The organism is Streptomyces sp. NPDC045026, from assembly GCF_056432625.1.
Genome location: NZ_JBWKIS010000025.1, coordinates 16,889 through 74,559, shown reverse-complemented (window position 1 = coordinate 74,559; position 57,671 = coordinate 16,889). Strand labels below are relative to the sequence as shown.

Genomic DNA, 57,671 nt, shown 5'->3' with positions numbered 1-57,671 from the left:
AAGTCCGAGGCCTACCAGTCGCAGCAGATACTCGACGCCGAACGCATGATCACCAAGGCCTCCGGGGGCGTACGGCCGATGTACTACCGGGCACCCGGTGGAGCCTTCACGCCCTACAGTCGCAAGCTCGCCGCTTCCCGGGGCATGCGCCCGCTGGGCTGGAACGTGGACAGCAAGGACTTCGAGCGTCCGGGTACGGACACCATCGTCGCCACCGTCGAGCGGGAGCTGCCCAACGGAACGACGCTCCTCTTCCACGACGCGGGCGGCGACCGCGCCCAGACCGTCGAAGCCCTGCGCCGTATCCTCCCCCGGCTCAAGGAACAGGGCTACTCCTTCGGCTTCCCGGTGCGCTGAGCCTCCGCCGGCTCGGTGCTTCGGGGCCGATGCCCGCTCCCTGACGTGGCTCCGGCAGCTGGAGCTGTGCTCGTGGGAGGCCGGATCGCCGGCCTCCCACGGCGGCGGCAGCGCGTCAGTCGCGGTCGACCTCCTCGCGGATGATGGTGCCCTTCACCGCGTCGATCTCGAAGTCGGTCTTGTTCCAGTCCGGGGTGACGACGCCGACGGACCAGATGAGGGTCTTGTCGTCGTTGTCATCCAGGTTGACGGAGGTGACCGTGCCCTTCTTCTTGTCCGTGGCGACCTTGGCCGCCTGCTGCGGCGTCTGGGTGGCACGGGCGATCCGGTCGGCCATCTCGCGCTTGTCGCCGGAGTCCTGGCCGCTCTCGACGACGGACTGGATCACCTTGCCCGAGACGGCGTCGATGCGGACGGTGTGCGTGGTCCCGTCCTTCCCTACGACCTCAGCGACCCATTCGGGGGAGGTGGAGCTGCCGCTCGGGCTGGAGCCGGCGGTCCCGCTCGGGCTGGGACTACCGCTGGGACTGGGGCTTCCGCTGTCGTCGGCGTTGTTGTCGTTGTGGTTCTCGTTGTCGCCCGGGCCCTTCAGGGCCAGTTCGGCCAGCTTGCTGCCCGAGACCTCCCCCTCCGCCGTGGCGGCGGCCTTGTCGAAGGTGACCTTGGTGGCACCGAGCAGCTTCATGCGCGCTGCCTGGTCCTCCGTGAGCTTCGCGCTGGAGGACGGGCTGTCCGATGGGGTGGCCGCCGGGCTCGGAATGGCCTTCGCCGCTTCCTCGGTCGCTGCGGCTGTCGTCTTGCCATTGCCCCCGCCGCAGCCTGTCATCAGTGCCGCTGAGGCTACGACGGCGCACACGGCGCCGACGACACGGAGGTGGCGGGCGCGCGGAATGCCGGTCTTCTTGCGTCGGGACTCAAATCTCATAACCCCATGCCTAGCCCTCACACCGATCGGCCATGTTGCCCGACGGCCGGAGTCACCCGATCGACCATGCCCGACGGAGGTGATTCGCGTCCGTGGCCGAGCCCGGCGGGGCGTCAGCCGCCGCCTCCCGCCGACAGCGGATCGAGCTCCCGGCGCCGTCGACTGATGGAGTCGGGGTCCCAGTCCGGCCGGGGGACGGACGCCAGCAGCAGCTGCGTGTACGGGTGTCCTGGGTCGGCGAGCAACTCCGCGACGGGGCGGTGTTCCATGGTGCGGCCCCGGTACAGGACGAGCGCCTCGTCGCACACGTACCGCACGACAGCCAGGTCGTGGCTGACGAAGACCAGGCCGATGCCGGTGTCGCGGCGGATGTCCGACAGCAGGTTGAGCACCTGCGCCTGAACGGACACGTCGAGCGCCGACACCGCCTCGTCGAGTACGAGTACGGCGGGTTCTACCGCCAACGCCCGTGCGATGGCGGCTCGTTGACGCTGCCCGCCGGAGAGTCTGCGTGGCAGCGCCGCCGCCTCGCGATCGCCGAGGCCGACCTGGGCGAGGAGTTCCCGCACCCGGGCGCTGCGGGCCGCGGGCTCGGCGAGACCGTGCAGGCGCAGCACTCCGTCGAGGGTCGCGCCGATACTGATCCGCCCGTCCAGCGAGAGGTACGGGTCCTGGAAGACGATCTGTACCGCCTTGGCGCGGGCGAGGCGGGCCGCCCGGCCGCGTACGGCGGCGGCCAGGGGTTCGCCCTGGACGAGGATCTGTCCGGCGTCGGGCCGTTCGAGGCCGATCAGCATCCGGGCCGTGGTCGTCTTGCCGGAGCCCGACTCCCCCACGATGCCGAGAGCGCCGCCGGCCCGCAGCGAGAACGACAGGTCGTCGACGGCGACGACCTCCGTCCTACCCGTTCGATAGGTCTTGCGCAGACCGCTGACCTGGAGCAGCGTGCGAGCATCGGTTTCGGTGGTCAACTTTCCTCCGTCGCACGGGGGTTGGTCGCGGAAGTGGCCGACTCGTCCGCGAGGTGGCACGCGACCAGGGCCTCGCCGCTGCGCTCCAGCGGCGGCGGTGACTGGTCACAGACACCGGGCCGGGCGAAGCGACAGCGGGCCGCGAACGAGCAGCCGGGCGCCGAGTCGAGCAGCCCCATCGGTGAGCCGGGAATCGGAGTGAGCCGCGCGGGCGGCCCCTCCGGCGCCTGAAGCGGTGGCGACGAGCCGAGCAGGCCCGCGGTGTACGGGTGTCGGGGCGTCGCGAAGAGCGCGGCGGTGGGCGCCGTCTCCACGATCCGGCCCGCGTACATCACATAGATCCGGTCGCAGGCGGCGGCCGCGAGCTCGATGTCATGCGTGATGAGGAGCATGCCCAGACCGCGTTCGCGCTGCAGCCGCCCGAGGACGGCCATGATCTCGGCCTGGGTCGAGACGTCGAGCGCGGTGGTGGGTTCGTCGCACAGCAGCAGCCGGGGTTCGGCGGTGAGGGCCGAGGCGATCATGACGCGTTGCAGCATGCCGCCGGAGAGTTCGTGCGGGTACTGCCGCAGGTGCCTGGCGGGGTCGGGGAGGCCGACCGCGCCGAGCAGTTCGGCGGCGCGGGCGCGCGCGCGATCCTTGGCCCAGCCGTGACTGACCCGCAGCGACTCGGTGAGGAAGTCGCCGATGCGGCGCACCGGGTTGATGCCCGCCCGAGGGTCCTGGAAGATCATCGCGGCTGTGCCGGTGCGGACAGCCCGCAGGTCCGCGGCGTCAGCACCTACCAACTCCCTCCCATCAACCCGGACTTGGCCCTCCACGCTCGACCCCGCCGGGAACAGGCCGAGCGCGGAGCGGGCCGTGACCGACTTCCCGGAGCCTGACTCGCCGACCAGCGCGACGACTTCACCGGCGGACACCGTCAGGTCGATGCCGTCGAGGACAGGGCGGGCCATGCCGGGCAGGGTGATGCTCAGCTTCTCGTATTCAAGGAGTGCCATCAGGACTCCCTCCCCGCGAGCCGGTCGCCGAAGTTCTCCCCGACGACGTTGAAGGCGACGACCACGACCACCACGGCGACCGCGGGCACGACCGCGGACAGCGGCCGGCCTTGCAGCACGGCGGCCTGCGACTGGTTGATCATGGCTCCCCAGTCGGGGGTCGGCGGCTGGACGCCGAGGCCGAGGAAGGACAGCGCGGCGAGGTCGAGCAGCGCGTAGCCGAAGTTGACGGTGGACTGGGCGAGCACGGTCGGGCCGATGTTGGGCAGCAGCCTGCGGACCGCGACGTACAGCGGGGAGTGCCCTTGTACGCGGTAGGCCGCGATGTACGGTCTGGCCTGTTCCTGGAGCGCGAGGCCGCGTACCAGTCGTGCGGTGTACGGCATGTAGGCCACGGACATGGCGATCACCGGGGCAGTCATGCCTTTGCCGAAGACCGCCACCGCGAGGATCGCGACGAGAAGGGCCGGGAAGGCGAAGACGACGTCGAGCAGGCGTCCGACGGCCGTGTCGATCCAGCCACCGCGCCACGCCGAGAACAGTCCTAGCGCAATCCCGGTCACCGTCGAGAACAGGACCACCAGCATCGGTCCGACCAGGCTCGTCCGGCTGCCTTCGATCAGGGCGGAGAACGTGTCGTGGCCACCCTGGTCGGTGCCCAGCCAGTGGTCGGGACTCGGGCCGACGAGGCCCGCGCCCAGTTCTCCGTACGTCGGGTCCTGCGGCGCGAGCCACGGCGCGAACACCGAGACGAGGACGAAGAGGACGAGGAGTCCCAGGCACAGGTTCTGAAGCCAACCACCGCCCAGGGCACGCAACTTGGCGGCCGGGCCGCGCAGCACTCCTGCCACCGGGGCGCTCATCGTGCGCTCCCGGCTGCCGCCACCCGCGGATCGATCAGCGGATGCACCAGGTCGACCAGGAAGTTGACCACGACGAACGCGGCCACCACGAGCAGCACGATCGCCTGCACCACCTGGAAGTCCATCTGGTTGACCGACGTCACCAGCAGCGACCCCACGCCCGACATGCCGAACGCGGTCTCCACGATGGAGGTGCTCACCAGCATGCCGGAGATGAGGAGTGCGGAGACGGTGACGATCGGGCCGAGGGCGTTGCGCAGCACATGGCGGCGGATCACCGTCCACCGCGGGGTGCCGCGGCTCACCGCGACCTCGACGTGCTCACGGCCCATCTCCTCCAGCATCGACGAGCGGGTCACCCGCGTGACCATCGCCATGAAGGTGACCGACAGGGCGATTGCCGGGAGCACGACGTGGTGCAGCCGGTCGAGGACGCCCGTGCCGTTGCCGATGGTCGGGAACCAGCCCAGCTTCACGCCGAACAGCGAGCGCAGCAGCAGCGCGGCGACGAACGCCGGGGCGGCGGCCCCGACCGTCACCAGGAGCATCAGCACGGAGTCGGTGCGCGAGCCGCGGCGCAGCGCGCCGACCATGCCCGCCGCGACGCCGACCACCGCGATCAGCAGGGCGGAGGCCGCGATCAGCAGCATCGTGGCCGGCAGCCGCGACCAGATGACCGAGCTGACGTCCTGGTGGAAGACGTAGGAGCGGCCGAAGTCGCCGTGCAGCACGCCGCTCAGCCAGTCCCCGTACCGGACGAGGAACGGCTCGTCGAAGCCGTACCGGTGGCGGATCTGGGCGAGTTCCCCGGGGCCGGCGCTGCGGCCGCGCACCAGGAAGCTCGCCGGGTCGCCGGGCGCCAGGTACAGCGAGGAGAACACCAGGAACGAGGTGACCAGCAAGGTCGCCGCCATCCCGGCCAGTCGGCGCGCGACCCCGAGCGCCCGTGTGGTCGTACGGCTCACTTCTTGGCCCCGATCTCGGCCGCCCACGGGTAGTAGAGGTAGGCGACGGACGGCTGCACGCCGGTGATGCGGTTGCCGAGGAAGACGCTCGTGGGCTGCGTGTACAGGGGCAGCCAGGGGAGCTCGCGCAGGGCGATCTTCTGCGCCTTCGCACTGGCCCGGGCCCGCGCAGCCGGGTCATAGGTGCCGGCGGCGTCCTCGACCGCCTTGTCGAACTGCCTGTCCGACCAGCCGCCGTAGTTGGTGAACATGCCGGTCTCCAGGGAGCCGTACACATCCAGCGGATCGGTGATCGAGGTGTACCAGAACGTCAGGAAGAGGTCGATGCCCTTGCGGGCGGCGGCGTCGGTGAAGAGCGTCGAGTACTTCTCCGGGGAGAGCGTCTCGATTCTGGGGTCGAGGCCGATGGCCTTGGCGGCCTGCTCGACGGCCTGCGCGACGATCGTCGTCTGCGAGTCGAGCGGGCTGGTCGCGATGACGATCCGCTGCCCCTTCACGCCGGCCTTCTGCGCGATGTCCTTGGCCTTGGCCGGGTCGTACGGGTGGTGCGGTGCGTCCTTGATGATGGCCTTGCGGCTCGCGGCGGGAGCCTGGTTCCACATGTTGTCGGTGACGAGGGAGTCGGTGACCTCGCCGACCCCGCCCGCGCCGGCCTTGACGATGCCCTTGCGGTCGATGGCCATGAGCAGGGCCTTGCGCACCTCGGTGTCGCCGAGGGGGCCTTTGAGGTTGCTGACGATCTCTTCCGCGACGGTGCTGTTGACGCCGTAGTAGAGCTGGCCCGCGGTGGACTTGCCGAGCTGGTCGTAGGCGTCGGCGGGGACCATCCAGCCGCCGTCCACCTCACCGCTCTGGAAGGCGTTGACGCGGGTCGTCGGGTCGCCCAGGAACACGAACTTGACCTGGCCCGCCTTGGCCTTCAGTTTGGTGTTCCAGTACCCGTCGAACTTCTTCAGGGTCAGCGACTGCCCCGACGCCCAGGTCCCGAACGAGAACGGGCCCGTGCAGTTCACGCCGCCCTTGGGGCTGCCGTAGTCCTTGCCCGCCTCGGCGAGGGTCTTCGCCGCCTCGACGGTTCCGGAACTGGTGGCCATCTCCTGGTTGAAGACCGCGTCCGGCTTCGTCAGCTTGACGGTGACTTCCAGCGGCCCGGTCTCGTCGATCGACTTCACGTTGCGGAACGTGTTCTCCCAGGCACTGCCCACGGCCGGGTCCATGTGGCGGCGCAGCGAGGCGACGACATCGTGCGCGGTGAGCACCGTCCCGTCGTGGAAGTGCACGTCGGGGCGGATCTTGTAGACCCAGGTGGTGGGCGTCGGATTGCTGTACGAGGACGCCAGGTTCGGCGACGTCGTCAGGTCCGGGTTCCAGCGCAGCAGACTCTCGCAGACGTTGGCGAGGATCTGGTTCGGCGGGTAGTCGTACGCGTAGGCGTAGTCGAGCGAGGACGGTTCGGCGTAGATCGACCAGGTGAAGGAGCCGATGTCACCCGCGGCGGCGGGCGTCCGCTTCGTGAGCTTGTACGCGGTGCCGCCGCCGACGCCCTTGTCCGGGTGCGCCGTGCCACTGCACGCGCTGGTGACGAGCAGGGCGCTCGCCGCGAGAAGAGCCCCCGCGGTGCGCCGCACCCCCCGTGTCCGTATCGGTCGTCTCCGTGTCAGCTGTCTCGGTCCTGCGCTGGCTGAGGGCACCGTCTGTCTCCGTCCGGGTGGGCTCGATGAAGTGCCTGAGGGGTTACGTGCGTCAGTCGTGCGCGGTGAAGACGGGTTGGCCCTCGACATAGGTCCGGCGCACCCGGACGTCGGCGATCTCCTCGGCGGGCCGCGTGAACGGGTCGCGGTCCAGGACGACGAGATCCGCGTACTTGCCCTCCTCGACCGTGCCGGTCACGTCGTCGAGGTGGTTCACCCAGGCGGTGCCCGCGGTGTACGCGGCGAGGGCCTCGGCCAGGCTCAGCGCCTGCTCGGGATGGAACGGCGGATACGTCGCGCCCTCGGGAAGCTCCTGGGCGGGGGCGGCACGGTTGACCGCGACGTGGATGCCCCACATCGGGTCGGGGCTGCTCACCGACCAGTCGCTGCCCGCGACGAGGCGGGCCCCGGCACGGCTCAGATCCCCGAACGGGTACTGCTGCGCGGCCCGTTCGGCCCCCAGGAACGGGATCGTCAGCTCGTCCATCTGCGGTTCGTGCGCGGCCCACAGCGCCTGGATGTTCGCGGCGACACCCAGCTCCGCGAAGCGCGCGATGTCGTCGGGGTGGACGACCTGGAGGTGCGCCATGTGGTGGCGGTGGTCGTTGGCACCGTTGGCTGCGCGGGCCGCACCGAGCGCGTCGAGGGCCTCGCGTACGGCCCGGTCGCCGAGCGCGTGGAAGTGGACCTGGAAGCCGGAGCGGTCGAGCGCGCACACCGCCTCGCGCAGCAGGCCGGGCTCGACAAAACTCAGGCCGGAGTTGCCCGTCGGGCAGCCGCACCCGTCGAGATACGGCTCCAGCATCCCGGCGGTGAAGTTCTCCGCGACGCCGTCCTGCATGATCTTGACGCTGGTGGCACGGAACCGGCCGGCCTGCCCGATCCGGCGGCGCTCCACCAGCTCGGGAATCTGCTCCAGCCCACGCTCGCGGTCCCACCACAGGGCTCCGACGACCCGGGCGAGCAGGGTGCCCTCACGGGCCGCGCGCAGATACACGGGCAGGTTGTCCGGGTGGCCGTGGAAGGAGCCGATCATGGCGTCCTGCCACCCGGTCACCCCGAGGGAGAACAGGTAGTCCTGCGCGGCGAGCAGCCCGGCGTACGTCTCTTCCTCGGTCGCGACCGGAACATGACGGGCCACCAGCTCCACTGCCCCCTCGTGCAGGGTGCCGGCCGGGGTGCCGTCCGCCTCCCGCTCGATCCGGCCGTCCGCCGGGTCGGGGGTGGCGCCGTCGACCCCGGCGAGCTCCAGCGCGCGGGAGTTGACCCAGGCGCCGTGGCCGTCGCGGTTGGTCAGCAGCACGGGCCGGTCCGGTACCACCGCGTCGAGCATGCCGCGCGTCGGCGTCCCACCGGGGAAGCTGTCCATCGACCAGCCGCCACCACGGATCCAGGCCGCGTCCGGGTGTTCCTTGGCGTACCGGGCGACGACCGCGAGGCAGCCCTGCGCGGTGAACTCCTCGCTCTGGTCGCAGCCGAGCATCTGGGTCCCGCCCATCACCGGGTGGACGTGCGAGTCCTGGAAACCGGGGACGAGCAGCCCGCCCTCCAGGTCGACGACCTCCGTACCGGCCCCGGCCAGCGCTCGCACCGTACCCGCGTCGGCGACGGCGACGATCCGGCCGCCCGCGACGGCAACGGCGGCGTCCACCGGGAGGAGGCCCGTGCCGGTGAAGACCCGGCCCCCTACGAAGACGGTGTCGGCCCGTCGGGTGCTGTGCGCCATCAACTCAACCTCCAGCTCGGCGGATTGACCCGCCCGGCGTGTGTGTTGAGGAGGAGTGAACGGCAGCGCAACAACGCTGTCAACACTGTTGCGCCCATTGGGCGACGGATCGCTACACTGGCCGCACCATGCCGAAGTCACCCGCCAACACGGCGAAGTCACCCGCCAGCACGGCCCGGAGCAGCAAACGCGCAGGCAGTCAGCTCACGCCCGACGCGATCATCGACGCGAGCCTGCGCATCGCCGCCCGCGGAAGCAAGGACGCCTTCACCGTCCGGCGTCTGGGCGAAGAGCTCGGCGCGGACCCGACCGCGATCTACCGGCACTTCCGCGACAAGGACGAGCTGCTGCTGTCGGTTGCCGACCGCACGCTCGGCGAGGCGCTCGACGCCATCCCCGAGGGGCTCGACTGGAAGGGCCGCATCCGGGCACTCGCCGGCGCCTCCCTCGCCGTCGCCCTCAAGTACCCGGTGGTGGGCTCGGCCATGGCGAGCCGGACCACGCGCCGGTCCAACGAGTTCCGGGTCGTCGAACTCATCCTCGGCGCCGTCCGGGAGGCCGGCCTGGAGGGCTCCGAGGCGGCCGTCCACTACCGAATGGTCGGCGACACACTCCTCGCGTACGTGGGGCAGCAGGCCGCGTTCCTGCTGTTCGACGCGGACGCCCGCGCGGCCGACGACTCCGCGTGGAGCCGCGAGTACCGGCTGGTCGACCCGAAGCACTTCCCCAACATCACCCGTCTCAGCGGCGAACTCGCCGAGGTGGCGGACGACCAGATCTTCGACGCCACGGTCGACGCCCTGATCTCGGCCATCGAACTGCGCGCCATGGCCCCGCGGGGGTCATAGGGTCTTTCGTTTGGATCATCAGGCGTTGCCACCGGATGCCACACCGGCATCGGCCGCGAGGTGCGGGTGGCGGCGGCAGCACGACGAACGACCTCACCGCCACGTTCGCCGAGCGGGTCTCCGCCTTCTCGCCCAGCGTCGTCTCCGTCATGCTGGGCACGAACGATGTCGCCGCCTCAGGCATCGGCGTGGCGGTGTACCGGCACCGAATCTCCTGAGGCTGATCAGGTCGATCCGCGCTCTGCCGGGATCCGGCATCCCACTGCTCCAGACCCCCAGCCCGCTCAACACCGGCACGTGGCCCGGGTGCGCGGCTCTCGTCGACTTCCCTGGTTCGCGTGGAGTCGGGAACGGCTCGGGCGGCTCCCGCGCCGGACCGCCCGACGGGGCAGGAAGCCAGGGTCACTGGCTTCCTGCCCCGCAAAGCGCGGCGGCGGTACGGACCCACCGACCCCGCTCTCAGTTGTTCACTGGTGTGCCGTAGATCCCCATCTCGTAGATGGAGTAGCCCCAGTCGGTGCGGCGCTTGACGCCCTGCATGCGCACATAGGTCGCCGTCCGGTCGCCGGTGAAGCGGATGACGTCGGTGGCGCAGGCGGTCGGGGTCCTGGTGGCGGCGGTGGTCCAGTGCACGCCGTCGTCGGAGGTCTGGATACGGTACTCGGCCGCGCACGCGGCCTCCCACGCGACGCTCACCGCGGCGACCTTCGCGGGCGCGGCCAGCTTGACCTGCACCCACTCGCCGTCCCCGTACCCCGATGCCCAACGGGACGTGGTGGAGCCGTCGTTGACGTAGCGGGCAGCCAGATTGTCGAGGTCGCCCTCCACACTGGAGGCGCTCGCGGTGCCCTTCAGGGCGAGGTTCTCGCCACCGCCCGCCGAGTCCCACAGCTCGAGCATCGTGTCGGCCTGCACGAGGAAGGCGTCGAGTACGCCGTCACCGACCTTCACCGGGGCGGCACCCCAGGAGTTGCGCGGCGGATCGACGCGCGCGGCCACGGCCTGCTCCTGCAGCTTGCGTGACTCGGCGAGGAGCTTCTGCGACCGGTCCGCGTCCCCGTCGACCCGAGCGGCGAGAGCGTCCACCATGGACACCGTCGCCCTGCCCCACAGCTCGGTGGCTCCCAGCCACGGCTCGGCGTCGGTCACGAAGCCGGCCTGTACGGATCCGTCGCGAATCCGCTCAGGTGCCCGGGCGATGGCGGTGGCGTAGGAGCGCAGGGCCGCGAGGGCCGTGGCCCGGTCGCCGGCCTTCCACTGTGCCCAGAACCGGGTGAGGCGGGCGGTCAGTTCCGGAGCCTGGTCCTGCCACGGCGTCTCCCCGAACGTGGGAGCAAGGTGCTCCAGATCGGCGAAGACGCCAAGGGCTCGCGTCGCCTCGTCGTCGCCGCCCGCGAGGTAGGCCAGGGCCTGCGTCCAGGTGGCGCCGGCGTCGTAGGCGCGGTCGTTCCACGCGAAGGACGCCGCGCCGAAGACGGCGACCTTGCTGGCGTAGGGCTGGTTCATGGGGTTCGCGACGATCCCGCTGAGGTGCTCGGACAGCCCGGCCTCGCGCTTGTCGTACGGGGCGAGCAGAAGCCGGCCGCTCGTGCGGCCGTAGTCGTTGACGGGGTAGTTGTCCCAGACGAACACCTTGCGGCCGAACAGCTTGGAGGCGGCGTCCGCCTGCTGGTTGGTGATGGCCGGCGGAACGACGTCGGTGCCCGTCCACATGACGACGACCGCGGGGTCGAGCGTGGCCCGCATCGTCTGCTTGTACGCGGTATCGGTGAGGTCTCCGTACTCGGTGGGGACCATCTGCAACGGCTGGGTGCCGGAGTGGGTCGAGACGAAGTTGCGCTGGATGTCGTTGAGGAGGTCGACCTGCGCCTTCGCGGCGGCTTCCCGGCCGGGCGCTCCGTAGGCCGCCTCATCGCCGGCACAGTTCCACTTGGTGTAGCTGATGTCGTCCAGAGGGATGGAGAACGCGCGGACGCCCAGGTCGTAGACCGCCTGCAACTTCTTCTTCAGCGCCGCCCGGTCGGCGGCGTCGGAGTAGCAGATGGAACCGCCGGGCGAGACGGCGAAGGTGAACCGGACGTGGTTGACGTCGGCTCGCTCGACCAGCCGGCCGAGTTCGGCGACCTTGTCTGCCGGGTACGCCTCCCGCCACTTGTCGCGGTGGTACGGGTCGTCCTTGGGCGCGTACACATAGGTATTGGCCTTGACGTCGCCGTAGAAGTCCATCTGGTCGAGGCGCTCGGCCGGTGACCAGGGCTGTCCGTAGAAGCCCTCGATGGTTCCACGCAGCGGCATGGCCGGCCGGTCGCTGACGCGGGCTCCCGCGATGTGCCAGCCATGGTCGGTCCGGACGAACAGCTGCCGCAGCGTCTGCACGGCGTAGAACTGCCCTGAGGCGTCGGTGCCCCCCAGAGCGACCTGCCGGTGCGCACCGTGCGAGGTCACGCGCAGCGCATAGCCCTCAGCCTGGTCCGGCGTCTTCGTGCTGCCGAGGTTCGTGGCGATGTCGGGTCGGGAAGCGGGGCCCAGACGCAGGGTCAGCAGGCCGGGCGGGGTCCGGGTGCCAGGGGCGACCACGTCGACGCGATCGGCACCATGGGCGCGCAGTTCACGCTTGAGGCGGTCCCGGGCAGCGGCGTCTGTGCGGTCGTCCGCAACCACCACCACGCGCCCCGTCACTTCGGCATCCGCCCCCGCACGGGCGATCGACTGCGGTGTGGGCGAGACCACGGGAAGGGAAGGCCGGGCTGCGGAGTCGGCCGGGGACTCGGCATGTGCCGACGGACCGAGACCGAGCTGGCCGGCGGCGAGGCCGACGACCAGGGCGGAAAAGCCGACAAGGGAGCTGGGTCTCTTCATGGGTCTCCGATCCGTTGGAGGTATGCGCGGCTCTCAGGGCGCGTTCGGGGTTCGTCCGCCACCATCCGAACGGCCGACACGCGCATGACGGTGCATCAGTCATGGCTGTGCTGCACATAGTTGCGGGGATTCCAGGACGAGGAATGCCCGCTCGTCACCGTCGCACAGCACTCAACATGTTGTCTAGACCTATTGGTCTGGACCTCTTGAGTCCAGACCGGTGAGGCGGGAGCACGCCCTGCCCTGGCTGCGGAGTCCGGGAGTGCTCGCCGGGACGGTGGCGCAGCTCGACCCGTCACGCATCGTCGTCGGTGGGGAGTTGACGCAGCTCGGGTCGCTGGTGCTCGATCCCGTCCGCCAGCCCCTGGCCCGCCTGAAACACCCCCCTCGCGATGCGTCGCGTCGAGGTGGTCCAGGCGGATCTCGGCGTGAACGCGGGCGCGTTGGGGGCGGTGGCGCTCCTGCTGCGGCAGGAGACGGCTGCGGGCCGAGCGCGCCGACACCGTTGGCACGAGATCCAACAACCCTCTGGATCCCGCCAGTTCAGGCCATTGACGCACGGCTCGACCACCCTTACGGTTCCAGGACATCAGACATCTTACCTCTGATGTCTAGTCCAATGTGGACCCAGAATCCGTGCATGCCCTCCGAGGAAAGGCATCTCCACTGTGAAGAGATCCGCTCCGGTCACCGTGGTGGCAGCCGCCGCCTTGGCACTGACGACGGGTGCCGCAGTCGCCGCACCCGCGCCGTCCGGTGCCCTCTCCCAGCAGGACCTGGCGACCGCCGGCACCGGCTCCCCCTACTACCGCATCCCCGCGCTGACCACGACGAAGGCCGGCACCGTTCTGGCGGCCTACGACGCCCGTCCGACCCTGGGCGACCTGCCCAGCAACATCGGCATCGTGCTGCGGCGCAGCACCGACGACGGCCGGACCTGGCAGCCGCAGAGCTTCGTCCGCAAGGATCCGGCCCCGCACGGCTACGGCGACCCGAGCCTGCTCGTCGACCGCCGGACCGGCCGGATATTCCTCTTCTACGCGGCCGGACAGAACCAGGGCTACTTCGGCAGCACCACCGGCACGGACGAGAGCGACCCGAACGTCCTCCAGGCCGATTACAGCTACTCCGACGACGACGGCCTCACCTGGAAGCACCGCCGCATCACCCACGAGATCAAGGACCCCGCCTGGGGTGGGCTGTTCGCCGCGAGCGGCCAAGGCATCCAGATCCGGCGAGGCCCGTACCCCGGGCGGCTGATCCAGCAGTATTCAGTGCGGTACAAGGGTGGCAACTGGGCAGCCAGCGCCTACAGCGACGACCACGGCGACACCTGGCACATGGGAAACCTGGTCGGCCCCGGCACCGACGAGAACAAGAGCGTCGAGCTGGCTGACGGCCGCCTCATGCTCAACGTCCGGTCCAGCCCCAACCGCCTCGTCGCCTATTCCTCCGACGGCGGCGCCAACTGGACCGGACTGCACGCAGACCCGAACCTGATCGACCCGGGAGACAACGGTTCCGTCATCCGCTGGAACCCCGGCGCCGCACCCCGCAGCCCCGCGGCCCACAAGCTGCTCTTCAGCAACAACGAGAGCACCACCGACCGTGCCGACACCACCGTCAAGATGTCCTGCGACGACGGTCGGACCTGGCCGATCCGCCGCACCGTCGAAGCCGGCCCCTCCGCGTACTCCACCCTCTCCCGCCTCGGCGACGGCTCCTTCGGCCTGCTCTACGAGCGTGGCACGGCCCACCCGTACGAGAAGATCACCTTCGCCCGTTTCGGCGACGGCTGGCTGAACGGCGTCTGCGCGCCGCTCGCCATGGCCGCGCCGAAGTCGCTTCCGACCGGTGGGACCAGCGACTTCACCGTGACGGTCACCAACCAGGAACCGCACCTCCTGAAGGGCGGCGCCCTGCGGCTCGACCTGCCCGGCGGCTGGAGCGCTCCGGTGGTCGACGTACCCACGATCCGCAGCGGGAAGCAGGTCACCGTCACCGTCCCGGTGACAGTCCCCGACACCGCGATCGCCGACGCATACCAGTACACCGCGCACCTGACCACTCGCCAGGGCAGCTCCTACGCCGCCGGCACAGCAACCATCGAGCCGGGCCTGGGTGGCCAGGTGCCGGTCGACCGGACCGGCATCAGTGTCGCTTCGGTGGACAGCGAGGAGACCGCCGCCGAGAACGGCCGTGCCGCCAACGCCGTCGACGGCGACCCGGCCACGAAGTGGCACACCGCCTACACTCCCTCCGCCGCGCCGATGCCCCATCAGCTGACGCTGGATCTGGGCACCACCCAGCCCATCTCAGGTCTGCGCTACCTGCCTCGCCAGGACGGCGGCGGCAATGGCGACGTGGCCCGCTTCTCCATCGAGGTCAGCGACGACAACGCGTCGTTCCGACAAGCCTTCGCGGGCACGTACAGCGGCTCGAAGAGTGAGAAGGAAGCCACCTTCGCCACGCACCAGGCACGCTACGTCCGCTTCACCGCGCTCAGTGCCGTGAACAGCCAGCAGTTCGCCGCAGCTGCGGAACTGACCGTGTGCCGCTCGAAAACACGATTCGGGACCTGACCTGGCAGCTCCCAGACCATAAGACCGGCCCGCACAGCCTCTGCGACGATCCTTCGAAGCCGTCTGTTCGGCCGCGGCACCGCATCCCGAGGGACCACCACATACGGCCGTATCTGGGGCTGGAGCCCGCGGCACTGAGCCGCCCCGACCTGCAAAAGATCACCACCCAGCCTGCCGCCGCGCTCCGCACCGGCGGGGGCCCACGGCATGCCCGTGGGCGCGAGCGCGGGATGCCGGGGGCACCAGGTGCGTCCCACCGCGCAACGCGTCCTCACCGCGCCGGTCCGGCCCGCCGACGAAGCCGGCGGCATCCCCGCATGCTGATGCCGACCGTGGGAAACACCGCCCGCCCCATGCCGACATGCTCATTGCCGACGTTGAACGGGCGGCGGCTGTACGGAAGTTGAGGAGCTACTGCCAGATGCGGATGTAGTCGACGTACATGTTGGAGGTCCACTCGTAGGTCTCGTCGTGGATGGAGCCGTCGGCCCAGTTGTCGAGGACCTCGTGGGAGAGGATGGGGAACTCCATGACCTGGCTGATCAGTTTGGGGTCGGTCTCGGTGCGCACCACGGCCCCGTCATAGGTGAACTCCAGTTTTCACCGCGCAGCCGTTGTCCCGCTGATCGCTCAGCCGGCGTTCACAAAGGGTTGGTGTCCAGTCGCTTCGATGAGCGGGTTGCAGCACCCACCTCGACTGTCCATGCCCCCTGAGGAGCTTCCATGTCCCCCGATCCGATCAACCCGACATCCGAGTCCGAGCTGGGCGACAGACCCGGGACGGCGACCGGCACCACTCGCCGTAAGTTCCTTCAGAGCACGGGGGTCACCACCGGAGCGCTGATGCTCGGCGCGACCGCCGGGGCGGGCGGCGCGTACGCCGCTCCGAACCCCAGGTACGTCCTGCCGAAGGGCTTCAAGGGCAACATGTCCGACCTGAAGCACGTCGTGATCCTGATGCAGGAGAACAGGTCCCTCGACCACTACTTCGGTACGTTCCCGGGCATACGCGGCTTCAACGACAAGCAGGCGCTGCGGTTCCAGGACGGCACTACCGTCTTCCAGCAGAAGGACGGCAGCGGCAACATCGTCACCCCACAGGTCGACGACGGAGCCTGGGGCAACGACCACGGAGCCTGGGGCGACGTCGACCATCGCAAGTGGGACCGGTGGGTACAGCACAACGGCGCCAGCTGCATGAACTACCACAGCGACACCTACATGGGCTTCTACCACTCGGTCGCCGCGCAGTACACCATCGCCGACCAGAACTTCTGTTCCGAGTTCGGGCCGACCGACCCCAACCGCAAGTACCTGTGGAGCGGTACCGCCAACAGCGAGACGGGCAACACCGATGAGTCCAACTACTCCCGTTCCTGGACCACGGTGGCCGAGCAGCTCCAGCAGGTCGGCATCGACTGGCGGCTCTACTCCGACAACAGTGGCAACGGGCGACAGGGTTACATCAGTACCTGGGTCGGCGACTACGGCGACAACGAGCTGAAGTATTTCAAGGGATTCGACCCGGAAGGGCTGAGCGCAGACGACCCCAAGCTGCGGCCCGGCACCGGACTGATCTGGCGCGGCAACGCCACGTACTACTCCGGCATGACCGCGCCGAACGACGACTCCGACGCGAACCTCGACTCGGTCCTCAAAAGCCTCGATGACGCCTGCCGGCCGGGCGCGGAACACCCGCTGCCGGCGGTCTCCTGGATCGTGGCGCCCTACGGCTGGTCCGAGCACCCGGGCGCGGACACCCTGCACGGCGAGCGCTACGTCAAGAAGACGCTCGACATCCTGCAGAGCAACCCCGACATCTGGAACCACACCCTCTTCATCCTCAACTATGACGAGAACGACGGGAAGTTCGACCACGTGCTGCCGCCGTGGCCCGAGCCGGGCACGTCGCGCGAGTACGTCGGCGACTACCCGCTCGGCTTCGGTCCGCGAGTGCCGATGCTGCTGGTCTCGCCGTGGACCCGTGGCGGGCACGTCGCCTCGGAAGTCTTCGACCACACCTCGACGATCAAGTTCCTCGAGATCTGGGCGGCCCACCTCGGCAAGCCGTTCCGTTGCCCCAACATCAGCGACTGGCGGCGCTCGATCGCGGGCGACCTGACCAGCGCGCTCGACTTCGCCCACCCGCAACCGGGGTCGGCCACCTTCGTGGACCCGCTGTCCGAGCAGTCGGTGCCGATCGCCGCCGACCACATGAAGCCGCGCCCGCTGAGCTTCCATCCGCACGCGACGATCTCGGAGGACCGCACGACGGGGAAGGTCACCGCCAGGATGACCCTGACCGGCGGCCCGAAGGACAAGGCCCTGAGCTTCCAGGTCTTCCCCGACAAGTACCAGCCGTTCTCCAGCACGCCCTTCACCGTCACCGCGCGCAAGACGCGCGAGTACACCTGGGACGCCAAGGCCACCGACGGCAAGTACGCGTTCTCGATCTACTCCAACGACGGGTTCGTGCGCTCCTTCGCCGGCCAGGTCGCGCCCGCCGGAACGAGGGACGGCGTCCTCCCGCGCGTGGAGGTCGACCTGCTGAACGCCGAGGGCACCAAGCACGAGGCCCGGGCGAAGCTCACGTTGCACAACGACGGCACCAAGCCGGTGGACTACACGCTCACCGCCAACGACTACCTCGGCCGTACCCAGAAGGTCACGGTGGCCCACGGCGCGACGAAGGTCGTCGTGTGGCCGACCCAGGAGGGCTACTACGACGTGGTCGTCACCGTCGACAGCGACACGACCTGGACGCAGCGCTACGCCGGCCGGATCGCCACCACCACAAAGGACTGACCGGCAAAGACATCCGCGGCGACGGCGCACAACCGCGCGACACTGCGCATAACTGCGCATAACTGCGACAAGCAGGGCCTCTTGGCGCTCGGTGTGGTTTCGACACCATCCGAATCGCCAAGGGTCCCTGCTTTCGTGCACCGACCACGCCGGGGCTGTGCGTGCCTCTGGGAGCTGGGCCCGTCGAAGCCGGATCAGGCGCGCAGGGTGACGCCGAAACGGGTCCTCATCCGCCGCAGTTCCCACAGCGAGACGGCGGTCACCGACAGTGGCCCGCCCAGCGTGGAGCCGATCTGGACGATGGGCGGGCCCCCCGGCATGCCGTCGCCGGTCAGGTTCAGGACCGCGAACACCCACACCAGCGCCATCGTGAGGACGGGCGGCAGCATCGGGTGGACCTGGGCGCTGTTGAATGCACTGCGGGCCGAGTACAGCGACGCCATGAAGAAGAAGGGAAAACCCCACGCGACCACGACGAGCGCGACGACGGCCAGTACGTATTCCCACCAGCTCTTCCCATCGCGCTCGTCGACGGTCAGGGCCGTAAGGACGAGGACTCCGCCGATAACGGCCAACGTCAGCACGTACCAGCCGACCGCCTTGAGCGGAGCGCGCAGCCGGGAGCGCAGATGCGGCCGCAGGTGCGGGGGCGCGTAGTAGATGAATCCGATGATGACCAGGGGCGCGGCGACGATCAGCACGAACGGGGCGATCATGAGTTGGGCGGCACCGCCGTACGCCGCGTCCTCCCAGCGGTTCGGGTCCACGTTGTAGGCGAGGATCAGGGCGATGGTGGCGGCGGCACCGAGCACCGTGCGGGCCAGCTGGACGCGGTCCACGGCGCGGTCCACGATCCGGCTTTCGCCCTCCTGCGCGAAGAGCCTGGTGGCGACGCGGTGCGCGGAGCGCAGGATCGCGGCGACGAGCCCGACGGGTGAGACGTACGACAGGCAGCCGCGGGAACGCCGGACGGCGGGCCGCGTGGGCTGGGGACCGTAGGGGTACGGGTTCGGGTACGGAGGCTGGTTCGGGTACGGGTACGGGGCCGGATTCGGTGGTGGCGGACCGTACGGGCCGCCCTGCGGTGGTCCGTACGGAGCGCCCCAACCGCCCTGGCCTCCCGGCCCGTTGCCGCCAGGCTGACCCGGGCCGTTTCCCGGCCCCCATCCTCCCGTAGCCATGCCACTCCCCCGTTCACTTTCGGTCAGTTGCTGTGTGTGTCCAGTGGTGCCACGGCGCAGTGTAATGGCGCCGGGTGACAGAGCCCGCGCTCGTTGCCGTCGCGCCGCCTTGCCCGTCGCGCCACATACGTGCATACCCGTCAGCGCTCCGGCGAAGCGCCGAGGCCGGTCGGGCGCCGACCGGATCGAGGCCGGGGATGCCGCGGGGCCACGAGTAGTCGTGGCCCGGTTCCGACTCGCACGCGTACCACAACTCGCCTCGGCCCAAGTGGAGTTGGACATGGCCGCCGGGGTGGGTGAGATGGCCGCACCAAGGGGGCGGAAGGCCGGCAGGTCGGCGGCGAGGAGGAGCGGGCGGACGCGGTCGAAGCGTCCGGCCGGCAGGTCCCAGGGCTCCTCGAGAACGGCGAGCCTCTCGATGCCGCCCTGCCGCCCTGCCGCCAGGCCGCGCCCGCCCTCTCCCGATGTTGCGCCGATTCGACGCTGCGAGACGATGGAAATGGCTCGGCGCTGTCCCCTGTACCCAAATCCGCCGAGACAGGAGGCGCAGCATGCCCGCGAATCCGTCGTTCCCGACCCCCGTCCTGGAACCCGCGGCCAAGGAGCTGGCGGACGCCACCTCACCGCACCCGCGCATCTACGAAGTTCCACCGGAGAACGGCCGCGAGATGCTCGACGACCTGCAGGCCGGGGAGGGCGTGGCCAAGCCCGCCGTGACCGAGGAGTGGGTGAGCGTGGACGCGGGACAATACGGCCAGGTCCGCGCCCGTATCATCCGCCCCGAGGGAGCGACGAAGACCCTCCCGGTGGTGCTGTACATCCACGGCGCCGGATGGGTATTCGGTGACGCGAACACCCACGACCGACTGATACGTGAACTCGCGGTCGGATCGGACGCAGCGGTGGTCTTCCCGGTCTACGACCTGGCCCCGGAGGCGAAGTACCCCACGCAGATCGAGCAGAACTATGCGGTCGGAAAGTGGATCGTCCAAAACGGCGAGGAGCAAAACCTCGACACCACCCGGATCGCCGTCTGCGGCGACTCGGTCGGCGGCAACATGTCAGCCGTGTTCGCACTGATGGCCAAGGAACGTGGCGATGTCGGCCTGGCGGCCCAGGTGCTGCTCTACCCCGTTACCGACGCCAACTTCGACACCCCCTCGTACCAGCAGTTCGCCGAGGGGTACTACCTCACCCGAGACGGGATGAAGTGGTTCTGGGACGCCTACACGAGCGAGCCGGGGCAGCGCGAAGAGATCTACGCGTCCCCTCTGCGGGCCGACATCGAGCAGCTGCGCGGCCTTCCCACCACCTTGGTCATCACCGATGAGGCCGACGTGCTGCGGGACGAGGGCGAGGCGTACGCGTCCAAGCTGCGCGAGGCCGGTGTGGACGTCACCGCGGTGCGTGTGCTGGGGATGGTCCACGATTTCCTCATGCTCGACAGCCTCCGCGACTCCAAGGCGACCGTCGTCGCACGCACGCTGGCCGTCGAGGCACTGCGACGGGCACTTCACTCCTAGAGGGCGTCCGATCCAGGTAGTCGGGGTTTTGGGGTGTTCCTGCGCCTGCCGGCGGTCGTGACCGAGGCGGAGACTGCGCCTGGGCGTCCGTCAGTTGGCGAACGTCTCGCGGTAGACGCTGGGCGGTACTCCGACGTGTGTCTTGAAAAGCGTACGGAAGTTGGCCGGGGTGCCCAAGCCGCAGTGGCGTGCGATGGCTTCGACCGTGAAGTCGCCGGATTCGAGGAGTTCGCGCGCGTGGGCCAGCCGGGCGTCGAGCAGCCACCGCATGGGCGGCAGGCCGGTGTCGGTGTGGAAGCGGCGGATCAGGGTCCGGCGGGACATGCCTGCCCGGCGCGCCAACTGGTCGACGGTGAGCGGCTGGTGCAGGTTCCGCAGGGCCCAGTCGTACAGCGCAGCGCCGTCGGACGACTCCTGTCGCACCGGCAGGTCGATGAACTGGCTCTGGCCGCCGGTACGGTGCGGGGAGGCCACGAGTAGACGGGCCTGCTGGTTCGCCAGGAGGGAGCCGTGGTCGCGGCGGATGAGGTGGAGGCACAGGTCCAGTCCGGAGGACACGCCGCCCGAGGTGAGCACCTGGCCCTCGTCGACGTACAGGTCCTCGGGCACAACCGTCACCCGGGGGTACCGCCTGGCCAGCGCCTGCGCGTACAGCCAATGCGTGGTGGCCCGGCGGCCGTCGAGCAGGCCGCCGGCGGCGAGGGCGAACGCGCCGGTGCAGATGGACACCATGCGGGTCCCGCGGGCTGCCGCCCCCGCCAGTGCGGCGGTCACCTCGTCGCTGGGCACGTCCGGCTCCAGGTAGCCCGGGACGATCACGGTGTCGGCGGACGCCAGGGCGTCCAGACCGTGTGCGACGGACAGCACCGGGCCGCCGTGCATCGGGACGGAGCCGGGCCGCTCCGCGCAGACAGTGAGCGTGTACGGGCCGTCCCGCCAACTCCCGAAGACCTGCATCGGGATCCCGATGTCCAGCGCGAGGACGTTCTCGAGCGCCACCACGACCACATGGTGCATCCCGTCCGATGCCCGACCCGTCATGGCACAATCCTATCGCTGCATGGCATCAGTGCCACTCTCAGGTGGGTCCGCAACGCGCCTACGGTCGTTTCATGGACACTGAACCCCGCCTCCTGCCGGCGCTCCCGGACACACCCGTCGCCCGTGCCGCCATCGAGCTCGTCCGGTCGAGCGAGAGCGAGCCGGTCGCGAACCACAGCATCCGCAGCTACGTGTTCGCCGCACTGCTGGCCGAACACGAAGGGCTCAAGCCCGGCGTCGACTTCGACGCCGAACTCCTCTTCCACGCCTGCGTCCTGCACGAGCTCGGGGCCTCGCCGTCGGCCCCGGGCCAGGCGCGCTTCGAGGTCGAAGGCGCCGACCTGGCCGCCCGGTTCCTCACCGAGCACGGCTATGGCGCCGACAGGACCGACCCGGTGTGGGAGGCGATCGCCCTGCACACCTCGGACGGCATCGCGGAGCGCCGTGGCGTGCTGGCCTACCTCACCCGCCGGGGCATCGGCGTCGATATCGGCTTCGGCACCGAGTTCGTGACCGACGCCCAGGGCGAGGCGCTCCACGGCCGCTACCCGCGGCTGGACATGGCCACCGTCCTGGTCGACGACGTCGTGCGGCAGGCCGCCCGCTCCCCGCAGGCCGGCGCCCGCTACACCCTCCCCGGCGAATTCCTCCGCGAACGCGGCGAACCCGGCGCCCTGACCGCCCTCGAACTCGCGGCACGGGCCTCCCGCTGGGGCTCCTGACGCCGCCCCCGCGCTACCTGGGTCGGGAGCCGACCCAGGTCTTGAACGGCCGCGGCCTCTCAAGACCGCGCTCCCACATATTCGCGTGATGTCGAGGGATCCTACGAAGTGATCAGCTTGGCCGGTCTCACGGGAGACAGCCGGTAGCGCCGTCCACGGGGGGAATGCGGAGGTCAGTGATGAGGAATCAACCCGAACCGACGCGGCCGCGCCGCGCGGACACCGACGCCGTCCGGCCTGCGGAGACCCACCTGATCGTGCTCCCCGGCGGCGGGTACGCGATGCATTCGGCTCACGAGGCCGAGCCGATCGTCGGCTGGCTGACCGGGCTCGGCTTGGCCGCCAACGTCTTCCGCTACCCCCTCGACGTGCGCCACCCGGAGCCCCTGCTGGCCCTGCGCGCCGAGATCCGGCGCCGTCGCGAGCAGGGCGCCGAACGCATCGGTCTGATCGGGTTCTCCGCAGGAGGGCACCTGGCCGGGCACGCCGCGCTCGCACCGACCGAAGACCCTCGCGAGTCGGTCCAGTTCGCCGTACTCGGCTACCCGATCACCTCGATGGAGACCGAGACGTACCGGCCCTCGCGGATCATCCTGCTCGGCGAGGACGCCGCACCGGACCTGCGGCGCCAGACGTCGCTGGACAGGCTCGTGACCGCCCAGTCACCACCGTTCTTCCTGTGGCACACCGCCGAGGACGCCTACGTCCCTGCGGAGCACACCTACCGTCTCGCCGCCGCCTTGTCCGCGCACGACGTCCCACACACCGTCCATGTCTTCGCGCACGGCCCCCACAGTCTCGGGCTTGCCTCAGGGGCCGGCGACGCGGCGGTCTGGACCCGGTTCGCAGCGTCCTGGATCGCCGAACAGATCGACGCTCCCGCCACAGGCACCACGGACCCGCACCGCTGACGACAGGGGCAGACTGCGCGGGTCGTCGGACTCCTTGACGAACCGGGCGGTCAGGCCGTGGGCGAGGACCTTCACGCCGTCGCGGACCAGCAGGTCGGCGGAGCCGATGTGGTCGGCGTGCGCGTGGCTGTAGATCAGGTGGGTGATCGGCTTCGAGGTGGCCTCCTTGATGGCGGCGGGCAGCCCTGGGCCGAGGTCCGGGGGTGCGTCCACCACGACGACGCCCTTCGCCGTCTCCAGGACCGGCCGCTGCCGAACGAGACCTTCGCCGGCACGCGCACCGAACTGCGTATCGACGGCGAGCGGTTCGTCCTCGATTACCCAGGGGACCGGCACCAGCCGGGCAACCTGTTCATCCACCTCCCGGACCGCCGGATCCTGACGGCGATCGACAGCTTCACCGTCAAGAACGCCCCGTTCTTCCGTCTGATCTTCGCCCCACACGTCCCCGCGTACTACGCCGCGATGGACCACCTGCTCGAGTACAACTTCGACACCGTGGTCTCGGGCCACATGGGCCTGTACGGCACCGCCGAGGACGTCGCCACGCATCGCGCGTACATCCGCGACCTCCGTACCGCCGCCACCCGGGCCCTGGGCGAGGTGGATCTGGCCGACGCCGCGGCCGAGGCGGGCGTGCCGACTGACAACCGGCAGACCCGGCTCAAGGTCTGGGCAGAAACAAGATCCGGACCGGCTCCGGTCCAAGGCCGTCGCATGAGCCGCAGCTGGGTCGCCATCTCGCCCCGCGTCGCCGCAGCACTGCGACATCGGGCACCAACGCTCCCCACACGCGAAGGTGTCGACACCATCGATCGCACCCTCACTCAGGCCGAGACCACCGGCCTTCGAACGGACCGATCGACGTGGCTGCGACCACCACACCCCCGGACACACGAAAGGCCGCCCTCTCGATCACGAGAGAACGGCCTCCGACCTGCAACAGTACAAGTCGGGACGACAGGACATCGGATGCATCTGTGGGCCTGGTCCATCCCTCAGGGCCCATCGCCGACGGTTGGCACGGAGTTCCGCCTTCCCGATCAGGGTAGCCGTAGGGGCAGCCGCCGACCGCCGATGCCCTATCTGGATAGGAGCACGCCCATGCGCCTCTACGCTCAGACCCCGGCACGTCGAAGCCGCCAGGTCCTCGCGGACCTGATCGCGGCGGCCCTGATCTACGCCACGGTGAAGCTGGCCTTGGTCGTGCACGACGCGATCGGGCGACTGGCAGATCCGGGCCGCAAGGCGGAAAGCGCCGGCAACAGCCTCTCCGACGGACTCGTCGACGCAGGGGAGGCTGCCTCGAAGGTGCCGTTCGTCGGGGGGCAGTTGAAGAAGCAGCTCGGGTCCGCCGCCGAGGCCGGCACGGGGCTGGCCGACGCAGGTCGTTCGCTCCAGGACACCGTAGGCCACGTGGCCACGCTGACCACGGTCGTCCTGATCGTCATCCCGGTGGTGTTCGTGCTGCTGCTGTGGCTGCCCCCGCGCCTGCGTTGGATCCGCCGCAGCGCCGTCACCCGACGCCTCGCCGCCGATCCGGGTGGTGCCGACCTCCTCGCGCTGCGCGTCCTCACCGGTTCGCAGCGCGAACTCGCAGCGGTGCCCACGCCGCCCGGCGGCCTCGCGGAGGCTTGGCGGCGCGGCGACGAACAGGTCATCGCCGACCTGGCGGCGATCGGCCTGCGGCAGGCAGGTCTGCGCGCCTGACGGCTCGTACGGGAACCCCACGCAAGAGGACTGCTGAGCCGCACATGCCGATCCTGCCGCATGGCTGCCCTCGGGGGTTCACGTGCCCGCAGTGCCCGCCGAAAGGGATCCGACCGCCGGGCGCCAGATGGCGAACCAGAGCAGCCCAGGTCAGGTTGTCGTCACCATTGAGTCGGACCACCGACCAATCCCGGGAGCCGGTATGGCAGCACAGCACCCGGAGCACCCTGAGCACCCGCAGTGGACGGGCCAGACGCGGATGGCGGCAGGGGCGCGAGCGCGACGGCATGGACGGGCCGCTACGCCAGGCGATTGTCGTTCCCCACGGTGACCACTCATTGGTCGACAAGCAGAGCAACACCCCGCGATTGCTCCCCTGACCAAGGAATCTCACGATGCACAGCGGGGACTTTAAGTGAATTTCGGAACAATCGGTGGAACAGTAGTAGATTCCGCTGACAGCGGCATCGCTTCTGCGGGCCTCTTACGGCAACCCGACTCTTCATCGTCAACACCCCAGCGAAGGGCCGCCCATGAAGCGAACGTTCACGTTAATCACCGCGCTGGTCGTCACCGTGCTGTCGCTGACACCGGCGCACGCCGCGGTCAAGAAGCCCAAGTCCCCGCTCAGTTGCGAGTCCCGGACGTTCACCTCCAGCCCGGGGCCGCGCTTCAACGACCCGGAGGACCCCGCCGCCCAGATGGAGATCATGGGCCCGATCATCGACTCGATCAACAGCGCCAGCTGCGGGCAGACCATACGCGTCGCCATGTACTCGATCGGCAACTCACAGCCGGGCCCGGACTTCGCCAACGCCCTGATCGCCGCGCACCAGCGCGGCGTCATCGTCAAGGCGCTGATGGACTCTCACAGCGACAATGCGACCTGGCAGTCGATGGTCACCGAGTTGGGCAACGACCCGCGAGCCTCCAGCTTCGCCGCGCTGTGCCCGGGCGGCTGCCTGACCCACTACGCCGGCTCCGCCCTGCACGCGAAGTACTACATGCTCAGCGGTGGGAGCGATGCGAACAGGACAGTGACCGTCAGCAGCGCGAACCCCACCTCCGCCCAGGCCAGCACCGCGTGGAACAGCAGCGCCACCGTCAAGGGCAACGTCGACCTGTACAACTCCTACGTCAGCTACTTCACCGCCATGGCCAAGGGGGCGCTCAATGGCCCGGGCCCGCTGGCACCCGACTACTACAACTCCACCGGCGCAACGGCCGCCAGGAAACTGTCCCCGCCCTCCTACCAGTGGCCCAAGGCGCGCACCAGAAGCGACACCTGGGTCGACTTCCTGAACAACATCAAGGCGCCGGCCACGATCAACATCGCCATGTTCCAGTGGACTTCTCACGGGCAGTCGGGCGACACGAACTATCTGGAGCTGCCGAAGAAGCTGGTGAGCCTGGCAGGAACCGGCGTCAAGATCCACATCCTCATCACCGCCGGCCAGGTCGATGACAGCGTGCAGAGTTACCTGAAGAACCGGCCGAATATCGACATGCACGACACCAGTCACGGCACCGACGCGAACGGCAACGCTCTGCACTACACGCACGACAAATACATGATGGTCAGCGGCGGTTACGCGGGTACGGCCGGCTCCAGGCTCGTGTTCGTCGGCTCCTCGAACTGGACGAGCAACGGCATCTGGCACAACGACGAGTCGGACCTGAAGCTGATCGGCCAGTCCGACTACGACACGTTCATGTCGGACTGGCAGAACCAGTACGACCGCTGCTGCGGAACGGCGGCGCAGCAGTTGAGCGCCGAGAAGCGCGCCGAGAATACGGCACGAGAGATTCCCATCGATCCGAGGCAGGTCCAGGAATAGGCACACTCGGCCCGAACAGCGCCGGCGAGCTCCAACCTGGGCAGTCTGACGGGTAGTTGGGGTGAGTGGCGCCCAGACGTGAAGATGCTCCTGGTGGACGAGGTCACGACCAAGATCGCCTGTCCACCAGGAGCTTCCGCGTGCGTCTGCCCAGCCGATCGAGTCCGCCCAGACCCACTGACGTGCCGTGAACGCGTGCCGTGAACGCACCCCCGCCTGGCCGCCCTGGTGCGGGCCGGCGCCTGCCTCGAGCGCGGTCAGGTCGATCGTCCGGACCGGCAATGTAGCCGTCGAGCGACATCCACCGCCGCGGACTTCTCCTGAGCGGCCCGGTGAGCGAAGTGAAGAGGCTTCGCTTCGGGCGGGCGCGGCGCAGCGCAGCGCGAGGCGGCATGCCCACCCCATCGACAGGTCTTGACGATTGCTCGAACTGGCCGGCGTGGGCCATCAGCGGTACGGGCGGCGCAGCCTTTCTCGCCTCCGCTGTCCATGGGCCGGCCGCCTTGCGCTCGCCAACACCGAACCGGCCTGAACGGTGCACCAGTTCAGCTGACGAGCCTGACGACAGATCGCGGCCGGCGCACCGCCAGTCATGATCAAGCGTACTGGGAGAATAATTTTTTGAGACAAAACTCAAAGCCTCGTGTAGCGTCGCCGACATGTTCGAGACTGAAGAGTCTGACCTCACGCTCGGAGACCGCCTCCGGCGTCGCCGGAAAGCTCTCCAACTGACGCTGCAACAGGTTTCGGAAGCCACCGGCATCACTGTCGGCTACCTGTCGCAGCTTGAGCGCGGGCGCGCCAACGGGAGCGTCAGTACCTTGCAGAAGATTTGCGGCGTACTGAAGCTCAACGTCGGTGATCTCTTCGCGTCCAGCAGTACGCCGACACGGCCGGTTCTGCGTTTCGCGGACGCCACCAGTCGGCAGTTCGGCAACAAGGCGTCCAAGTTCAAGCTGACCCCGGCGCATTTCGACCACCTCGAAGTGCTCCTCGGCACCTTTGAGCCCGGCGGCGACACCGGCACCGACCAGTACACGCACGGCGCTTCCGAAGAGCTCCTCGTGGTACTGGAGGGCCAGGTCGAACTCCAGGTCGGCACCACCACCCACACCCTCGGCCCGCTCGATTCCGTGAGCTACAACAGTGGTCACCCCCACAAGGTCATCGAACGCACGGGCACACACCCCGCCAAGGTCATGTGGGCCATGGCGCCCCCCACGTACTGACCCGCACACCTCATGTCACTCCGGCGTGGTCATGTCCGTCGCGGGACCGGAGTCGCCTGTGCGAGGGGCCCAGGGGCCGCACCGTTCACGCGCGTCCCGCCGACCCTGAGCTTCCACACGATCCCGTTCAGGTCCGCCGAATCGCCCAACCGCCTGCGACCACCCAACACCAGGCGGACGAGCCCCGTTCGGGCACCGGCACATCACGGCGACGTAGCACTCGGCAACAGCCCACGATCATGTGACGAGACATCCTAGGAGTCGTTTTGGCCGTTACGTCCCCGCAGCGCGCCCAGAATTCGAAGTCCGAACTCCGGGGCGTCGGAGGAATGGCGTTCACGGAACTTTGGGAACGCTTCTCCTTCTACGGCCTGCAGAGCATCCTCGCTTTCTACCTCCTTGACGCATTGAGCCAAGGAGGGCTCGCCCTTCCCGACGCCGCAGCGGTCGGCATCACGGGCGCCTATGGCGGTGCCGTCTACCTGGCCCAACTGGTGGGTGCCTGGGCCGGTGAGCGCCTGGTCAGTCCCCATCGGCTCGTCCTCGGTGGCGGCATCGTCATCGCCCTGGGCCACATCGTGCTCGCCGTCACGCCGGGGCTGCTCGGGCTCGGCACGGGTCTCGTCCTGATCGTCCTCGGCACGGGCGCCTTGAAGACCAACATCACCTCCATTGTGGGCTTCGTCCTCGCGAGCGAGAGTGCAGCCAAGAAGGACGCCGGCTTCTCGTACTTCTACATGGCGATCAACACGGGAGCCGTCCTCGGCCCGTTGACCACGGGCCTCGCCCAGAACCAGTGGGGCTTCCACGTCGGGTTCGGGCTCGCCGCGGTCGGCATGGTCATCGCCCTCGTCCAGTACGTCCGTTCGGCGCGTTTCCTGCCTCCTCGTGCCGGCCAGGTCAGCAACCCGCTGCCCGCGGCAGCACTGCGCAAAGCCCTCTGCATCACTGTCGCCGCGATCGTGGTCATCGCCCTGGCGGCCCTGTCCGGCCTTCTCAAGGCCGAGCGGCTCTCCATGATCGTCACGGTGGGGACCCTCCTCACCGCCGCCGCCTACTTCACGCTCATCCTGCGCTCGGAAACGGTGACGTCTTTCGAGCGCCGCCGCGTGCGCTCCTACATCCCACTGTTTCTCGGCGCGTCCCTGTATTTCGGGCTGCTCTTCGCGAAGTTCACGGCAATCTCCCTGCTGGTCAAGAGCCGCGTGGATCTCAGCATCGGCGACTGGTCGTTCCCCGTCGGCTGGATCACCATGATCTCGTCCGCGTCCGGCGTGGCCATGCTCCCGATCGGCGCCGCCATCTGGAAGAAGATGGGGGCACGTCAGCCGAAGGCCGGTACCAAGTTCGCCATCGGTCTCGTGCAGATAGGCCTGGGCTTCGCGTTCATTCTGGTGATCTCCGCACTGTTCGACGGCACCACGATTCCGTTCCCCTACGTCGCCGTATTCATGTTCATCATGGGAAGCTCCGAGATCTTTGTCGGGCCCATCGGCCTCTCCCTGGCCACGCAGATCGCGCCGAAGGCCTTCACCGCGCAGATGGTCGCCATCAACTTCCTCACGCTGGCTCTCGGTTCCTCCCTCTCGGGCCTGCTGGGGCAGTACTTCACCGCCGTCTCGAACAACACCTACTTCCTGACCCTCGCGCTCGGAGCAGTCGCTGCGGGCCTGTCCCTGTACGCGTTCCGCAGGCCCGTCCACCGCAGCCTGTACGCCGGAATCGAGGCCTGACCCCCATGCCCACTCCTCGCATCGCCGTGATCGGAACGGGAACCATCGGAGCACAGACGCTCTGGCAACTTGCCAAACACGGTGCCGACGTGACCGGCTACGAACTCTTCAGCCCGGGACACTCACGCGGAGCCGCCGGCGGCGAAACCAGGCTGTTCCGCCACATCGACGTAGAACACCTCGAGTACCTGCCCATCACCGACCGGGCCGACCTCATATGGCGCGAGCTCGAAAAGGAATCCGGACGCACGCTGCGCAACCTGACCGGCGCCCTCGCCATCGGGAGCACCGCCAGCCCCGCGACGCACACCGCACTCGAGAGCGCGGCCCTTCTCGGCAGCCGCGCCGAGGTGCTCAGTCGCGAGGAAGCACAGCTGCGTTTCCCGCAATACCGGCTGCACGAGGACGAGATAGCGATCCTCGACAAGGGCGCCGGCATCATCTTCCCCGAACGCACCGTACGTACCGCCGCGGACGCGGCCGTCGCACGCGGCGCACGGATCCTGCGCGAATGCCGTGTCACGGCCATCAACCAAGTCGGCAGCCAGGTCGACATCGTGACCGACGAGGGGACGGAACGCTACGACCGAGTCGTCGTCGCGGCCGGCGCGTGGACCGCCACCCTCTTGCCGGGCATGGCCCCGTACCTCGCGACGCGGCGCCTCATCTCCTCGTGGTACCTGCCCAAGGCCGGCAGCACGCTCGACGGCATGCTCCCCTACCTGCGCACGGAACCCGACTACTCGTACGGGCTGCCGACCGCGGACGGTCTGGCCATGAAGCTCGGCGTCGGATTCCGCGACCACCTGCCCGTCGAGTCCCCGGACACCGCGCCGCTGCGCATCACCGACGAGGACCTCGAGCCCATCCGCGCCGTCGCGCGGGACCTCTTCCCGATACTGGAGGACTACCCGATGCGTGCCCAGGCCTACTTCGAGGCCTACACGCATTCACGCATCGAGTTCATGCGCGAACACCCGCGCATGCCCTCGGTCTTCGTCTGTGCCGGTTTCTCCGGCAAGGGCTTCAAGAACGCACCGGTCTTCGGCGAGCTCGCCGCCCGAGCGGTCCTCGGCCTGCCACCGAAGAACGACAGCATGGCTTTTATCCTCAACGCCGAGCATCCGACCCACACGGTATCCGCCCACGCACCATCCCTTTAAGGACTCCTAACACAATGAGCTACCGGGAATGACTGTCTGTCAGAGAGGCGTGGGGGTGGGGGTGGGGTGCGTGATGGCTCGCGGCCGACCCGACCTGCGACGGTTACTGAGCAGGAAAACTACACGCATGCTGTTCGGTGCCGGTCTCTGATCCCGTTGAGTAGTTCGGGACGGGGACCGCGGAGGTAGGCGGGTGCCAGGTGAGAATCCAGCCGGCGGTGAGCGCCGCCGCGCCGCCTGCCAGGGCGATTGCGCCGCCTGTTCCGATGCCTGCGGCCACCGAGCCGAAGCAGGCCGGCCCGACGCCCTGCAGCGTCATGCTTCCGGAGCCGAGCAGACCGAAGGCCTGGCCCTGGCCATCCTGCGGCAGGGCGTCCAGGAACGGCCGTTGCAGGCCGAGACCGTAGGCGAATCCGAAGCCGCAGAGCAGCAGCAGACAGGACGAGACGCCCACTCCGGGCTCGGCGGCGAAGCCGACCAGCGACAGTCCCATCAGCGCAATCAACGGGACCACCAGTCGCTCCCGGGTGGGTGGCCGTAGCAGTCGACCCACCAGCAGGTCACCGACAAGCATGCCGACCGGCAGACAGCCCATCAGCACCGCGTACCAGCCGGGCGCGAAGTGGCGTCCTCCCGCGTAGGCGACGATCAGGCCTTCCGCGCCCGCTACGAACGCGGACGGTAGCCACTGGGCCAGCATCAGTCGTCGCACCGTGCGTCCGCGCAGCAGCAGGCCGGCACCGTGCAGGCTTGCCCGGACGGCCCCGCCATCGCCCCGAGCGCTGCCGGGTGTGCCGCCGAACTCTCCCGGCTGCAGCCTGGGTAGCCGGATGCGGATAGCGAGCGCGCAGCCGAGGTAGAGGGCGGCGCTTACCGCGAGTGCCCGGTGCGGGCCGAGTGCCGCGACGGCCGCACCTCCCAGCGCCAGACCGAACAATTGCGCGCCGGAGGCAGCGATGTTGTTCAGTGAACGGCCCAGCACATAGGCGTCGCCCTCCAGCCACTGCGCGACCAGCCGACTCGACGCGCCGCTGAACACCGGTGTGGCGAGGGCGACCAGCGCCACGACACCGAGGCTTGCCCCGATCGGCATCCGCACCAGGGCGAGCAGCAGGGCGGCGGCGCACTCCAAGGCGTAGCCGCTGGCGATGAGCGCGCGGGGCGGCAGTTGGTCGGCCAGTGAGCCCAGCAGCAGCGAGCCGAACAACTGCGGGAGAAAGCCGATGCCGAAGGCCAGTGCGCTCAACAGCGCGGAGCCGGTGGCCGCGAAGACCAGCACCGAGAACGTGGTGATCCGCAGCGAGCCCGCAGTGATCGCGACGGTGCGGGTCGAGAAGAGCAGCCGGAATCGCGGCTCGGCCAGCACCTCTCGGTAGGTGGCACGGTGGTTGCCCTGCGCGGGCTCGGCGGTTGGGGTCATGACGCCCAGCCTCGCCGTGCGCCCACCCCACCCAACAATGATTCGTCGCTCGACGAATCGGAACAGACGTCCCGCAGTAGCATGGCAGGGTGCTCCGCTTCGAAGTCTCCGTCGAGGACCTGCTGCGCAGCCGCTTCGCACTCTCCCCCGCGATGGACCTCTGCTCCCTGCTGCGCTCGCTCGCCGGCCAAGACCGGCCACTGCCGCAAGCCTGGGCCACCCGGCTCCTGCCGGCCTTCGAACGGCTTCGCCGCGAGACCGAACTGAACGCCGCCCTCGCCCTGCACACCCCGCAATCCGGACCGAACTTCGTCGCCCCGCCCCCGCGCGGCCTCAACCAGACCTGGGCAGACGACCTGGCCATGATCCGGGCCACACCGCTGGAAGCGGCCCGCCACGAAATCGCCACCACCGCGACCGGCCCGTCCGCCCGCGATCCCCACGTACGCGCGGTCCTGGACTCGACGGACGCCGTCTCCAGGATCGCCGAGGCGATGGACCAGGCGTGGCACGAGCTGCTCGCCACGGACTGGCCGCAACTGCGCGCGATCTGTGAGCGCGACGTCGTGCACCGGGTGGGTGTGATCGGCGAACACGGATGGGCCACGACCATCGAGAGCCTGCACCCGAGCATCGCCTGGCAAGCCGGCGGTATCGAGATCGGCCACTTCCCCCAAGTCGGAACAGTCCACCTCGCCGGCGACGGGCTACTGCTGATCCCTTCGGTCTTCGTCGCGAATATCGCCGCCCACCTGGAAGACCCCTGGCCCAGGACCTTGATCTACCCTGCCCGCGGCACCGCCGCCCTGTGGGGCGAACAGGAGACCGTCCCCCAACCGGACGCGCTGACCGCTCTGGTCGGCCGGGCCCGAGCCCGGCTGCTGGTGGCGCTGGACGCCCCGGCCAGTACCAGCCACCTCGCCCGAAGCCTCGCCATGGCACCCGGCGCGGTAGGAGACCACCTCGCCATCCTGCGAGGCGCGGGGCTGCTCGTCCGCGCCCGGTCCGGACGGTCGGTGCTCTACCGGCGCACCCCGCTCGGCGAGGCACTGGTCGCTGGTTCGGGCTGAGGGCTCAGATCAGCACTATTTTTGAGGCGCCGCCAGCAGATGATTGCGCAGCCGAGGGTGAGGAAGGCCTGGTGGATGTCGGCGCGGATTTCCCAGCGGATACGCAGTCGGCGGAACCAGCGCAGAAGTGCGAAGGCCGCTTCGACGACCCAGCGGTTCTTGCCCAGGCCACTTCCGTGCTCGGTGCCGCGCCGGGCGATGAGCGGGCGGATGCCCAGCACGATGGACGACGTGACCCAGTAAAGGAAGCCGGCACTCACGCTGAACAGAGGCATGACCGAGACAGGGCCCGGAATGTCGGTCCCGTAGTTGCTGACGAAGAAGAGACGGACACTGCGGTCCGGGCCGCAGCGAAGGGCGACCGAGCCGTACGGAGCTCGATGGCGAAGAGGCCGGCCCGGACCGGGCGCTCGCCAGGGGCCGACGGGTCAGTTGCCAGTCGTCGACGATGTCGCTGGTTTCGTTAACCGTGGGCCGGGACACAACGCTCAGGGTGACGCGTCCTGACACCTTCTTCCAGCCACTCGGTCTGGAGGAGTTCTTCTCCCAGTCGCCCTTCACGACCACGAGCCAGAGTGCGCGGCACCACTTGGATTCGCTGTCGCCGTTCGCAATCATCCGTACGCCGATGGGACTTGCCTGATTGGTGCCCAGTGACGCGACGCACTGCGGCTCGGTGAAGGTGATGAGCCCGCGCTTGGCGGGATCCGTGGGTATGCGAACGGTGACCTTTGTCGAGCGCCGGTGCCCAGCCAGGGTGCCGCGACCTTCCCACGTACCGGCCCAAGCGTCGGGGTTCCGTGCGGGCTTGGCGTCACCCTGCGGAGCCACCACGAGGCCTGCGGAGAGCATGACGAGGGCAACGCCAAGGTAACCGAGTACGGTCCACATCATGGGTGTGGGCAATCCGTACCCGCCGCGAATGCGGTCGTCTCCCCAGCCGGGTGGCGGTCCAGAACCAAGGGTCACGCCGAGTCGGTCTTTGACGAGCCGGTACTCGACCAGGGACAGGACGATGACGGCGACCAGCCCGAGATACGAGACGGCGTCGCCCACGTCCTCAGGCGCGTTGATGATCTTGGTTCCACTCTGGCCGAAGATGCCGGACGCCTCGTCGACGATGACGGCCGCGACAGCGAACCAGGGCGCGCACAGCGGAGGCAGCAAAGGGTGGGCCGAGTAGGAATGGAACGCTGTGCTCAGGGCCACAGCGGGCCCGACAATGATGACGGCCCCGGTGGGCAGCAGGAAGGCGACCAGGAGAATCAGGCTGACGAATGCGTCGCCGGGGAAACCCTGCACCTGCCAGGGCTCCCGCTTCAACAGCCAGAAGCAGTAGCCGACACCTGCTGCGATTCCCAGAATCACGAGACCGGGGCCGACTCCGCTCTCGCCTCTGAACAGGAGGCGCACCATTCGGCTGCGGAGGGGCGCAGGAGCCTTGACGACAAGGAGGGCCGCGGCGGTCAGGAGGACTGGGAGCACCACTGCGGCGCCCAGGGTGTACTTGACCGTCCCGTATTCAAGGGCATTGGCCAAGCCGTTGTCGACGCCGTATCGCAGCGCCATGAACACGACCACACCGACCGACAGGGCTGCCCGTGTCCGCGCCAGCGTGCTCAGCCGGCCTGGTTCCCGCCTCCGGCCGGCCAAGGTGAGTCCCCATACCAAATAGACGCAGGCGTAGGCAGCGAGGAGATGGCAAAGCACGAACAGGAAGCCCACTAGAGCTCCTTCATGGTCGAAGCCGGGTGCGAGGCCCGAGGCACGTCAGTCCACACGGGATCCACGTGGTTCGGAAGGGTTTTCGCGCCGGCGACCCGAACACGCCCAGACATCGACCGGATGGTCACGCGCGCTCCGACCTGCTCGCGGCAGGCAACCTCTACGCACTTCTCGACGGCATCGACACCTACCCGCGAAGGGACACCCCGTATCGGGTGCGCAGGCGCGTGATCTCCCACCAGGCCACGGCCGTCACGGACGCGGGTCCGCCGAGGAAGGCGCAGATCTGGACGACTGGCGGGCCGGGCGGCAGCCCGCCACTGACAAGTCCGATGAACGCGAACTCCCAGACCAGAACACCAGTGAGCAACGCCGGCAGCGCCGCGTGCACCTCAGCGGTGTTGAATGCGCTGCTGATGGCCGGGCCGGTGGAGAACACCACGAAGATCAGCACCCAGAACATCGGAGCGAGCAGCACGATCATGAGCCAGGACCCCAGAGCGGCCCCGACGAACTGCTCGGCGAATGACGCCCCCACGGCGAACACCGGCACCAGGCTGAAGGCGCCGAAGTACCAGAGGGCCGACCGTCGGGCCGACCGGAGGTGTACCCGCATGGTCACCTTCGCGGCCGGTGCCGCCCAGCGATAGAGCAGCGCGACGATCAGTGGGGCACTGAGGATCAGCAGCCATGGTGTGACAACCAAGCGGAACATGAACTGCTCCTGCGTCTGTGCCATGTCCCCGGGCTTGCCGTAGACGATCAGGATCAGCGCCGACATGACCGTGGCGGTCCAGGCACGGGCCTTCTGCACGCGCGTCACGTGGGGATCCTCGATGCGGCGCCGGCCTCGCGCGGGAAAGATCTGGCGCGCCTTGCTACGGGCCGAGCGGGCGACCGGGTAGCCGACCAGGACGAAGAGGAAGACCGGCAGGAAGCACGGCACCAGCAGCGCCCAGACGCACCCGTGCACCCGGCGCGCGTGGCGCAACAACTGCCCCAGCGACGGCCATTCGTCCTCGCGGAGGCGCCGCCACAGAGAGGTGCTTCGCTGCGGTGGAACGTAAGGCCGCGGTGGATAGGGTCCTGGGTTGGGTGGCCATCCTGGTTGGGGTGGCGGATACGGTGCCGGGTATGGCGGTCGTGGCGGCTGGTACGGGTTGTGTCCCCCGAAACTCACGATGACTTCCTTCCTGGTGTGTGCGCCGGCGAGCGTCGCGCCCGAGTCGACTGAGTGATCTCATCCAGTCAACTGCCGTGCGGCTGCCGGGGTATGGGGTTCGGTGGACCTGACCTGCACTCGCCCTGGAAACGCCCCGCCCGCGCCCTGCGCACACTGGCAAGATCGTCATATGACGAACGTGTACGCCCTATTCGTAGGCATTGACAAGTACCCGGGTGCACCACTGAACGGCTGTGTCACCGACGTGATGGAGGCCGAGAACTGGCTACGCAGGCAGGCGGGTCCCGCGTGTGACATCCGCGTCCTGCACGACGAACAGGCCACCAGGGCGGCCATGTTGCACGCCATCCACACTCATCTCGGGCAGGGCCGGCCAGGAGACTCCGTGTTGCTGTGGTTCAGCGGGCACGGCAGCGAGACAGCCACCGACGACCCGCGCGAGGCGACCGGCATGTGCCAGGCTCTGGTGTGCCACGACAGTCTCGACGACGGCGGGCAGGCGCTGCTCCAGGACTCCGAACTCGGCCTGATCCTGGACGGCTTCGCGGACCGTGGTGTCCACGTCCTGGCCGTCCTCGACTGCTGTCACTCCGGCGGAGCGACCCGAGAATCCGCGCCCGGCGTCGCGGCCCGCGGCGTGGCGTGGCGCCCGTGGTGGCGTACGCAAAGTGCCACGGGCTCCCGGGACGGCGGCGGCCAGGGTGCCGAGCCGCAGCGCCATGTGCTGCTCGCCGCCTGCCGCCCTCAGGAGCGCGCGCACGAGGGCCCGCTCGACGGACGGATCCGCGGCTACTACAGCCACGCGATGCTCGGGGCGCTCGAGCAACTCGGTCACACGGCGACGTACGGGACGGTGCACGCGGTCGTCGAGGAACGTGTGCGCCGTCTGAGTGCTGTCCAGCATCCTGAGCTCCGCGGTCCGGAGGACGGACGATTCCTCTCCGGCGACGCCGTCCCGACCTCGGCGTTTCTGCTGCGTCTGACGGGTGCCGGCTGGGAGGTCAACTGCGGTTCCGTGCACGGGCTGCTTGCGGTGGGCGCCGAGTTCACGCTGCTTCCGGAGACCGGTTCTGCGACCTCCGGCGCACCGCGTGTCGTCGTCGTACGCGAGATTCGGCCGGAGTCCGCGCTGGTGGAACCGGCCGGATGGCAACCCGGCGCGGGCGATCGGGAGTCGGTGCACGCGGTGACGCCGTCGGCGCTGGCATTCCCCCCGGCCGCGGTGTCGGTGTCCGGACAGCCCGAAGCCGTGCGCATGGTCGCGGAGGCGATTTCCGGTGAGCCGATGCTGTCGAGCGGCGGGACCGGACTGTCACTGCACGTCGATGTCGGGGACGCGTGGGCCCAGGTCCACGGTGGCGACGGCCATCCCCTGGCCCCCATGCCCCTGCGCACCCCGGCGGATGCCGCGCGCGTCGCGGGCTGTCTGGCCCACATCGCGCACTGGCACCACCTGCGAGAACTCGCCAACCCGGATCCGTGGCTCTCGGCGCTGGTCCGCGTCACCGTCGACGAGACCCCTGTCGGCACTGTTCGGCTCACCGCCGGTGGTGAGTCTGTCTGCTCGTACACCCACGACGGCCAGGAACCGCAGGTGATGGTGCGTATCCATAACGACTCGGACCGGCCGCTGTGGTGTGCGCTGCTCGACCTGACCGACAGCTACGCCTGTACTCCGAGCCTGTACGAGGGCGACTTCATCGCGGCCCACAAGGTGGGACTGGCCCGGCGGGGCGAGCCCGTGTGGCTGCGGCTGCCGCCGGGGCGCAATGTGGTGCGCGGCGCGTCCACGCGGGACTGGCTGAAGGTGATCGTGGCGGAGAACGAGTTCAATCTCGCGCCCTTCCGGCTTCCCGCCTGGACTCCCGGCACGTCCCCCTCGGCCCGCGGCGGCGCGGGCCGAGGGGGTGGCGGCGGTCTGCTGCGGCTCGGCGCCGCGCAGGGCAGCCGGGACGCCGGAGGGCCCGCGCAGTCCGTGGGCCGGTGGGGCACTGCCCACGTGCTCGTCCGCACGGTGGTGCCGTGAACAGTGGCCCTCGGGCGGTCTCACCAGCCCAGGTGCGTGAACCCGGCCCAGGCCGCCAGGTCTGCGCTCTTGATCAGTGGCACCTTGGCGACCAGGTTCGCCGGCATTCCGGCCGGCGCCTGGCGCTGGTCGTCGAGCATCCACGACTGGGCGGTTCGCAGTGCCTGTCCGGGAGACAGCCCGTCTCGCCTCATGAAGTGGTGGGTCATATACATCAGAAGAGAGGTGGCCTCGTCGGGGACGGGCCACAACGACCCGAGCACCGAGCGGGCGCCCGCGACGAGGAAGGCGGTTGCCAGGCTGTACGCCTCGTCGTAGCCGTGGCCGGACACGTTCGTCCGGCACGCAGCGAGCACCACGAGGTCGAGTTGCCGGTACCTGGCTGCTCCTTCCGTCAGTTGCTCCGCCGCCAGCCGGCCCCCGGACAGTTCGAGATAGGAGCTGTGTCGTTCGCCCTGTTGCACCGCTCCGTGGCAGGCGAGGTGCAGCACACCGCCACGCTGTCGTGCCAGCCAGTCCGTCACGGCCGCGGGTGAGGCCTGACCGGGGCCCAGGAATTCGCCGTCGGGATAGAAGGTGCGGTGAACGGCCTCCGCTTCGACTCCCGCGTCATGGAGGTCGCGGGTCGGGTTGCCGACCACGAGTGCCTCGCGCGATCCGGGCGCAGGCCGACCGGCCACTTCGCACAGCAGCCGCGCGGACGGCATGTAGGAGATTCCTGCCTGTTGACAGGCGTAGGGGCGCGCGCGATCAAGTGCTGCCACGCGCGCGGCGTGCCAGGGCACGGCACCCAGCTCCGCCATGGGCACCATCACCACGGAGGGCGCCCTGCCGTAACCGCGAGGGAGCGCCTCGAGCAGCTCCCGCATCGCCACCTTCCCGGCCCACTCGCAGAGTTCGTCCAGCTCGGCGCGCGTCTCCTTGGCCGGCACGGGAGGAGGCGTGTCGGCCGCAGGCGGGCCTCCGGCGTCGCGGCCGCCGGCGAATGCGGCCCGGTACTGGACCAGCGGAGCTGCCTCGACCACGAGCTGACGCAGTTCGATGGTTCGTGTGGTGCCGTCGGCCAAGACGATGAGCGCCGCTCCCGGGCTGTTGCGTCTGCCCAGGAGGGCACCCGCCGGTGTCCGTTCCAGCTCCTCGCCCGGAACCAGATAGACCAGCGCGGTCGCGCCGATGGACAGGAGCGCCTTCCCGATCTCGCCCGTGGTGGGTGCGTCCAGCAGTCGCCGGCGCTGCGGTGAGGCGGCCAGGGCCTGGAGGACTCGACGCCGTAGTCGGCTGGGGGGACCCGACGCCGCCGGTTGCCCGGTCAGCGCCGCTCCCTCTCCCAGTTCGGGTACGAGGGTGCCGGCGGCGCGCCATTCGTCCGCCAGTGAGGACTGCCCGAGTGCGGTCAGCAGATCGGGGACGGTTTCCGCCACGGTGGCCGCGTGCAGGACGAGGCCGCGTCCGGCGTCCAGGGCTCGTACGGCGTCGTCGTGGGCTCCATCGGCGAGGCACCAACGGGCCACCTCGGTCGCGTGTTCACCGGCGCGCCGGGCGGTCTCCGCCGCATGCGCGGTACCGGACTGGAGCAGGACGCTCCAAGCTGCGGCTCTTACGGCGTCGAGACCGACGTGCCGTGACGCGTCGCGGTTGAGACGCCTGACGACTGCGTTCAGTACGTGCGTATCGCCGCGGAGGCGGTAGGCCCTGGCCAGTGAGATGCCCATGGAGCCCCACAAGGGGTGTTCGGGTCCCTTGGCCAGTCGCATGGCGTGTCTGAGCCAGGAGATGCCTTGGTCCAGGTGGTCCGCACGCCGCGTCTGCGGGGCCAGGCCGAGGGCGGCCAGGGCCGCGTGCCCGGTCCCGAGCGCGGACGCGTTGCGAATCCAGCGCTCGTCATCGGGTTCGAGCCGATCCATCGCATCTTCGAGGAGCTCAAGTCCGGCGACGGCAGCCTCGAAGTCCCGGGCGAACAGGGCGCGGCCCACACGGATCGTCCCCACCTCGCCGAGTTTGTCGGCCTGGGCGGTCCTCGGCAGGGCAGAGATCTGGCGCCGTACCTCGTGCACCGAGGAACTGGGGGCCCTGTCTTCGGCGGTGGGCTCGTGGTTGCCTGTGCGGCGGGCTCGCAGAATGGTCAGGTTGCTCCGGGCGACATCGAGGTTGGCCTCCATGCCGAGTCGGTCCATGTGATGGGGCGAGAGCTGGGCGATGACGGTCTCGAGGCGTCTGATCTGGGTGGCCAGGCCGGCCTCGTCCTCCCGCCGCACGGCCTGATGGGAGCGGAAGACGGCGAGTTGGCCCGCCATGGCGAGACGCTGGCCGGCGTCGAGCATCGGCGCGTCGGCCAGGCGCGCCAGGTCCTCGACAGCCGAGTCGAAGTCGTCCTCGCCACCGCCGAGCTGCGCCAGGTGTGCACGAAGTCCCGCATGGGAGATGTCCAGCGCGTCGCGCTCGGGGCTGCCGGGCGGGAGCGTGGCACGGGCCCGCTCGATCCGGGCGAGCGCGGCTTCCATGTCGCCGGGGTTCTCCAGCTGCTGCAGCCCGGACATGCTCGCCATGGTCATGATGTTGGCCTGCCAGCGCTCGTCCGCGGGACCGTACTCCCGCGCCTCGCTCAGGAGTTCCTCCTGACGCGCCCCGTCGCCGAGCGGCTGGTCGAACCGCAGCATCGGGAGAATGCTGAGCACTTGACCCGCGCGCATACCTGACATGACGGTGCCCCTGGGCAACGCCTTCCAGTCGGCGTAGAGCATCTCGTACGCCTCGCTCGCCGTGCCGCAACCCAGGTGCCCAAGGGCCAGTGCGGTGAGCCGGGACAGGTCCTGGGCATCGGTCATGCCTTCGCTCGACGCCTGCTTCAACTCGTAGAGCAGAGCGTGCAGATCGTAGTTCTTCTGCGGCACCTCAGAGCTCCCGTCCCCGCTGTCGTGGCGCTTCACGATACTGGCCGGTGTGGTCATTCTCAGATCCGGTAGTGGTTGGTATCAGGTCGATTGCAGGTCGTCGGCACTCGACCGGGTGACGGAGGGGCGACCTGCTGAGTCAGGAGAGCCACGTGGATCTGGCGGCTCGCATGCTGGAGAGGGGGGCCGCCGGCCGCGCGTATTTGCTCAAGGACCGGGTGCACGACCTCGACCTGCTCGTCTCGGCCGTGCGGGCGGTGGCCGAGGGAGAGTGCCGGATCGACGCCGGCCTCGTCCAACAGCTCGTCCGCCACCGGCGTTCCAGCACCTCGGCCCTCGACGTGCTGACACCGCGCCAGCGCGAGTTGCTGGCCGACATCGCGGAGGGCAAGAGCAACGCGGCCATCGCCCGTGACCGCTTCCTCACTCTGAGAGCGGTCGAGAAACACGTCAGCGAGATCTTCGGACGCCTGGGCATCAGCGGCGACGCCGACATCAGCAGGCGGGTCCGGGCCACCTTGTTCCACCTCGACGCGACCCGGTCTGCTGCAGACGTGGACCGGTGACGACGCCGTCGGCGCCCGGTCTCCGCTCACGCGGACGGGCGGATGCTTCTTCCCGAACGTCCACAACAACTACGTGCGCACGGTCCTGAACGGCCGCTTCGGCCAGGTCGCCGTAATCACTGGAAAGCTGCCCTCCCACCCCTCCACCTATCACCACAACTCAGTGATGGGCGGCGGCCAGGTCCGCTACACCTCGTTCTGCATGAACGGGCCCGTGTACACCACCCGTGTCATGGACTGCGTCGACGACGAGCAGGTCCCCACCGACAAGGACGGCAACTACACCATCGTGGTGAGCCTGGACCAGGACCGGCCGCACAACGCGAAGGAAGCGTGCGGCGTCGCGTACATCCAGCGCAAACCGAGCGGTGACGGGTACCGGGACTCGGACTTCGGCTGGTTCCAGATCCGGAACATGCTCCCCGACACCGGCTTCGACCACGCCGTGCAGAACACCAAGACCCCCGGCGACGAGGTCTCGGTGATGGGCGACTACCTGCCGAACGTCACCTATACGAGCAAGGCCGACTTCGAGACCAAGGGCTGCGCACGCCGGTAGCACTCCGAAGCATCGGCACGGGCCACGTGGAGGGGCGCCCCGGAGATCGGGCGCCCCTTTCGGCACCGCTCCTGCGCGCACTCCGTCCAAAGACTCCAAGACCCCAAGCGCTTCCGCCCAGACATGGAAGTGACCCACTCCCACAGCTACGGCCAGAGCCTCGACGAGAATGGCAAGCAGGACCCCGAGAAGGACGCACGGCCCAGGCGCCGGAATGATGACGGAATTGGACGGCACGGCCGTGGAGGCCGCGGGGAAGCACAAGTGAGGCAAGCGATGCTCTTCAACGTTGACCATGACGCCCTGACGAATGTCGACCTGGTGGAGGACGTCATCCCGCTGCCCGAGGCGACGGCCAGGCAGTACGGTTTCGACGGCGAAACGTTGAACTTCCTCACCCGCGTGGGGCTTCCCAGCGCCGAGGAGTACGAGCTCGGCTTCTACCTGCCCCAGGAGTTCGACCCGGACTTCATCTGGGACTGCGCGGCCAAGGCCGCCGAGGGATGGAAAGCCCCAGAAGGCGTCAAGACCGTCGTCAAGATCGGGAACTTCCCCATCAACGCGGTCACGATCAACCCGGAAACGGGCGTCGTCTACCAGTACACCGAGGGCGGTAAGCAGGCCATCGCCATCCACGGAGACATCTCGTCCCTCATCAAGACGACGGCCCTGTTCCTCGACCACATCGGGTCGTACGACGCCGGGGACGAGGATCCGGAATACGCCGACGCACAACGCCGGCAAGAGGTGGAGGTACTGATGGCCGGCATCCGGGAAGTCGACCCTCTGCCCTTCGCCCACGAGTTCAGCGAGTGGGTCGAGCTCTTCGAGAACCTGCGCGGGGGCATGTACGCCTAGCAGGGCTCGCCACATTCAAGTGGCAGCGCTAAGGCAGGACTTCGAAGCCACCAGGAGTGCGGTCGGATGACGCCACTGGCGCTGTCGCACATCTTCTACCGGGGCAGGATGTGGAACGGCTACAGCGCGGCCGAACACACCTCACGCGGCGCGGCACGCAACGGCATTCAGCATTGGAGCGACCGCCTGGTGCTCCGCGGTGTGCTGGTGGACCTCCCCGCCCACCACGGAGTCAGCAGTCTGGACCCGGGCTACGCGATCACCGCCGACGATCTCGAAGAGGCGCTCTCGGCGCAGGGCTGCGACCTGCGCCCGGGAGACGCCCTCCTCGTCAGGACCGGGCAGACGACTGAGCGACGCGGCAGTCGGGGAGACTACGCCGGCGGGCCGGCGCCCGGCTTGTCCCTGCACACGGCGCCCTGGCTGTACGAGTGGGAGATCGCCGCTGTCGCAACCGACACCTGGGGCGTGGAGGTACGCCCCAACGAGACCGACGCCCTGCAACCGCTGCACCTCGTCGCCCTCGTCCACATGGGTCTGGCCTTCGGCGAGATGCTCGGCCTCGACGCCCTTGCCGCGGATTGCGCCGCCGACCGCCGCTACGAGTTCATGCTCGCCGCCTCACCGCTGCCGATCACCGGCGCCGTCGGTTCCCCTGTCGCGGCGGTGGCGATCAAATGACAACGCCTGCGGACGAACCGATCCGATTGCGGGAACCTGGCGACATCGCCGGTACCGAGATCGGCCGCTACGTCACCTGGCTGCACGACCAGCACGACCACGGCCAGATCGATACGCCTGCTCCCGACCACCGGCGGCTGTAGGAACGGTCGGTGGCCGATCCCGACCGGTTCCGGTCAGCGTCGATCTGACGGTTCTTCGACATCCGGGCCGACGGTGACCCGACCCTCGTGCTCGCGGACCGGGCCATGCCCGGAGCGTGCTGGTTCCCGGACGTCCGGCTCAACTACGTCGAGCATGCCTTTGGCGCCGATCGCCCCGGCGACACAGTGGCACTGATCGCGCACAACGAATCGCAGGGCGAGCCCACGCGACTCGGCTTCGCCCAGCTGCGCGACCAAGTCGCCCGCGCCCGCGCCGAGTTGCGGGTAGGCGGCGACGCGATCGCCGGGGCGCACTCCCGCCGCGCTGGTCCTCGTGCCGAGCAAGCCCGGCCCGGGAACAGAAAAAGGGCCGTCATGAAAACGGCCCTTCACCTGCGACGTTCGATACGTTCGAACTGTCGGGACGACAGTCCCTGCACAGGCTCTCGAACACCGTAGCCCGCCATTGCGGACAACGGGCATCGATATGACCCAACCCCAGGGTCCTTCTCTGCGTGGACCAAGACGTTCACCGACCCGAGGCTCTGCGCGGCATGACGGACCGCCTCACTCTCGGAGGCAACGTCATCGAAACCGGCAGCGACCTCGGAATGCCCCCTCGCGTGGGGAGGCTGCCAGGTCAGGGCCAGTCGATGTCTCCCGCCGATGCCGTGACGACGACGGACTGGGGGGCCGGCCAGTCAATGTCGAAGTTCACCCCGACGGCCAGGGCCGACAGAGCGGAGGACAGAATTGCGGCAGAAAGGAGCAGCAGGTGCTTGGGCATGGGATCTCCAGGTAAGGCCCGGACGCTGACATGGATGGCGCCGCCGAGCAACGGTGGTTGTCGGCTTGACCGCCGTAAACCTAGGGCGATCATGCCAGCATTGACAAGTGGCGTTGCCAAAACTTGCCAAGATTTCTCGGCCGGTAGGTACCTGTTGCTGCCATCCTCGTGGCACTATGTTGACAACTCGGATGTCACGAGTGGGGGCGTGGCGAAGACATGGCGGGGCGCGACGTGCCCCGCTCGGAATGATTGCGGGACTTGCATGACATCAAAGTCGTCCTTCGGGTCGCGCCTCAAGTTTCTGAGGCAGCAGCAGGGGCTCTCCCAGGCAGCGCTGGCGGGCGACGAGATCTCCACGGGATATCTGTCCCGTCTCGAGTCCGGTGCGCGCCAACCCACCGAGCGGGTCATCAGTTATCTGGCCACGCAGCTAGGGGTGAACCGCACCGCCTTCGACACCACGCCGACCAGCGGTTTTCTCACCCAGGCCCTGAGCCTGGCGGCCACGTCGGACAACGATGCGGCCGCCGAGGAACTCATCGACGCGCTCGACGGGGCGACCGACGAGGATCCCCTGCTGTGCTGGCAGGCCCTGTGGCTCATCGTCAAGTACCGGCACCGGCGCGGCGAGCGCGCTGAGGAACTCGCCGCCCTGGAGCAGCTGTCCGAGCTCGCCGACGAACTCGGACTGCCCGCGCTCCAGTGCCGGTCCAGGACCTGGTTGGCCCGGTGCCTCAGGACGGCGGGCGACACCGCCCAGGCGCTGGAACTGGCCACGCGCACCTACCAGGAGGCGAAGGAGGCCCAGCTGTCCACGGCCGACACCGGGGCCGCGCTGCTGGTCCTGGTAGCGACCGAGGCGGAAGCCGGCTGGCTTCCGGAGGCCCGCGCCCACGTGCAGGAGCTTCTCGAACTCGTGGCGGACGTCCGGGACAACGCCCGGCGCGCCGAGGCGCTCTGGTCGGCCGCCACGGTCCACTCCCGGCTCGGGGACGACGAGGCCGCACGGGCCTACCTGGAGCAGGCCATGGAGGCGCTGGACAGCCGTGACGACCTCACGCTGTGGGCGCGGTTGCGGCTGGCCGCGGCCTCGCTCTCACTGCAGTCCCGGCCCGCCCTCACCGCACCGGCCCGCAAATACGTCGCGGAGGCGGAGACGGCGCTGTCGCTCGTCGGCACGCCCGTCCAGGAGCAGGAGCTGCTGACGCTGCAGGCGCACCTGGCCTACGCCGAGGAGGACCGCGTCGCGGCCCGGGGCTTCCTGGACCGGCTGGACCTCGACCAGTTGCTGCTGACCTACCGGGACCAGATCCGGCTGCACGCCCTCGACAGCCTGCTGCTGATCGGCGAGGGGCACCAGGAGCGCGGGCTCGCCCGGCTCAAGCAACTGGGCGAGGACGCCCGCCACGCCTCCAACATGGATCTGGCGGCGGAGATCTGGCGTCTCCTGGCCGAGGCGCTGGAGCACACGGAAAAGCCCGGCACAGGCGCCTGAGCGGCCGGGCCGCACGAAAAGGCCGTCGGACCGGGCCCCGCACAACGGGGGCCCGGTCCGACGGCCTTGCTGCGTCCTACCTACCTACCTACCTACCTACCTACCTACCTACCTACCGTCCGGGCGTCCGGACGTACGGGTGTCCGCACCTCGATGCCCGCCAGGAACGGCGCGGTGTACTTCCTCGGGTCCGTGCCCGCCGGGTCATCGGTGAACAGCTCGGCGCGCAGCGTCCGGTCCTCGGCGGGGTCGGCCGCGTAGCCGAGCATCAGGCAAGGACCGCTCAAGTTCGTCAGGTTCAGGACCAGATCCGCCAGATCGCGGCCCTCGAGGTCGTTGAAGTCCTGGGACGGGACGCAACGGAATCCCATGTTCACCTTGAACGAGAAGAGTCCTGCCTTCGTGAGATGCCCGTACAGATTCGGCTCGTCGCCCAAGGTCGCCCAGCGGTACCCCTTCTCGCGGGCCGTGCGCATCGCGGCGAAGTAGAGGGTGCGGGCCAGGCTGTGTCGGCGCCACTGCTCCGTCACGGCCGAGAACCGGATGCGTACGGCGTCCTCGTCCGGGCACTCCCTCACCACGCAGCCGCCGACCAGCTCGTCGCCCTCGTGGGCAAAGACGGCGAAGTACTTCTCGGCGCCGCCGAGCAGCCGCTCCCGCTGCCGGACGGCGATGGGGATGCCGTAGGCCATCTCCGCGACCCGGTCCTGGTACAGGGTGAGGAACGGGTCCAGGATCTCCGGCACGAGCCTGTCGTGGACCGACAGGCGCAGCGCGCTTTCCGCCCGGGCCCGGGCCCGCCGGATGTCCTGGCGCGACTTGTTCTCCAGTCGGGCCAGGAACTCGGCTTCGTCGGAACCGAGTTCGGCCTTCCAGCACAGCAGTTCCGGCTTGCGGACGAACCCCGCCGCCGCCAGCTCGTGGCTGCTTCCGGCCGGCGGTTCGGGCATCCGGACCACATCAATGGGCCGGGCGCTGCCGAGCCAGGGCCGGGCGGCCAGTTCCGCCGGGGTGATCAGGCCGACCGACAGCCCGTGCTCGTCGACGATGTCCATGCGCGGTCACCCGACCCCGTCGGAGCCGACCGCCGCCAGGACGGGCTGGGCGTAGCCGCTCCCGGCCACGGTCACGCGGAACCGCCGGTCGATCTCGGCAATCCGCTCGGCCACCTGTGCCTCGTCCGCGGCGCGCATCACGACGATGCCGCCGTAGACGGACGAGTCGACCGGTCCGTGGAAGGCGTCACCGACCTTGATCCCGACCTCGGCGTGGACCACGCCCGGCGCCGCCAGCAGCTCCTCGAGCGGGGTGACCGCCGTGACCGTGCCGATGGGGCGCGGCAGCATGTACTGGACCATGTGGTCCGAGCGGGCCGGCTGCTCGATGTCCAGCGGCTGCCCCATGGACAGGTCCAGCAGGGCGCTCAGGTGGTCCACGCCGTACTGGTGCTCCAGCTGGGGGGCGATGCCCCCGCCGCCGGTCCGGCAGGCGATCTCGCCGATCAGGTAGCCCCGGGCGCACTTGAGGACTTCCAGGTGGGTCACTCCGTCGGTGAGGCCCAGCGCGGCGACGACCCGCTCGTGGAGTTCGGCGACGACACGGGCGTCCGGATCGTCGTCGGGCAGGGTGTACGAGCCGATGACGCCGCCCACGCTGCGCAGCACCGGCGCGAAGTACCGGGACACCGGGGCGAACCGGACCTGCTCGTCCACCACGATGCCGTCGCAGTGGAACTCGGTCTCGATGTCGATGAGTTCCTCGGCCAGCAGCGGGTAGGGGGCCGCCCGCAGGTTCGCTGTGCTGTCGGCAGTGGCCAGGGCCCGGGCGTGGTCGGCGTCGCGGAGCACGAAGATGTCCTCCGAGCCGCCGCCGAAGGCCCGCTTGACGACGATCGGCCAGCCGAGTCCGTCCCCGACGTCCGCCGCGTCGGCGAAGGAGTCGAGGCGGCGGAAGTTCGCCACCGGCAGCCCCGCAGCGGCCAGCTCCTGCTTCATCACGAACTTGTTGGAGAAGGCGTTGGACACCGCGTAGCCGGTGCCGGGCAGCCCGAAGTACGAACGGATGTACCCGGCGGCCTGGATGCTCCACTCCGAGGGGGCGACCACGTGGTCGAACGGGTTCCTGGCCCGGATGCGCAGCGCGGCGAGCCGGACCTGGGTGAGGTCCTCGATGGTGTCGACCACCTCGACGTCCACACCGGGACCGTAGTAGTCCACGTACTCCGGCATGGTGATGACCGACAGCCGTATGTCCTCCCGTCGCTGCAGCATGTGGGCGGCGTTTCTTCGGCTCGAGTTGATCAACAGGACGTTCTTCATCACACAGACCTCTCCTCGGTCATGGCGAGTGGGGGAGTTACGGGGGCGGGCCGGGGCGCTCTGGTGGGGATCGTCCACGCGAGCACCCCGAGCAGCGCGGTGGCCGTGACCGGGAGGAAGATCCCGACGGAATCGGTGAGGTTCGCCGTGAGGCCCAGGAGGAGCGCGGAGACGGGGACCGCGCCGGTCATGAACGTGCGGATCACCGCGTTGACCCGGCCGGCCAGCTCACTGGGGATCTCGTGCTGCCGGTAGGCCATGGTCGTGGCGTTGACTCCGCCTTCGCCGAGGCACAGCACGCAGAAGCCGGCCACCACCGCCGCCGGGGCGCTGATGAGCAGTCCGAGGGAGCCGAGGGCGGCCACCCCGAGCCAGAACGCGATCCGGTGGTGCCGCCGGCCGGGGGCCAGCACCTTGGGGCTCAGCCAGGCACCGACGGCAGCCGCAACCGCACCGCAGGAGACCGCGACGCCCAGGGCGGAGGAGGACCAGTGCCACTGGGCGGCGCCGACCGTGAGCAGGGTGGGTTCCAGTGCTCCGGCGCCGAGGTTGTACAGCGCGACTGCGAGGGTCAGCCGCTGGAGATCGGGCCGGGAGCGGAAGTACACGATGCCTTCCCGGAGCATCGTGCTCAGCGCCGTCCGGGTCTTGGCGAGCTCCAGTTTCGGCATGAAGACAACGGTCAGGCTGGTCAGCAGGAAGGTGGCCGCGTCGATCGCCAGGGCCCAGTGGGGACCGACGCCGGCGATGACGAGGCCGGCCAGGGCGGGTCCCGCGAACCGGGCCGTCAGCTGGATGGAGTTGAACCAGCTCGACGCCTGGTCCAGGCGTTCGCGCGGAACCAGAGCGGGGAGCAGACCGTAGTCGCCCGCCACGTCGGAGACGACCTTGGCCAGGCCCATGACGAACAGCGCCCCGAACACCGGAGCGATCGCGTGCACGGCCAGCAGCAAGGGAATCAGGGCCACGCACACGCCCTGGACCACCTCACCCGCGGCGAAGAGGAACCGTCGGTCGTACCGGTCTATGGCCGCGCCGAGGAAGGGCGCCGCCAGATAGGGGGCGGTCTGGGCGGCGAGGCTCAGGACGGCCAGCAGGCTCGACTGCGTCGACTCGACGAGGGCCCAGGGAACGGCCAGATAGAGAAAGGTGTTTCCGGCCGTGGACACCGCGGTGGCCCCGGTCAGCAACCAGAACGATTTCATCGGGATTCCCAACACAGAAGGACATCAGGGATGGATCAGAGGAAGTGCCCGCTGGCCAAGTACGGTCCCGGGACCGCCATGTCGCGCACGGCGACGTAGCCCTCCTGGACGATGTCGAGCCCCGCGGCCAGGCCGACGTCCATCGCCCACTCGTTGACCGTGGTGACCGACGGGACGAACGCTTCCTCCGGGGACGACGCCAGGGCCTCCCACAGCAGGGCCTGGGCCGTGTCCTGGCGGGCGGCGGCCAGCAGCGCCACGTGCCCCCGGTCGTCGACGTAGGCGTATCCCGGCCTGTCGTCGGACCGGGACACGATCAGCCGCAGGGTGGCCAGCATGCAGCCGTGGTCGGGTCCGTGGCCCGCGCCGCGCAGGTCCGTGTCCAGCCCGTCCATCCAGCCGAAGTCGCCGGCGTCGCCCTCGGTGACGCCGGCGACCGCCACGAGTGCGGACCTGTCGACGGTGCCGGTCATCCTCACCTGGGAGTGGAGCGAGAACCCGGCCAGCCGGTAGCGCCGGGTCGCGCCGGGGTGCACGCTCGAGATGAAGATCCCCCGGCGGTCCTCCGCGTGCGCGAGCGCGGCGTCCATCAGGCCCTTGCCGACGCCTCGTCCCTGGTGGCCGGGCAGGACGCCGTACGTCGCCAGGTACCAGAGACGGTCGCGGTTCTGCGAGATCGCGAAGCCGACGACCTCGCCCTCGTCCTCCGCCACCCAGCACCCGTTGGGATCCACGGTGAGGAAGAGGCGCATCCGGTCGATCCAGAGGGCGGACGCCGCGGCCGAGCGGGGTTTCGCTTCGGGTTCGACGGCTCGCCTGTTGAGTTGTTCGGCCACGAGGAACGTCGCCGCCGAGGCCCGTTCCGCGGGCTGGAGGTCGTTCTCCCTCATCAGCCTGATCTGCATGTTGAACTCCTGAACTGGTGAATTCCCGAACGCTCCGACTCCGCAGCCCTACCCGGAGGACCGGCGGCTCGCGAAGGCGACCGCAGGACGGCTCGCCGCCCCGACGAGCAGGAAGAGCACGGCCAGGACCAGCCAGCCGGGCCGGCCCCAGGACAGCACCATGACGCCCATCACGGTCGGGGCCAGGGCGTCGCCGGTGCCGGCGCCGAGCCGGAAGACACCGGAGTACTGGCCCTGCGCCTCTGCGGAGGCGAGGCCGAAGGAGTACTCCATGGAGGCCGCAGCGTGCCAGAGTTCGCCGACGGTGTAGACGGCGGTGGCCGCCACCAGGATCAGGGCCGAGACCCAGGCCGTCGGCCCGCCGGCCGCGGCCATCAGGGCCAGGCCCGCGCACAGGGCGCAGCCGGCCCACAGCATCCGCTTGCCGGCGGCCTCCGTCGAGGTCACCGACCGGCCGGCCATCACCTGGAGGCCCGCCACCATCGCGGTGTTGAGCAGCAGGACGACCGAGACGGTCCAGCGGGGTGCGTCGGTGTGGTCGACGATCCACAGCGGCAGCGCGAAGGTCGGCACGGCGTAGTGCACCTCCATGACGCCGTTGATCACCGTCGCGACCAGGAAGGGGCGGTTGCGCAGCGCCACCCAGCCGAGCTTCTCCGGCTGCCGGGTCTCGCTCCGTGCACGACCCGGCAGCCGGGTGAGCACCAGGGCGCAGCCGACGAAGGCGAGGGTCCGGCCGACCAGCAGGCTCACATATGCCTCGCGTGAGTCCGCCTGGATGGCCACGCCGGCCACCACCGCTCCCAGGGCGATCGCCAGGTTCGTCATGGCCTGCAGATAGGCGCGGTACGCGGCGGGCCGCTCGCCGCCGAACTGGCGTACCAGCGGGTCCCGGCTGGTGGGGTTGGCGGAGTGCACCGCGGCGGTCAGACAGGCCACCACGACGAACGGCCAGAAGGTGTGGACGAAGAGGTAGCAGGTCATGAAGAACGCGCCGAGCACCATGACGCCGATCTGCGTGCGCTTGGCGCCCCAGCGGTCCGCGCCCCGGCCGGCGGCCATCCCAGCGACGAGACCGACGATGCCACCCGCGGTGAGCCCGAGCGCCACCTGGGCCGCGGGCAGCCCGATCACCCGGGTGAAGTACAGCGCGCTGCTGGTGACGAACAGGCCGCTGCCGAAGGTGTTGACGAGGGTGGCGGCGGCGAGGACGCGCTGCGGTCCGGGCGCGGGCAGCAGCTTCGCCCACCGGCCCGGTCCGCGCCCCGCCGTCGGGGGGTCCGCCGTACCGGCCTGCTGTGCGGTGTTCTCGGTCAGAGCCACAGCCGGTCCCCGAGGTCGCTCTGCGGCCAGGTCGCCTGCTGCCAGGAGCGCAGTTCGCGCGGTGTCGCGGGATGCGGGGCGACGATCAGCCGCTCGTCGAACCACTGGCGGACCTCGGCGAAGCGTCGCTTCAGCTCCTCCTCGGAGCCGGCGGCGACCAGGATCTGCGCCGCCCGCTGGTCGGTGCCGGCGGGGCCGTCGGTCCAGACCGTCCCGATGGGTGCCTCCACCCGGGCGTAATCGACCCCGGGCAGGGCCATGAGGTCGGCCGCCGAGGGGCGGTCGACCAGGATGCCGGGGCGGCCGGGCAGATAGGCGGTCCCGACCGTGCCGGGCCGGATCTTGACGTTCAGCTCCGGCCGCCGGCCGAGTCCGCACAGCAGCATGGCCTCGCCGAGGTCGATGCCGAACTTCGTCTGCACCTCTTCCTGGATGAGGGCGCCCCCGCGTCGCGCGCCGCACTCGCCGAAGACGAGCCTGCCGCCGGCGGGGTCGTGGAAGAGCTCCATGTGGAAGACGCCGTCCGTCAGGCCGAGCGCCCGTAGCGCGCCGAGCACCACCGGTTCGGCCCGCTCGTACCGCCACTGCTCGGTGTCCGGGTCGATCCGCCGCAGCCACAGCGGCAGTCCCTCGTCGAGTGCGGTCAGGCACGGGTCGCCGTAGGCGCCGAGCGACCAGAACAGCACCTCGCCGCCGAAGACGATGCCGTCGGCCATCCACTCCTCGCCCGCGACGAACTCCTCAAGGACGAAGGTGCGCTCGGCGGTTCCGGCTGTGCGGTAACGGCGGCTCAGCTCGTGCAGCTCCTCCACGGTGTCCACGACAGCGGTCAGCCGGGTCGAGGCACCGGCCACCGGCTTGAGCACGGCGCGTCCATAGGGAAGTTGCGTCAGGGCACAGACGTCGTGGACGTCCTCGATGAGCGTCACCCGGGCCGTGTCGATCCCCGCCTCCGCGACCAGTCGCTTCTGCAGGTACTTGTCACGGAAGCGGAGCGCCGTACGCGCGTCGATCGCCCGGCAGCCCAGGTGTTCCGCGATCAAGCCCGCGGTCACCAGGGCGAACTCGTCGGAGGTGACGACCGCGTCGAAGGTGTGGTGCGCGAACCCGCCGCGGTGCAGGGCCGCGAGCACCGCCTCCGGCGAGGCCTGGTCGTCGACCCGCAGTACGGTGAGCTGCCCCTGTGCCGCGAGGCCTGCGTCGTTCTCCCCCGCACCCGAGGCGACCACGGCTTCGATGCCGAGGCGGACGCACGCCTCGACCACGTACCGGGCGCTGCCCAGGAGCAGGACCAGCGGGCGGTTGTCGTTTCCCATGCCATTTCCTTCCGTATGGGGGGCCGTCAGAGCAGCTGGTAGACCTCGTCCTTGAGGTCGTCGACCAGGGCCCGGTCCCGGCGCAGGCTCGCCTCGTCCGGGCCGGCCAGGAAAACCCGCAGCGGGCTGGTGAGCAGGTCCTCGGTCGGCCGGAGGCGCTTTCCGGGGCCGGAGCGGACGGCGGCACTGTGTACGGCGGGAAGGGCGACGATCTGGTCCACGGCGCTCGTGTCGACGGCGGCGACGACGCCGTCGAGGGCGGTGGGGGCTTCGTAGACGGCGGCGGCCCGTATCGGTTCGTACGTGCGGCCGCCCAGCCGACGGGCGAAGTCGCCGGGCTCGGTGTAGGCGTGGGCGACCAGTTCCGCGACGTTCGTGCCGAACACGGCGTCGTAGAAGTCGGCGTTCATCGCCCCGTTGAGTCGGGCGCCGATCTCTACGAGGGTGGGCCCCTGTGGGGTCACGATGACCTCGGCGTGGGACGGGCCGTGCTGGATGCCCAGGGCGTCGAGGACGGTCTGGACGTATGCGTCGAGTGCCGGGACGGGTGCGGCGTCGGGGTCGCGCAGCACGCACATGTCGTAGATGGTCCGGCCGCCGTCTATGGCGCGCCGCTCGGACTCCCAGACGCCGGCCAGGTAGCGGCTGCCGTCGGCACTGACGCAGTCCACGGCGTATTCGGGGCCCGCCAGGAACTCCTGCACCAGGACCTCGGTGTTGCGCTCCGCGAACATCGAGTGCGCGGCGAGGACGCGGCGCGCCGCGCCGGCCACCTCCTCGGCGGTGCGGCAGATGAACACGTGGTCGGACGAGGCGGAGGAGAGCGGTTTGATGACGACGGGCGTACGCCCGTGCCGTACCGCCCATGCCGCGGCCGCGTCCGGGTCGTCGGTCTTGAACTGGTCGGCGCAGCGGATGCCGGCGGCGCGCAGTGTTTCGATCATCTCGTACTTGTCGCGCCGGGCGCCGGAGAGCGCCGTGCCGTTGGTGGCGAGGCCGAGGCGTTCGCTGAGTGTGTCGGCGAGCGGCACGCCGGGCTCCTGGCCGGCGATCACTGCGACCGGATCCAGTGCGCGCAGCCGGGCGACGACCTGCTCCACCGCGGTTCCGTCCGGGCAGACCAGCCATTCCCCGTAGTCCTCGGGCCGCGGCGGGATCATCGCCGGCCGCGGCTCGGGCGTGCTCAGGACGTGCGCCGAGGCGAGCCCGCGGCGGGCGAACGCGGTGACCAGGGACGCGGCGTTGGAGTAGCCGTCCACGATCACAACGGTCCTGGGAGGCAAGTGGTCAGCCATCGTCACTCCTTGGTCGAGGTCTAGAGGTTGCCATGACATTGCCTTGTGGGCAACCGTATTGCCAAGAGTTGCCATCACTCCTAGGGTCGGTGTCGACAGCAGACCCCCGAGACCTGCAGGAGCCCCGATGCCCGCCGAGGAAACGGGTGGCCAATGTGCCGACTGATCCTGGCCCACGGCTCGTTCGACCCGGCGGACATCGTCGCCGCCGCCGTACAGATGAGCTGCGGAGTCACCGCGAACCACGACAACGCCAACACCGTGCACGCCCACGGCTGGGGAGCGGTGTGGCGCGACCCCGTCGACGGCCGCCTCCGGGCCCACCGTGACGTGCGCCCGGCCGCCGAGAGCGCCGTCGACTCCCCCGTGGCAACCGTCCGGACCGATTTCCTGGCCCTTCACGTGCGCAACGCCACGCTGCCCGAAAACCGGGGAATCGCCTTCACCCACCCACTGGAACGGCCCGAGGACGACTGGTACTTCATGCACAACGGCTACCTGCCGACCGTGCACGAGTTGCTCGGCATGAGCGCGTCCGTCTTCGACTCGGCGGAGTACTTCGACTACCTGATCCCGCCTCGGACACCGAGCCTGGACCAGGCGACCGCGCTGGCACGGCTGCGGGCGATCCCGGCCGGCGGAATGTCCGGCAATGCCGTCGCCGTCCACCCCGACCAGGCCCATCTCGTCCACTGGAGCCCGCCCGAGACCCGTACCCCACGGTTCTTCGCGATGCACCGCCACACCACGGCGGACCGGGTCGTGGTGGCCTCCGAGACCGTCCCGGACCTGGCTCCCGCCGACCAATGGGACCCACTGCCCGCCGACACCGTGCTCACGTTCCCGTTCGCCCGAGTGAGCGTCCCCGTGAGCGACCGCATAAGCGTCTGAGCAAGCGCTGGAGAAAGGACCCCGACATGCCCGCTGCCTGGGAACGCCTCGTCCACCACCTCGACCGGCCCGGGGAGCCCGAGCCCGACGGCCCCGGCATCCTGAAGGGGCTCGCCAACGGCGACCTCGCCGTGGTCGTGCTCCGCGGCCTCTTCCCCCGGGAGGAGTTCGACGCGAACGTCCAGCGCGTCGTGCCACTCCTCGGGCAGGCCGCCACCACGCAGTACAGCAACGGCAGCCTGACCACCATCGGCCCGTTCCTGGCCAAGCATCTCGGCGCCGTGGACGCCTACTTCGAGGAGGCCGCCGCAGCCGCGCGGCTGACCTCCTCGATCGGCTTCGATCTGGCCGCGCGCACCCGCGCCCACCTCGCCGAGGTCCTCGGCCTCGACTCGTTCGACGCGGCCGTGGAGCCGGACGGCCGCCGCTACGCCGAGAACAACGTCCGTATCTACTCGGACGGCGTCCGCACTCCGCTCCACAACGACAACATGATGCGCGACGCGGCCGACACCGGCCTGCTCCTGCAGAACCTGCGCCACCACCTGAGCGTCGTCGTGTGCCTCCAGGAGTGCGAGGAGGGCGGCGAGCTGGAGATCCACCGCAAGACGTGGGCGCCCGAGGACGAGAGCTTCAAGGTCGTCCACGGTCTGGGCTACGACGACGCGGTCACCGGGGGCGCTCCCTCGCACCGATTCAAGCCGGAGGCCGGCGACGTCTATCTGCTCAACCCCACGCACTACCACTCGATCGAGGCGCCCCTCGGCACGGCGGACCGGGTCACCATGGGCTTCTTCTTCGGCTTCTTCGACGACGCCCTGACCGACGCCATCGCCTGGGTCTGAGAGAGAAGAGCTGCTGACGTGCGTAACCACGACGTCCTCGACGGCATCCGGCAGTCCGTCGAACAGGACGATATCGAGCTGATCCGCTTCCTGTGGGTCGACCACAACTCCGTCACCCGCGGCAAGGCCGTGACCCGGAGCGCTCTGCCCTCACGCATGGAGTCCGGCGTCGGCCTGGCCCGCACCCGGCAGGCGTCGAGCCTGCTGGACCTGGGTCAGCCGGTGCCCGGCTTCGATGCGGTGGGCGAGGTCCGGCTGATGCCCGACCCGGACTCGTATCTCCGGCTCCCGTACGCCCCGGGGGCGGCGGCCATGCTGTGCGACCTGGTGACCCTGGACGGCGAGCCGTGGGCCGCCTGCCCGCGTACCTTCCTCAAGGAGGCGCTGGCCTCGGCCGCCGACTACGCGGTGTTCGCCGCCTTCGAGCCGGAGTTCACCCTGTGCGCCGGGAAGCCGGAACCGGGCAGGTTCGACCTCCTCGACGACAGCCTGTGCTTCGACAACGAGGGCTTCGACGCCGCCAACGAGTTCTCCGTGGCCCTCGTGCGTGCCCTGCGCTCCCAGGGCATGGAGGTGGAGACGTACCACCCCGAATTCGGCCACGGCCAGCACGAGTTGACCCTTCGCTACGCTTCGGCCCTGCGTGCCGCCGACAACTACGTGTGGCAGCGGGCCATCACCCGCGGGCTCGCCCGTGAACGCGGACTCTGGGCCACCTTCGCGCCGGTCCCGCGCCCCGGGATGCGCGGCAACGGCAACCACGCACACCTCTCACTCTGGCAGCGCGGACCGGCGGGAGAGCCCGCCGTCAACCTCTTCTCCGATCCGTCGGACGACCTCGGCCTGTCCACCCTGGGACGCCACTTCATCGGTGGCCTCCTCGAGCACCTTCCCGCGCTCGTCGCCCTCACCAACGCGAGCGTCAACAGCTACCACCGGCTCCAGCCCGGCATGTGGTCGGGTGCCTTCGGCGGGTACGGGTTCGACAACCGCGAGGCGGCCGTCCGCATCCCCAGCCGACTGCGCGGCAGCGAGTCCGCCTCGACCAACATCGAGGTCAAGACGGTCGACTCGACGGCCAACCCGTATCTGGCGCTCGGAGCGCTGATCCACGCGGGGATGGACGGCGTGCGCCGCCGGCTCGACCCCGGCGAGCCGCTGGTCGAGGACCCCAACAAGCTCTCCGACCGCGAGCTGCGCGAGTGCGGGGTCAGGCCGTTGCCGAGGTCGCTGGAGGAGGCCGTGGACGCCCTGGAGCAGGACGAGTTCATGATGTCCGTCCTGGGGCCCGAGCGCCGCGTCCTGTATCCGGCCATCAAGCGGGCCGACGTCCGTGACATGAAGGACATGGGGTCCACCGCCGACTTCCTCACCCACACGATCAGGTTCTAGACGGCCGCGGACCGGACGTGCTTCGGCCCCGCTCTCCCGGGAGCGCGGCGCGCGCGCACCGCCCGGCCGGGGGGCGGGGGGGGGAGCCCCGGGGCGCCGCGCCGCGGGGGCGAACCCCCCCCGACGCCCG

The 57,671-nt window shown here is 69.5% G+C and carries 48 protein-coding genes and 4 pseudogenes (1 of these 52 cut by a window edge); 26 read left to right on the top strand and 26 right to left on the bottom strand.

The window, feature by feature from the left end; all coding sequences use genetic code 11:
• A protein-coding gene (locus tag AC07EJ_RS35815; RefSeq protein ID WP_478885842.1) for a polysaccharide deacetylase family protein crosses the window boundary here: on the top strand, positions 1-357 show its end. It extends 417 nt beyond the left edge of the window; only the last 357 of its 774 coding nucleotides appear in the window; its start codon lies beyond the left edge, outside the window; the stop codon is at positions 355-357.
• A gap of 115 nt (positions 358-472) precedes the next feature.
• On the opposite strand, the gene AC07EJ_RS35810 is transcribed toward AC07EJ_RS35815, so the two are convergent.
• The 7 genes from AC07EJ_RS35810 to AC07EJ_RS35780 all read right to left on the bottom strand — a co-directional run bounded on the left by AC07EJ_RS35810 (position 473) and on the right by AC07EJ_RS35780 (position 8,499).
• On the bottom strand, positions 473-1,282 hold the full coding sequence (locus tag AC07EJ_RS35810; RefSeq protein WP_389485403.1) for a PepSY domain-containing protein: 810 nt from the start codon (positions 1,280-1,282) through the stop codon (positions 473-475).
• A 113-nt stretch (positions 1,283-1,395) separates the two neighbouring features.
• Positions 1,396-2,253 (bottom strand): ABC transporter ATP-binding protein, encoded by an 858-nt coding sequence (locus AC07EJ_RS35805; RefSeq protein WP_389485401.1) that lies wholly within the window; start codon positions 2,251-2,253, stop codon positions 1,396-1,398.
• Positions 2,250-3,254 (bottom strand): ABC transporter ATP-binding protein, encoded by a 1,005-nt coding sequence (locus AC07EJ_RS35800; protein WP_389485398.1) that lies wholly within the window; start codon positions 3,252-3,254, stop codon positions 2,250-2,252. The genes AC07EJ_RS35805 and AC07EJ_RS35800 overlap by 4 nt, the downstream gene beginning before the upstream one ends.
• The gene (locus tag AC07EJ_RS35795) at positions 3,254-4,117 is read right to left on the bottom strand and encodes an ABC transporter permease (protein WP_389485395.1); all 864 of its coding nucleotides are present in this window, start codon (positions 4,115-4,117) and stop codon (positions 3,254-3,256) included. The genes AC07EJ_RS35800 and AC07EJ_RS35795 overlap by 1 nt, the downstream gene beginning before the upstream one ends.
• The gene (locus AC07EJ_RS35790) at positions 4,114-5,082 is read right to left on the bottom strand and encodes an ABC transporter permease (protein WP_389485393.1); all 969 of its coding nucleotides are present in this window, start codon (positions 5,080-5,082) and stop codon (positions 4,114-4,116) included. The genes AC07EJ_RS35795 and AC07EJ_RS35790 overlap by 4 nt, the downstream gene beginning before the upstream one ends.
• Positions 5,079-6,710, bottom strand: a complete 1,632-nt coding sequence (locus AC07EJ_RS35785; RefSeq protein ID WP_389485392.1) for an ABC transporter substrate-binding protein — start codon at positions 6,708-6,710, stop codon at positions 5,079-5,081. Before AC07EJ_RS35785 ends, AC07EJ_RS35790 begins: the two co-directional genes overlap by 4 nt.
• A 115-nt stretch (positions 6,711-6,825) precedes the next feature.
• Positions 6,826-8,499: an amidohydrolase gene (locus AC07EJ_RS35780; protein ID WP_389485389.1), complete on the bottom strand. Its 1,674-nt coding sequence runs from the start codon at positions 8,497-8,499 to the stop codon at positions 6,826-6,828.
• 128 nt (positions 8,500-8,627) lie between these two features.
• Here AC07EJ_RS35780 and AC07EJ_RS35775 point away from each other — a divergent pair, with 128 nt between their 5' ends.
• Positions 8,628-9,347 carry a TetR/AcrR family transcriptional regulator gene (locus tag AC07EJ_RS35775; protein ID WP_389485387.1) on the top strand — a complete coding sequence of 240 codons (720 nt, stop codon included), beginning with the start codon at positions 8,628-8,630 and terminating at the stop codon, positions 9,345-9,347.
• Between the two features lie 35 nt (positions 9,348-9,382).
• Positions 9,383-9,565 (top strand): hypothetical protein, encoded by a 183-nt coding sequence (locus AC07EJ_RS35770; RefSeq protein ID WP_389485384.1) that lies wholly within the window; start codon positions 9,383-9,385, stop codon positions 9,563-9,565.
• Positions 9,566-9,806: 241 nt separating this feature from the next.
• Here the strand turns inward: AC07EJ_RS35770 and AC07EJ_RS35765 are convergent, their stop codons facing one another.
• The gene (locus AC07EJ_RS35765) at positions 9,807-10,247 is read right to left on the bottom strand and encodes a discoidin domain-containing protein (protein WP_389485542.1); all 441 of its coding nucleotides are present in this window, start codon (positions 10,245-10,247) and stop codon (positions 9,807-9,809) included.
• A pseudogene (locus tag AC07EJ_RS35760) lies at positions 10,239-12,206 on the bottom strand (beta-N-acetylhexosaminidase family protein); the annotation flags it as partial. The gene AC07EJ_RS35765 and the pseudogene AC07EJ_RS35760, both read right to left, overlap by 9 nt.
• Positions 12,207-12,874: 668 nt before the next feature.
• Between AC07EJ_RS35760 and AC07EJ_RS35755 the strand changes: the two are divergent.
• Entirely contained in the window at positions 12,875-14,788 is a 1,914-nt protein-coding gene (locus AC07EJ_RS35755) for a discoidin domain-containing protein (RefSeq protein WP_478885841.1), read from the top strand.
• A 411-nt stretch (positions 14,789-15,199) separates the two neighbouring features.
• On the opposite strand, the gene AC07EJ_RS35750 is transcribed toward AC07EJ_RS35755, so the two are convergent.
• A complete protein-coding gene (locus AC07EJ_RS35750) occupies positions 15,200-15,361 on the bottom strand; it encodes a hypothetical protein (protein ID WP_389485379.1) in 162 nt (53 codons plus the stop codon).
• 150 nt (positions 15,362-15,511) lie between these two features.
• Between AC07EJ_RS35750 and AC07EJ_RS35745 the strand changes: the two genes are divergently transcribed.
• Positions 15,512-17,593: an alkaline phosphatase family protein gene (locus AC07EJ_RS35745; RefSeq protein WP_478885840.1), complete on the top strand. Its 2,082-nt coding sequence runs from the start codon at positions 15,512-15,514 to the stop codon at positions 17,591-17,593.
• A 194-nt stretch (positions 17,594-17,787) separates the two neighbouring features.
• Here the strand turns inward: AC07EJ_RS35745 and AC07EJ_RS35740 are convergent, their stop codons facing one another.
• Positions 17,788-18,774: a hypothetical protein gene (locus tag AC07EJ_RS35740; RefSeq protein ID WP_389485376.1), complete on the bottom strand. Its 987-nt coding sequence runs from the start codon at positions 18,772-18,774 to the stop codon at positions 17,788-17,790.
• 140 nt (positions 18,775-18,914) lie between these two features.
• A pseudogene (locus AC07EJ_RS35735) lies at positions 18,915-19,224 on the bottom strand (SWIM zinc finger family protein); the annotation flags it as partial.
• A 101-nt stretch (positions 19,225-19,325) separates the two neighbouring features.
• On the opposite strand from AC07EJ_RS35735, the gene AC07EJ_RS35730 reads away from it, so the two are divergent.
• Positions 19,326-20,297 (top strand): alpha/beta hydrolase, encoded by a 972-nt coding sequence (locus tag AC07EJ_RS35730; RefSeq protein ID WP_389485374.1) that lies wholly within the window; start codon positions 19,326-19,328, stop codon positions 20,295-20,297.
• Between the two features lie 90 nt (positions 20,298-20,387).
• Here the strand turns inward: AC07EJ_RS35730 and AC07EJ_RS35725 are convergent, their stop codons facing one another.
• The gene (locus AC07EJ_RS35725; RefSeq protein WP_393587346.1) at positions 20,388-21,338 is read right to left on the bottom strand and encodes a GlxA family transcriptional regulator; all 951 of its coding nucleotides are present in this window, start codon (positions 21,336-21,338) and stop codon (positions 20,388-20,390) included.
• 71 nt (positions 21,339-21,409) lie between these two features.
• Between AC07EJ_RS35725 and AC07EJ_RS35720 the strand changes: the two genes are divergently transcribed.
• Entirely contained in the window at positions 21,410-22,060 is a 651-nt protein-coding gene (locus tag AC07EJ_RS35720) for an HD domain-containing protein (protein ID WP_478885839.1), read from the top strand.
• Positions 22,061-22,239: 179 nt separating this feature from the next.
• A complete protein-coding gene (locus AC07EJ_RS35715; protein ID WP_478885838.1) occupies positions 22,240-22,971 on the top strand; it encodes an alpha/beta hydrolase in 732 nt (243 codons plus the stop codon).
• Here the strand turns inward: AC07EJ_RS35715 and AC07EJ_RS35710 are convergent.
• Complete coding sequence (locus tag AC07EJ_RS35710; protein WP_478885861.1) at positions 22,870-23,184, bottom strand: MBL fold metallo-hydrolase; 315 nt, start codon at positions 23,182-23,184, stop codon at positions 22,870-22,872. The two genes, AC07EJ_RS35715 and AC07EJ_RS35710, sit on opposite strands and share 102 nt — an antisense overlap.
• Here AC07EJ_RS35710 and AC07EJ_RS35705 point away from each other — a divergent pair.
• From AC07EJ_RS35705 to AC07EJ_RS35685, 5 genes are all read left to right on the top strand, one after another.
• Entirely contained in the window at positions 23,080-24,681 is a 1,602-nt protein-coding gene (locus AC07EJ_RS35705; RefSeq protein WP_478885864.1) for an MBL fold metallo-hydrolase, read from the top strand. The two genes, AC07EJ_RS35710 and AC07EJ_RS35705, sit on opposite strands and share 105 nt — an antisense overlap.
• Before the next feature lie 533 nt (positions 24,682-25,214).
• The gene (locus AC07EJ_RS35700) at positions 25,215-26,519 is read left to right on the top strand and encodes a phospholipase D-like domain-containing protein (protein ID WP_478885837.1); all 1,305 of its coding nucleotides are present in this window, start codon (positions 25,215-25,217) and stop codon (positions 26,517-26,519) included.
• 659 nt (positions 26,520-27,178) lie between these two features.
• Entirely contained in the window at positions 27,179-27,748 is a 570-nt protein-coding gene (locus AC07EJ_RS35695; RefSeq protein ID WP_389491185.1) for a helix-turn-helix domain-containing protein, read from the top strand.
• Between the two features lie 266 nt (positions 27,749-28,014).
• Positions 28,015-29,481, top strand: coding sequence for a peptide MFS transporter (locus AC07EJ_RS35690; RefSeq protein ID WP_389491183.1), 1,467 nt, complete (start codon positions 28,015-28,017; stop codon positions 29,479-29,481).
• 5 nt (positions 29,482-29,486) lie between these two features.
• Positions 29,487-30,644 (top strand): FAD-dependent oxidoreductase, encoded by a 1,158-nt coding sequence (locus AC07EJ_RS35685; protein WP_389491180.1) that lies wholly within the window; start codon positions 29,487-29,489, stop codon positions 30,642-30,644.
• Positions 30,645-30,747: 103 nt separating this feature from the next.
• Here AC07EJ_RS35685 and AC07EJ_RS35680 read toward each other — a convergent pair whose 3' ends face one another.
• The gene (locus AC07EJ_RS35680) at positions 30,748-32,064 is read right to left on the bottom strand and encodes an MFS transporter (protein WP_478885836.1); all 1,317 of its coding nucleotides are present in this window, start codon (positions 32,062-32,064) and stop codon (positions 30,748-30,750) included.
• Positions 32,065-32,153: 89 nt separating this feature from the next.
• Here AC07EJ_RS35680 and AC07EJ_RS35675 point away from each other — a divergent pair, with 89 nt between their 5' ends.
• Positions 32,154-33,134: an ArsR/SmtB family transcription factor gene (locus tag AC07EJ_RS35675; RefSeq protein WP_389491175.1), complete on the top strand. Its 981-nt coding sequence runs from the start codon at positions 32,154-32,156 to the stop codon at positions 33,132-33,134.
• Here AC07EJ_RS35675 and AC07EJ_RS35670 read toward each other — a convergent pair.
• Positions 33,086-33,349: pseudogene (locus AC07EJ_RS35670) on the bottom strand (hypothetical protein); the annotation flags it as partial. The gene AC07EJ_RS35675 and the pseudogene AC07EJ_RS35670 overlap by 49 nt on opposite strands.
• Positions 33,350-33,627: 278 nt before the next feature.
• Here AC07EJ_RS35670 and AC07EJ_RS35665 point away from each other — a divergent pair.
• Entirely contained in the window at positions 33,628-33,777 is a 150-nt protein-coding gene (locus AC07EJ_RS35665) for a hypothetical protein (protein ID WP_478885835.1), read from the top strand.
• Between the two features lie 1,269 nt (positions 33,778-35,046).
• Here AC07EJ_RS35665 and AC07EJ_RS35660 read toward each other — a convergent pair.
• Complete coding sequence (locus AC07EJ_RS35660) at positions 35,047-35,850, bottom strand: hypothetical protein (RefSeq protein ID WP_389491171.1); 804 nt, start codon at positions 35,848-35,850, stop codon at positions 35,047-35,049.
• A 361-nt stretch (positions 35,851-36,211) separates the two neighbouring features.
• On the opposite strand from AC07EJ_RS35660, the gene AC07EJ_RS35655 reads away from it, so the two are divergent.
• Entirely contained in the window at positions 36,212-38,068 is a 1,857-nt protein-coding gene (locus tag AC07EJ_RS35655) for a caspase family protein (RefSeq protein WP_478885834.1), read from the top strand.
• A gap of 20 nt (positions 38,069-38,088) precedes the next feature.
• Here the strand turns inward: AC07EJ_RS35655 and AC07EJ_RS35650 are convergent, their stop codons facing one another.
• On the bottom strand, positions 38,089-40,959 hold the full coding sequence (locus AC07EJ_RS35650; RefSeq protein ID WP_478885833.1) for a CHAT domain-containing protein: 2,871 nt from the start codon (positions 40,957-40,959) through the stop codon (positions 38,089-38,091).
• 152 nt (positions 40,960-41,111) lie between these two features.
• On the opposite strand from AC07EJ_RS35650, the gene AC07EJ_RS35645 reads away from it, so the two are divergent.
• The 6 genes and pseudogenes from AC07EJ_RS35645 to AC07EJ_RS35620 form a co-directional block, all read left to right on the top strand.
• Positions 41,112-41,525, top strand: a complete 414-nt coding sequence (locus tag AC07EJ_RS35645) for a response regulator transcription factor (protein ID WP_389491165.1) — start codon at positions 41,112-41,114, stop codon at positions 41,523-41,525.
• Positions 41,526-41,598: 73 nt separating this feature from the next.
• Complete coding sequence (locus AC07EJ_RS35640) at positions 41,599-42,084, top strand: hypothetical protein (protein WP_389491163.1); 486 nt, start codon at positions 41,599-41,601, stop codon at positions 42,082-42,084.
• Between the two features lie 276 nt (positions 42,085-42,360).
• Complete coding sequence (locus tag AC07EJ_RS35635; RefSeq protein WP_389491161.1) at positions 42,361-42,942, top strand: SUKH-4 family immunity protein; 582 nt, start codon at positions 42,361-42,363, stop codon at positions 42,940-42,942.
• A 66-nt stretch (positions 42,943-43,008) separates the two neighbouring features.
• The gene (locus tag AC07EJ_RS35630) at positions 43,009-43,623 is read left to right on the top strand and encodes a cyclase family protein (RefSeq protein WP_478885832.1); all 615 of its coding nucleotides are present in this window, start codon (positions 43,009-43,011) and stop codon (positions 43,621-43,623) included.
• Positions 43,620-43,766 carry a hypothetical protein gene (locus AC07EJ_RS35625; protein WP_478885831.1) on the top strand — a complete coding sequence of 49 codons (147 nt, stop codon included), beginning with the start codon at positions 43,620-43,622 and terminating at the stop codon, positions 43,764-43,766. Before AC07EJ_RS35630 ends, AC07EJ_RS35625 begins: the two co-directional genes overlap by 4 nt.
• Before the next feature lie 504 nt (positions 43,767-44,270).
• Positions 44,271-44,371, top strand: a pseudogene (locus tag AC07EJ_RS35620) (IS21-like element helper ATPase IstB); the annotation flags it as partial.
• Between the two features lie 35 nt (positions 44,372-44,406).
• Here AC07EJ_RS35620 and AC07EJ_RS35615 read toward each other — a convergent pair.
• The gene (locus tag AC07EJ_RS35615; protein ID WP_389491157.1) at positions 44,407-44,553 is read right to left on the bottom strand and encodes a hypothetical protein; all 147 of its coding nucleotides are present in this window, start codon (positions 44,551-44,553) and stop codon (positions 44,407-44,409) included.
• A gap of 265 nt (positions 44,554-44,818) precedes the next feature.
• Here AC07EJ_RS35615 and AC07EJ_RS35610 point away from each other — a divergent pair, with 265 nt between their 5' ends.
• Positions 44,819-46,051 (top strand): helix-turn-helix domain-containing protein, encoded by a 1,233-nt coding sequence (locus tag AC07EJ_RS35610; protein WP_478885830.1) that lies wholly within the window; start codon positions 44,819-44,821, stop codon positions 46,049-46,051.
• Between the two features lie 104 nt (positions 46,052-46,155).
• Here the strand turns inward: AC07EJ_RS35610 and AC07EJ_RS35605 are convergent, their stop codons facing one another.
• The 7 genes from AC07EJ_RS35605 to AC07EJ_RS35575 are packed head-to-tail and all read right to left on the bottom strand — an operon-like array spanning position 46,156 to position 54,413.
• Positions 46,156-47,106: a GNAT family N-acetyltransferase gene (locus tag AC07EJ_RS35605; RefSeq protein WP_478885829.1), complete on the bottom strand. Its 951-nt coding sequence runs from the start codon at positions 47,104-47,106 to the stop codon at positions 46,156-46,158.
• A gap of 6 nt (positions 47,107-47,112) precedes the next feature.
• On the bottom strand, positions 47,113-48,321 hold the full coding sequence (locus AC07EJ_RS35600; protein ID WP_389491557.1) for an ATP-grasp domain-containing protein: 1,209 nt from the start codon (positions 48,319-48,321) through the stop codon (positions 47,113-47,115).
• 47 nt (positions 48,322-48,368) lie between these two features.
• Entirely contained in the window at positions 48,369-49,574 is a 1,206-nt protein-coding gene (locus AC07EJ_RS35595; protein WP_478885828.1) for an MFS transporter, read from the bottom strand.
• Between the two features lie 35 nt (positions 49,575-49,609).
• A complete protein-coding gene (locus tag AC07EJ_RS35590) occupies positions 49,610-50,479 on the bottom strand; it encodes a GNAT family N-acetyltransferase (protein ID WP_478885827.1) in 870 nt (289 codons plus the stop codon).
• Between the two features lie 48 nt (positions 50,480-50,527).
• Positions 50,528-51,802 carry an MFS transporter gene (locus tag AC07EJ_RS35585; protein ID WP_389491552.1) on the bottom strand — a complete coding sequence of 425 codons (1,275 nt, stop codon included), beginning with the start codon at positions 51,800-51,802 and terminating at the stop codon, positions 50,528-50,530.
• Positions 51,793-53,118 carry an ATP-grasp domain-containing protein gene (locus AC07EJ_RS35580; protein WP_478885826.1) on the bottom strand — a complete coding sequence of 442 codons (1,326 nt, stop codon included), beginning with the start codon at positions 53,116-53,118 and terminating at the stop codon, positions 51,793-51,795. Before AC07EJ_RS35580 ends, AC07EJ_RS35585 begins: the two co-directional genes overlap by 10 nt.
• A gap of 26 nt (positions 53,119-53,144) precedes the next feature.
• On the bottom strand, positions 53,145-54,413 hold the full coding sequence (locus tag AC07EJ_RS35575) for an ATP-grasp domain-containing protein (protein ID WP_478885825.1): 1,269 nt from the start codon (positions 54,411-54,413) through the stop codon (positions 53,145-53,147).
• A gap of 153 nt (positions 54,414-54,566) precedes the next feature.
• On the opposite strand from AC07EJ_RS35575, the gene AC07EJ_RS35570 reads away from it, so the two are divergent.
• Genes AC07EJ_RS35570 through AC07EJ_RS35560 form a run of 3 tightly spaced genes read left to right on the top strand, consistent with a single transcriptional unit; the run spans position 54,567 to position 57,541 of the window.
• Positions 54,567-55,304: a class II glutamine amidotransferase gene (locus AC07EJ_RS35570; protein ID WP_389491548.1), complete on the top strand. Its 738-nt coding sequence runs from the start codon at positions 54,567-54,569 to the stop codon at positions 55,302-55,304.
• A 26-nt stretch (positions 55,305-55,330) separates the two neighbouring features.
• Positions 55,331-56,149: a 2OG-Fe(II)-dependent halogenase WelO5 family protein gene (locus AC07EJ_RS35565; RefSeq protein ID WP_389491547.1), complete on the top strand. Its 819-nt coding sequence runs from the start codon at positions 55,331-55,333 to the stop codon at positions 56,147-56,149.
• An 18-nt stretch (positions 56,150-56,167) separates the two neighbouring features.
• Positions 56,168-57,541, top strand: a complete 1,374-nt coding sequence (locus tag AC07EJ_RS35560; RefSeq protein ID WP_478885824.1) for a glutamine synthetase family protein — start codon at positions 56,168-56,170, stop codon at positions 57,539-57,541.
• Positions 57,542-57,671 lie beyond the last annotated feature (130 nt).

Bases quoted from the DNA above. Each gene is read 5' to 3' on its own strand.
- AC07EJ_RS35810 (WP_389485403.1), bottom strand. From the start codon at position 1,282: ATGAGATTTGAGTCCCGACGCAAGAAGACCGGCATTCCGCGCGCCCGC.
- AC07EJ_RS35800 (WP_389485398.1), bottom strand. From the start codon at position 3,254: ATGGCACTCCTTGAATACGAGAAGCTGAGCATCACCCTGCCCGGCATG.
- AC07EJ_RS35795 (WP_389485395.1), bottom strand. From the start codon at position 4,117: ATGAGCGCCCCGGTGGCAGGAGTGCTGCGCGGCCCGGCCGCCAAGTTG.
- AC07EJ_RS35780 (WP_389485389.1), bottom strand. From the start codon at position 8,499: ATGGCGCACAGCACCCGACGGGCCGACACCGTCTTCGTAGGGGGCCGG.
- AC07EJ_RS35775 (WP_389485387.1), top strand. From the start codon at position 8,628: ATGCCGAAGTCACCCGCCAACACGGCGAAGTCACCCGCCAGCACGGCC.
- AC07EJ_RS35770 (WP_389485384.1), top strand. From the start codon at position 9,383: ATGCCACACCGGCATCGGCCGCGAGGTGCGGGTGGCGGCGGCAGCACG.
- AC07EJ_RS35765 (WP_389485542.1), bottom strand. From the start codon at position 10,247: ATGCTCGAGCTGTGGGACTCGGCGGGCGGTGGCGAGAACCTCGCCCTG.
- AC07EJ_RS35745 (WP_478885840.1), top strand. From the start codon at position 15,512: ATGTCCCCCGATCCGATCAACCCGACATCCGAGTCCGAGCTGGGCGAC.
- AC07EJ_RS35740 (WP_389485376.1), bottom strand. From the start codon at position 18,774: ATGGCTACGGGAGGATGGGGGCCGGGAAACGGCCCGGGTCAGCCTGGC.
- AC07EJ_RS35730 (WP_389485374.1), top strand. From the start codon at position 19,326: ATGCCCGCGAATCCGTCGTTCCCGACCCCCGTCCTGGAACCCGCGGCC.
- AC07EJ_RS35725 (WP_393587346.1), bottom strand. From the start codon at position 21,338: ATGACGGGTCGGGCATCGGACGGGATGCACCATGTGGTCGTGGTGGCG.
- AC07EJ_RS35720 (WP_478885839.1), top strand. From the start codon at position 21,410: ATGGACACTGAACCCCGCCTCCTGCCGGCGCTCCCGGACACACCCGTC.
- AC07EJ_RS35715 (WP_478885838.1), top strand. From the start codon at position 22,240: ATGAGGAATCAACCCGAACCGACGCGGCCGCGCCGCGCGGACACCGAC.
- AC07EJ_RS35700 (WP_478885837.1), top strand. From the start codon at position 25,215: ATGAAGCGAACGTTCACGTTAATCACCGCGCTGGTCGTCACCGTGCTG.
- AC07EJ_RS35695 (WP_389491185.1), top strand. From the start codon at position 27,179: ATGTTCGAGACTGAAGAGTCTGACCTCACGCTCGGAGACCGCCTCCGG.
- AC07EJ_RS35685 (WP_389491180.1), top strand. From the start codon at position 29,487: ATGCCCACTCCTCGCATCGCCGTGATCGGAACGGGAACCATCGGAGCA.
- AC07EJ_RS35680 (WP_478885836.1), bottom strand. From the start codon at position 32,064: ATGACCCCAACCGCCGAGCCCGCGCAGGGCAACCACCGTGCCACCTAC.
- AC07EJ_RS35655 (WP_478885834.1), top strand. From the start codon at position 36,212: ATGACGAACGTGTACGCCCTATTCGTAGGCATTGACAAGTACCCGGGT.
- AC07EJ_RS35635 (WP_389491161.1), top strand. From the start codon at position 42,361: ATGCTCTTCAACGTTGACCATGACGCCCTGACGAATGTCGACCTGGTG.
- AC07EJ_RS35630 (WP_478885832.1), top strand. From the start codon at position 43,009: ATGACGCCACTGGCGCTGTCGCACATCTTCTACCGGGGCAGGATGTGG.
- AC07EJ_RS35625 (WP_478885831.1), top strand. From the start codon at position 43,620: ATGACAACGCCTGCGGACGAACCGATCCGATTGCGGGAACCTGGCGAC.
- AC07EJ_RS35615 (WP_389491157.1), bottom strand. From the start codon at position 44,553: ATGCCCAAGCACCTGCTGCTCCTTTCTGCCGCAATTCTGTCCTCCGCT.
- AC07EJ_RS35610 (WP_478885830.1), top strand. From the start codon at position 44,819: ATGACATCAAAGTCGTCCTTCGGGTCGCGCCTCAAGTTTCTGAGGCAG.
- AC07EJ_RS35605 (WP_478885829.1), bottom strand. From the start codon at position 47,106: ATGGACATCGTCGACGAGCACGGGCTGTCGGTCGGCCTGATCACCCCG.
- AC07EJ_RS35600 (WP_389491557.1), bottom strand. From the start codon at position 48,321: ATGCTGCAGCGACGGGAGGACATACGGCTGTCGGTCATCACCATGCCG.
- AC07EJ_RS35595 (WP_478885828.1), bottom strand. From the start codon at position 49,574: ATGAAATCGTTCTGGTTGCTGACCGGGGCCACCGCGGTGTCCACGGCC.
- AC07EJ_RS35590 (WP_478885827.1), bottom strand. From the start codon at position 50,479: ATGCAGATCAGGCTGATGAGGGAGAACGACCTCCAGCCCGCGGAACGG.
- AC07EJ_RS35580 (WP_478885826.1), bottom strand. From the start codon at position 53,118: ATGGGAAACGACAACCGCCCGCTGGTCCTGCTCCTGGGCAGCGCCCGG.
- AC07EJ_RS35575 (WP_478885825.1), bottom strand. From the start codon at position 54,413: ATGGCTGACCACTTGCCTCCCAGGACCGTTGTGATCGTGGACGGCTAC.
- AC07EJ_RS35570 (WP_389491548.1), top strand. From the start codon at position 54,567: ATGTGCCGACTGATCCTGGCCCACGGCTCGTTCGACCCGGCGGACATC.
- AC07EJ_RS35565 (WP_389491547.1), top strand. From the start codon at position 55,331: ATGCCCGCTGCCTGGGAACGCCTCGTCCACCACCTCGACCGGCCCGGG.